Source organism: Pseudoxanthomonas koreensis (genome assembly GCF_041890415.1).
Lineage (GTDB): Bacteria > Pseudomonadota > Gammaproteobacteria > Xanthomonadales > Xanthomonadaceae > Pseudoxanthomonas > Pseudoxanthomonas koreensis_A.
On record NZ_CP169056.1, the window covers coordinates 727653 to 782779 of the forward strand.

The 55127-nt window shown below is 70.1% G+C and carries 53 protein-coding genes (2 of these 53 cut by a window edge); 36 read left to right on the forward strand and 17 right to left on the reverse strand.

The features are described from left to right. Nucleotides 1–65: the 5' end (the start) of a translational GTPase TypA gene (gene typA, locus ACEJ41_RS03405; RefSeq protein WP_374013391.1), read on the reverse strand. Its footprint begins 1765 nt before the window's first position; only the first 65 of its 1830 coding nucleotides appear in the window; its start codon is at nucleotides 63–65; its stop codon lies off the left edge, out of view. Between the two features lie 176 nt (nucleotides 66–241). On the opposite strand from typA, the gene ACEJ41_RS03410 reads away from it, so the two are divergent. The 3 genes from ACEJ41_RS03410 to ACEJ41_RS03420 all read left to right on the forward strand — a co-directional run bounded on the left by ACEJ41_RS03410 (nucleotide 242) and on the right by ACEJ41_RS03420 (nucleotide 2241). After that, nucleotides 242–736: a peptidylprolyl isomerase gene (locus tag ACEJ41_RS03410; RefSeq protein ID WP_374013392.1), complete on the forward strand. Its 495-nt coding sequence runs from the start codon at nucleotides 242–244 to the stop codon at nucleotides 734–736. A gap of 103 nt (nucleotides 737–839) precedes the next feature. Continuing rightward, nucleotides 840–1199: a glutaredoxin family protein gene (locus ACEJ41_RS03415; protein WP_374013393.1), complete on the forward strand. Its 360-nt coding sequence runs from the start codon at nucleotides 840–842 to the stop codon at nucleotides 1197–1199. A gap of 55 nt (nucleotides 1200–1254) precedes the next feature. Continuing rightward, nucleotides 1255–2241, forward strand: a complete 987-nt coding sequence (locus ACEJ41_RS03420) for a malate dehydrogenase (protein WP_374013394.1) — start codon at nucleotides 1255–1257, stop codon at nucleotides 2239–2241. Nucleotides 2242–2543: 302 nt separating this feature from the next. Here the strand turns inward: ACEJ41_RS03420 and ACEJ41_RS03425 are convergent, their stop codons facing one another. Together ACEJ41_RS03425 and ACEJ41_RS03430 are read right to left on the reverse strand one after the other, a co-directional pair. Continuing rightward, a complete protein-coding gene (locus ACEJ41_RS03425; RefSeq protein WP_374013395.1) occupies nucleotides 2544–3569 on the reverse strand; it encodes a glycoside hydrolase family 43 protein in 1026 nt (341 codons plus the stop codon). A 160-nt stretch (nucleotides 3570–3729) separates the two neighbouring features. Beyond that, the gene (locus ACEJ41_RS03430) at nucleotides 3730–4971 is read right to left on the reverse strand and encodes a citrate synthase family protein (RefSeq protein ID WP_374013396.1); all 1242 of its coding nucleotides are present in this window, start codon (nucleotides 4969–4971) and stop codon (nucleotides 3730–3732) included. A gap of 113 nt (nucleotides 4972–5084) precedes the next feature. On the opposite strand from ACEJ41_RS03430, the gene prpB reads away from it, so the two are divergent. From prpB to ACEJ41_RS03445, 3 genes are read left to right on the forward strand one after another with little or no spacing between them, the layout of a single operon-like run. Next, the gene (gene prpB, locus ACEJ41_RS03435; protein WP_374013397.1) at nucleotides 5085–5987 is read left to right on the forward strand and encodes a methylisocitrate lyase; all 903 of its coding nucleotides are present in this window, start codon (nucleotides 5085–5087) and stop codon (nucleotides 5985–5987) included. Nucleotides 5988–6036: 49 nt separating this feature from the next. Beyond that, on the forward strand, nucleotides 6037–7188 hold the full coding sequence (prpC, locus tag ACEJ41_RS03440; protein WP_374013398.1) for a 2-methylcitrate synthase: 1152 nt from the start codon (nucleotides 6037–6039) through the stop codon (nucleotides 7186–7188). 36 nt (nucleotides 7189–7224) lie between these two features. After that, a complete protein-coding gene (locus ACEJ41_RS03445) occupies nucleotides 7225–7488 on the forward strand; it encodes a hypothetical protein (RefSeq protein ID WP_374013399.1) in 264 nt (87 codons plus the stop codon). Nucleotides 7489–7580: 92 nt separating this feature from the next. Here ACEJ41_RS03445 and ACEJ41_RS03450 read toward each other — a convergent pair whose 3' ends face one another. The 3 genes from ACEJ41_RS03450 to ACEJ41_RS03460 all read right to left on the reverse strand — a co-directional run bounded on the left by ACEJ41_RS03450 (nucleotide 7581) and on the right by ACEJ41_RS03460 (nucleotide 10102). Beyond that, nucleotides 7581–8192 carry a glutathione S-transferase family protein gene (locus tag ACEJ41_RS03450; protein ID WP_374013400.1) on the reverse strand — a complete coding sequence of 204 codons (612 nt, stop codon included), beginning with the start codon at nucleotides 8190–8192 and terminating at the stop codon, nucleotides 7581–7583. Nucleotides 8193–8284: 92 nt separating this feature from the next. Continuing rightward, the gene (locus ACEJ41_RS03455) at nucleotides 8285–8740 is read right to left on the reverse strand and encodes a cell wall hydrolase (RefSeq protein ID WP_374013401.1); all 456 of its coding nucleotides are present in this window, start codon (nucleotides 8738–8740) and stop codon (nucleotides 8285–8287) included. A 342-nt stretch (nucleotides 8741–9082) separates the two neighbouring features. Then, complete coding sequence (locus tag ACEJ41_RS03460; protein WP_374013402.1) at nucleotides 9083–10102, reverse strand: zinc-binding alcohol dehydrogenase family protein; 1020 nt, start codon at nucleotides 10100–10102, stop codon at nucleotides 9083–9085. A 281-nt stretch (nucleotides 10103–10383) separates the two neighbouring features. Between ACEJ41_RS03460 and ACEJ41_RS03465 the strand changes: the two genes are divergently transcribed. From ACEJ41_RS03465 to ACEJ41_RS03535, 15 genes are all read left to right on the forward strand, one after another. Beyond that, complete coding sequence (locus ACEJ41_RS03465) at nucleotides 10384–11490, forward strand: OmpA family protein (protein ID WP_374013403.1); 1107 nt, start codon at nucleotides 10384–10386, stop codon at nucleotides 11488–11490. 246 nt (nucleotides 11491–11736) lie between these two features. Beyond that, complete coding sequence (locus ACEJ41_RS03470) at nucleotides 11737–12234, forward strand: hypothetical protein (protein WP_374013404.1); 498 nt, start codon at nucleotides 11737–11739, stop codon at nucleotides 12232–12234. Nucleotides 12235–12407: 173 nt separating this feature from the next. Beyond that, a complete protein-coding gene (locus ACEJ41_RS03475) occupies nucleotides 12408–13832 on the forward strand; it encodes an OprO/OprP family phosphate-selective porin (RefSeq protein ID WP_374013405.1) in 1425 nt (474 codons plus the stop codon). A gap of 34 nt (nucleotides 13833–13866) precedes the next feature. Beyond that, nucleotides 13867–14895, forward strand: a complete 1029-nt coding sequence (locus tag ACEJ41_RS03480; protein ID WP_374013406.1) for a sulfate ABC transporter substrate-binding protein — start codon at nucleotides 13867–13869, stop codon at nucleotides 14893–14895. 93 nt (nucleotides 14896–14988) lie between these two features. Continuing rightward, the gene (gene cysT, locus ACEJ41_RS03485) at nucleotides 14989–15882 is read left to right on the forward strand and encodes a sulfate ABC transporter permease subunit CysT (protein WP_374013407.1); all 894 of its coding nucleotides are present in this window, start codon (nucleotides 14989–14991) and stop codon (nucleotides 15880–15882) included. Nucleotides 15883–15884: 2 nt separating this feature from the next. Continuing rightward, on the forward strand, nucleotides 15885–16850 hold the full coding sequence (gene cysW / locus ACEJ41_RS03490; protein WP_374013408.1) for a sulfate ABC transporter permease subunit CysW: 966 nt from the start codon (nucleotides 15885–15887) through the stop codon (nucleotides 16848–16850). Between the two features lie 13 nt (nucleotides 16851–16863). Continuing rightward, nucleotides 16864–17907: a sulfate/molybdate ABC transporter ATP-binding protein gene (locus ACEJ41_RS03495; RefSeq protein ID WP_374013409.1), complete on the forward strand. Its 1044-nt coding sequence runs from the start codon at nucleotides 16864–16866 to the stop codon at nucleotides 17905–17907. A gap of 103 nt (nucleotides 17908–18010) precedes the next feature. Continuing rightward, nucleotides 18011–18709 carry a TorF family putative porin gene (locus ACEJ41_RS03500; RefSeq protein WP_374013410.1) on the forward strand — a complete coding sequence of 233 codons (699 nt, stop codon included), beginning with the start codon at nucleotides 18011–18013 and terminating at the stop codon, nucleotides 18707–18709. A 1026-nt stretch (nucleotides 18710–19735) separates the two neighbouring features. Beyond that, nucleotides 19736–21901 (forward strand): S46 family peptidase, encoded by a 2166-nt coding sequence (locus ACEJ41_RS03505; RefSeq protein ID WP_374013411.1) that lies wholly within the window; start codon nucleotides 19736–19738, stop codon nucleotides 21899–21901. A gap of 104 nt (nucleotides 21902–22005) precedes the next feature. Beyond that, a complete protein-coding gene (locus ACEJ41_RS03510; protein WP_374013412.1) occupies nucleotides 22006–22650 on the forward strand; it encodes a histidine phosphatase family protein in 645 nt (214 codons plus the stop codon). Nucleotides 22651–22708: 58 nt separating this feature from the next. Next, nucleotides 22709–24001, forward strand: a complete 1293-nt coding sequence (folC, locus tag ACEJ41_RS03515) for a bifunctional tetrahydrofolate synthase/dihydrofolate synthase (RefSeq protein WP_374014054.1) — start codon at nucleotides 22709–22711, stop codon at nucleotides 23999–24001. Nucleotides 24002–24059: 58 nt separating this feature from the next. Next, nucleotides 24060–25079: an SPOR domain-containing protein gene (locus ACEJ41_RS03520; protein WP_374013413.1), complete on the forward strand. Its 1020-nt coding sequence runs from the start codon at nucleotides 24060–24062 to the stop codon at nucleotides 25077–25079. Between the two features lie 25 nt (nucleotides 25080–25104). Then, nucleotides 25105–25755 carry a CvpA family protein gene (locus ACEJ41_RS03525; protein ID WP_374013414.1) on the forward strand — a complete coding sequence of 217 codons (651 nt, stop codon included), beginning with the start codon at nucleotides 25105–25107 and terminating at the stop codon, nucleotides 25753–25755. Between the two features lie 21 nt (nucleotides 25756–25776). Next, nucleotides 25777–27249, forward strand: coding sequence for an amidophosphoribosyltransferase (gene purF, locus ACEJ41_RS03530; RefSeq protein WP_374013415.1), 1473 nt, complete (start codon nucleotides 25777–25779; stop codon nucleotides 27247–27249). A 124-nt stretch (nucleotides 27250–27373) separates the two neighbouring features. Then, nucleotides 27374–28195, forward strand: coding sequence for a ferritin-like domain-containing protein (locus tag ACEJ41_RS03535; RefSeq protein ID WP_374013416.1), 822 nt, complete (start codon nucleotides 27374–27376; stop codon nucleotides 28193–28195). 102 nt (nucleotides 28196–28297) lie between these two features. On the opposite strand, the gene lpxH is transcribed toward ACEJ41_RS03535, so the two are convergent. After that, nucleotides 28298–29047 carry a UDP-2,3-diacylglucosamine diphosphatase gene (lpxH, locus tag ACEJ41_RS03540; protein ID WP_374013417.1) on the reverse strand — a complete coding sequence of 250 codons (750 nt, stop codon included), beginning with the start codon at nucleotides 29045–29047 and terminating at the stop codon, nucleotides 28298–28300. Nucleotides 29048–29222: 175 nt separating this feature from the next. On the opposite strand from lpxH, the gene ACEJ41_RS03545 reads away from it, so the two are divergent. The 3 genes from ACEJ41_RS03545 (at nucleotide 29223) to ACEJ41_RS03555 (ending at nucleotide 32639) form a co-directional block, all read left to right on the forward strand. After that, nucleotides 29223–30539, forward strand: a complete 1317-nt coding sequence (locus tag ACEJ41_RS03545; RefSeq protein ID WP_374013418.1) for a GGDEF domain-containing protein — start codon at nucleotides 29223–29225, stop codon at nucleotides 30537–30539. A gap of 167 nt (nucleotides 30540–30706) precedes the next feature. Further along, nucleotides 30707–32110 carry a glutamate--tRNA ligase gene (gene gltX / locus ACEJ41_RS03550; protein WP_374013419.1) on the forward strand — a complete coding sequence of 468 codons (1404 nt, stop codon included), beginning with the start codon at nucleotides 30707–30709 and terminating at the stop codon, nucleotides 32108–32110. Between the two features lie 13 nt (nucleotides 32111–32123). After that, nucleotides 32124–32639: a transcriptional repressor gene (locus ACEJ41_RS03555; RefSeq protein WP_374013420.1), complete on the forward strand. Its 516-nt coding sequence runs from the start codon at nucleotides 32124–32126 to the stop codon at nucleotides 32637–32639. Between the two features lie 29 nt (nucleotides 32640–32668). On the opposite strand, the gene ACEJ41_RS03560 is transcribed toward ACEJ41_RS03555, so the two are convergent. Then, nucleotides 32669–34855, reverse strand: a complete 2187-nt coding sequence (locus ACEJ41_RS03560) for a TonB-dependent receptor (RefSeq protein WP_374013421.1) — start codon at nucleotides 34853–34855, stop codon at nucleotides 32669–32671. Between the two features lie 40 nt (nucleotides 34856–34895). Here ACEJ41_RS03560 and ACEJ41_RS03565 point away from each other — a divergent pair, with 40 nt between their 5' ends. Next, complete coding sequence (locus ACEJ41_RS03565) at nucleotides 34896–35336, forward strand: MerC domain-containing protein (protein WP_374013422.1); 441 nt, start codon at nucleotides 34896–34898, stop codon at nucleotides 35334–35336. A gap of 77 nt (nucleotides 35337–35413) precedes the next feature. Next, nucleotides 35414–35596, forward strand: coding sequence for a 30S ribosomal protein THX (locus ACEJ41_RS03570; protein ID WP_374013423.1), 183 nt, complete (start codon nucleotides 35414–35416; stop codon nucleotides 35594–35596). An 89-nt stretch (nucleotides 35597–35685) separates the two neighbouring features. On the opposite strand, the gene trxA is transcribed toward ACEJ41_RS03570, so the two are convergent. Continuing rightward, on the reverse strand, nucleotides 35686–36555 hold the full coding sequence (trxA, locus tag ACEJ41_RS03575) for a thioredoxin (RefSeq protein ID WP_374013424.1): 870 nt from the start codon (nucleotides 36553–36555) through the stop codon (nucleotides 35686–35688). Between the two features lie 131 nt (nucleotides 36556–36686). Between trxA and ACEJ41_RS03580 the strand changes: the two genes are divergently transcribed. Beyond that, nucleotides 36687–37289 (forward strand): DUF998 domain-containing protein, encoded by a 603-nt coding sequence (locus ACEJ41_RS03580; protein ID WP_374013425.1) that lies wholly within the window; start codon nucleotides 36687–36689, stop codon nucleotides 37287–37289. Here the strand turns inward: ACEJ41_RS03580 and ACEJ41_RS03585 are convergent. Beyond that, nucleotides 37270–37521: a SemiSWEET transporter gene (locus ACEJ41_RS03585; protein ID WP_374013426.1), complete on the reverse strand. Its 252-nt coding sequence runs from the start codon at nucleotides 37519–37521 to the stop codon at nucleotides 37270–37272. The genes ACEJ41_RS03580 and ACEJ41_RS03585 overlap by 20 nt on opposite strands. Nucleotides 37522–37747: 226 nt before the next feature. On the opposite strand from ACEJ41_RS03585, the gene leuS reads away from it, so the two are divergent. From leuS to rsfS, 5 genes are all read left to right on the forward strand, one after another. Further along, nucleotides 37748–40402, forward strand: coding sequence for a leucine--tRNA ligase (gene leuS / locus ACEJ41_RS03590; RefSeq protein WP_374013427.1), 2655 nt, complete (start codon nucleotides 37748–37750; stop codon nucleotides 40400–40402). A gap of 142 nt (nucleotides 40403–40544) precedes the next feature. After that, the gene (lptE, locus tag ACEJ41_RS03595) at nucleotides 40545–41078 is read left to right on the forward strand and encodes an LPS assembly lipoprotein LptE (protein WP_374013428.1); all 534 of its coding nucleotides are present in this window, start codon (nucleotides 40545–40547) and stop codon (nucleotides 41076–41078) included. A 37-nt stretch (nucleotides 41079–41115) separates the two neighbouring features. Beyond that, the gene (holA, locus tag ACEJ41_RS03600) at nucleotides 41116–42156 is read left to right on the forward strand and encodes a DNA polymerase III subunit delta (RefSeq protein ID WP_374013429.1); all 1041 of its coding nucleotides are present in this window, start codon (nucleotides 41116–41118) and stop codon (nucleotides 42154–42156) included. Between the two features lie 17 nt (nucleotides 42157–42173). Continuing rightward, entirely contained in the window at nucleotides 42174–42863 is a 690-nt protein-coding gene (nadD, locus tag ACEJ41_RS03605; RefSeq protein ID WP_374013430.1) for a nicotinate-nucleotide adenylyltransferase, read from the forward strand. A 67-nt stretch (nucleotides 42864–42930) separates the two neighbouring features. Beyond that, entirely contained in the window at nucleotides 42931–43332 is a 402-nt protein-coding gene (gene rsfS, locus ACEJ41_RS03610) for a ribosome silencing factor (protein WP_374013431.1), read from the forward strand. A 51-nt stretch (nucleotides 43333–43383) separates the two neighbouring features. Here rsfS and ACEJ41_RS03615 read toward each other — a convergent pair whose 3' ends face one another. The 4 genes from ACEJ41_RS03615 to ald all read right to left on the reverse strand — a co-directional run bounded on the left by ACEJ41_RS03615 (nucleotide 43384) and on the right by ald (nucleotide 47302). Beyond that, nucleotides 43384–44232 (reverse strand): chemotaxis protein CheX, encoded by an 849-nt coding sequence (locus ACEJ41_RS03615; RefSeq protein WP_374013432.1) that lies wholly within the window; start codon nucleotides 44230–44232, stop codon nucleotides 43384–43386. Between the two features lie 38 nt (nucleotides 44233–44270). Continuing rightward, a complete protein-coding gene (locus tag ACEJ41_RS03620; protein ID WP_374013433.1) occupies nucleotides 44271–44639 on the reverse strand; it encodes a response regulator in 369 nt (122 codons plus the stop codon). Between the two features lie 143 nt (nucleotides 44640–44782). After that, nucleotides 44783–46063: a DUF445 domain-containing protein gene (locus ACEJ41_RS03625; protein ID WP_374013434.1), complete on the reverse strand. Its 1281-nt coding sequence runs from the start codon at nucleotides 46061–46063 to the stop codon at nucleotides 44783–44785. A gap of 120 nt (nucleotides 46064–46183) precedes the next feature. Further along, the gene (gene ald / locus ACEJ41_RS03630) at nucleotides 46184–47302 is read right to left on the reverse strand and encodes an alanine dehydrogenase (protein ID WP_374013435.1); all 1119 of its coding nucleotides are present in this window, start codon (nucleotides 47300–47302) and stop codon (nucleotides 46184–46186) included. Between the two features lie 190 nt (nucleotides 47303–47492). Here ald and ACEJ41_RS03635 point away from each other — a divergent pair, with 190 nt between their 5' ends. The 4 genes from ACEJ41_RS03635 to ACEJ41_RS03650 all read left to right on the forward strand — a co-directional run bounded on the left by ACEJ41_RS03635 (nucleotide 47493) and on the right by ACEJ41_RS03650 (nucleotide 51396). Further along, nucleotides 47493–48995 carry an aldehyde dehydrogenase gene (locus ACEJ41_RS03635; RefSeq protein ID WP_374013436.1) on the forward strand — a complete coding sequence of 501 codons (1503 nt, stop codon included), beginning with the start codon at nucleotides 47493–47495 and terminating at the stop codon, nucleotides 48993–48995. 223 nt (nucleotides 48996–49218) lie between these two features. Beyond that, the gene (gene dapA / locus ACEJ41_RS03640; protein ID WP_374013437.1) at nucleotides 49219–50118 is read left to right on the forward strand and encodes a 4-hydroxy-tetrahydrodipicolinate synthase; all 900 of its coding nucleotides are present in this window, start codon (nucleotides 49219–49221) and stop codon (nucleotides 50116–50118) included. Between the two features lie 152 nt (nucleotides 50119–50270). Then, the gene (locus tag ACEJ41_RS03645) at nucleotides 50271–50552 is read left to right on the forward strand and encodes a DUF3247 family protein (protein ID WP_374013438.1); all 282 of its coding nucleotides are present in this window, start codon (nucleotides 50271–50273) and stop codon (nucleotides 50550–50552) included. 172 nt (nucleotides 50553–50724) lie between these two features. Beyond that, nucleotides 50725–51396 carry a YitT family protein gene (locus ACEJ41_RS03650; protein ID WP_374013439.1) on the forward strand — a complete coding sequence of 224 codons (672 nt, stop codon included), beginning with the start codon at nucleotides 50725–50727 and terminating at the stop codon, nucleotides 51394–51396. Between the two features lie 46 nt (nucleotides 51397–51442). On the opposite strand, the gene ACEJ41_RS03655 is transcribed toward ACEJ41_RS03650, so the two are convergent. The 3 genes from ACEJ41_RS03655 to ACEJ41_RS03665 all read right to left on the reverse strand — a co-directional run. Further along, nucleotides 51443–52936: a hypothetical protein gene (locus ACEJ41_RS03655; protein WP_374013440.1), complete on the reverse strand. Its 1494-nt coding sequence runs from the start codon at nucleotides 52934–52936 to the stop codon at nucleotides 51443–51445. 19 nt (nucleotides 52937–52955) lie between these two features. Next, nucleotides 52956–54302, reverse strand: a complete 1347-nt coding sequence (locus ACEJ41_RS03660) for a hypothetical protein (RefSeq protein WP_374013441.1) — start codon at nucleotides 54300–54302, stop codon at nucleotides 52956–52958. 61 nt (nucleotides 54303–54363) lie between these two features. Further along, nucleotides 54364–55127 carry the 3' portion of a hypothetical protein gene (locus ACEJ41_RS03665; RefSeq protein ID WP_374013442.1) on the reverse strand. It continues 583 nt past the right edge of the window, so only the last 764 of its 1347 coding nucleotides appear in the window; the start codon falls outside the window, past its right edge; it ends in the stop codon at nucleotides 54364–54366.

Below are 55127 nucleotides of genomic sequence, written 5' to 3' on the forward strand. Positions count from 1 at the left end.
AGGGTGGTCTTGCCGTGGTCGACGTGGGCGACGATGGCGATATTGCGCAGTTTTTCGAGGGACATGGGGATGACGCGCCTTCTGGGGGCACGGGAGCGAGAGGAGGGGAAGCCGGGTAGTATATCCGGCTGGCCGCCGCGCTGATTGCCGCCTGCCTGCCGGTCCCGTTCCCGGCCGGCCGGGAACGGGGGCCACCCGGTCCCGCCATCCCCTCCGTCCATCCCTCCGTGGAGCCTCCCTGATGTCCCTGACCGCCACTTTTGCCACCGCCCGCGGCCCGATCCGGGTCGAACTGCTGCCCGACAAGGCGCCGCTGACGGTCGCCAACTTCGTCAACCTGGCCCGCCGCGGCTTCTACGACGGCCTGAACTTCCACCGCGTGATCCCGGATTTCATGATCCAGGGCGGCTGCCCGGAGGGTTCCGGCCGCGGTGGCCCGGGGTACCGCTTCGAGGACGAGACCGACAACGGCGTGGCCCACGAGCGCGGCGTGCTGTCCATGGCCAATGCCGGCCCGAACACCAATGGCAGCCAGTTCTTCATCACCCATGTGGCCACGCCCTGGCTGGATGGCCGCCACACGGTGTTCGGCAAGGTCCTGGAAGGCCTGGACGTGGTGGATGCCATTGCCCAGGGCGATCTGGTCGAGTCGGTGAAGATCGAAGGCGACGCCGAGGCGGTGCTGGCGGCCCAGGCCGGCCGCGTGGCCGAGTGGAACCGCCACCTCAGCGCCTGACCGCGCCGCGCACCGGCAGCCGCTGCAAGGCCCGCGACGGTGATCCGGGCCTGCCAGGCCGTGGTTGCGTGATAAAATCGCAGGCTCTCCCCGGCGATTCCACATGCGTATCTTCGGTTTCCTGCTGATCCTCGGTATCGCCGGCGGGCTCTACGCCTGGTGGTCATCCGGCCGCCCGGCGCAGTTGCATCCGGACGACCCGCGCATGGCCACCGGCGACAAGGACATCGTCATGCTGGTCGCCGACTGGTGCGGCTATTGCCGCAAGCAGCAGGGCGACTTCGAGCGCGCCGGCGTGCGCTACCGCGCGCTCGACGTCGACACCGACGCCGGCGACCGCGCCATGCGCGCCATCGGCGCCAGCGGCGTGCCGGTCACCGTGGCCGGCCAGGCAGTGGTCATCGGCTACGACACCCGGGCCCTGGACCGGATGCTCACGCCGCTGGGCTACGACGTCTATTGAGCCGCGCCCGCCCACCCTTTCCCGCGATACCCGCAAACCGTAAGGACTCCCACGCATGAAGACCCCCGTTCGAGTTGCCGTCACCGGCGCCGCCGGCCAGATCGGCTACGCCCTGCTGTTCCGGATCGCCTCGGGCGAGATGCTGGGCAAGGATCAGCCGGTGATCCTGCAGCTGCTGGAGCTGCCGATGGAGAAGGCCCAGGCCGCGCTCAAGGGCGTGATCATGGAGCTGGAGGACTGCGCATTCCCGTTGCTGGCCGGCATCGTCGGCACCGACGACCCGGAAGTGGCGTTCAAGGACGTCGATGTGGCCCTGCTGGTCGGCGCCCGGCCGCGCGGCCCGGGCATGGAGCGCAAGGACCTGCTGCTGGAGAACGCCAAGATCTTCACCGCCCAGGGCGCAGCGCTGAACAAGGTCGCCAGCCGTGACGTGAAGGTGCTGGTGGTCGGCAACCCGGCCAACACCAACGCCTACATCGCGATGAAGTCGGCGCCGGACCTCAAGCCCGAGAATTTCACCGCGATGCTGCGCCTGGACCACAACCGCGCCGCCAGCCAGTTGGCCGCCAAGGCCGGCGTGGCCGTGGGCGAGATCGAGAAGCTGGTGGTGTGGGGCAACCACAGCCCGACCATGTACCCGGACTATCGCTTCGCCACGGTCAAGGGCCAGTCGCTGAAGGACAAGATCAACGACGCTGACTGGAACGCCAACGAGTTCATCCCCAAGGTGGGCAAGCGCGGCGCGGCGATCATCGAGGCCCGCGGCCTGTCCTCGGCCGCCTCGGCCGCCAACGCCGCCATCGACCACGTGCGCGACTGGGTGCTGGGCAGCAACGGCAAGTGGGTGACCATGGGCATCCCGTCCGATGGCTCCTACGGCATCCCGCAGGGCGTGATCTTCGGCGTTGCGGTGACCACCGAGAACGGCACCTACACCCGGATCCGCGACCTGCCGATCGACGCCTTCAGCCAGGCCGCCATCGACAAGACCCTGGGCGAGCTGGAAGAAGAGCGCGCCGGCGTGGCCCACCTGCTGGGCTGAGTCGCGGCATCCATTGCCAGGCGGTAAAGAAGGCCGGGGAAACCCGGCCTTTTCTTTGGCTCTTCATCCAACGCAGGGGATACGCGCCGCCTGGTCCGTGCAACGCGGTGAGGCGGGAGGTTGGTTGCACCACACCGTGCCGCGTTCATCGGCCGCCACATGCAGGAGCCGGTCTTGCCGGCGACCGCGGTATGCGGGCCGGTCGCCGGCAAGACCGGCTCCTACAAGAAGGCGTCCACGCCCCGTGCCGAAGCGCCGCGATAACACCTCCCGCCACACGGCGTCCCGACGGCGAAGTCCGGTCAGTGCGCCGTTTCACCGGCCGGTACAGAGACGCCCGCGTCCGTCTGCACCACCGGCTTGAGGGTGCCATCGGGGTTGTACTGCAGGTATTCGACCGTCACCGCGCGCCTGCCCAGCGCGCCTTGCTCGTCACCAATGGTCAGGGCAGCGTTGTGCAGGAAGATGTACCAGTTGCCCTTGAACTCGGCGATGCCCGGATGGATGGTGAAGCTGTTCTTGCCCGAGCCGGTCAGCTCGCCGCGGTACGTCCACGGACCCTGGATCGAGGGCGCGGTGGCGTAGGAGATGCGTTCGTCGGTGTGGGTGGCGCGGTCCAGCGAAGCATAGGTGAGGTAGTAGGTGTCGCCGCGCTTGTGCAGCCACGGCCCTTCCTCGAAATGGGGCGGGGTGATCTCGGTGATCGGCCCGTCGATCTCGATCATGTTGGGCTTGAGCCTGGCGATGTAGCACTGGCGGTTGCCCCAGGCCAGCCAGGTGCTGCCGTCGTCGTCGGTGAACACGGTCGGGTCGATGTCTTCCCAGCTGTGGTCGCCCTTGGGCGTCATCTGGTTGGTGACCAGGGCCGAGCCCTTCGCATCGACGAACGGACCGGTGGGCGAATCGGATACGGCCACGCCGATGGCCTTGCCCGGGTGCGTGTCGTCGTGCTCGACCGAGGTGTAGAACCAGAACCGGCCGTCCTTCTCGATCGCCTGCGATGCCCAGGCATCGGCCTTGGCCCACGTGAAGTCGGCCACGTTCATGATCGGGCCGTGGTCGGTCCAGGTCTTCATGTCGGGGGTGGAATAGACCAGCCACTCGCGCATGTTGAACATCTCCTCGCCCCGGGCCTGGTCGTGGCCGACGTAGAGATAGAGACGGTCATCCACCACCAGCGGGGCCGGGTCGGCGGTGAAGCGGTCGCGGAAAAGTGGATTGGAACCGGGGGCGGTGGTGTCGTCCGCCTGTACCGCAAGCGGCCAGAGCACCAGCGCACACAGGGCCGCGGCGATGGTCGGTGTGGCCCGTCCAGTGTTGTGTCCCATTGTTGCCTCCTCCGGCGTGCGATCGTGAGCGGTGAGTGTAGGCGGTGATGGCGGCTCGGCATCGCGGCGGATGAAAACCGCGCGGAGTGATATGGCTTTGCGTATGGATGCACAGGAGAGATCAGCACGCGGCCTGCCGCTCGCCGCAGGGGCGGGCGAGTCAGGCGCCAGGGTGGTCCCGGCCCGCATCGGCCGCGTGCGCATCCGGCATGACCCCGGTGTAGCGGGCGCGTGGCCGGATCAGCCGCCCCTGTGCCTGCTGCTCCAATGCGTGTGCCAGCCACCCGGCCAGGCGACTGGTGGCGAACATCGCCAGGGCCGGCTCGGCCGGCAGGCGGTGGGCGTGGCAGGTGGCCGCCAGGGCGAAGTCCACGTTCGGCCGGCGACCACTGTGTGCTTCGGCGGCAGCGATGACGGCGTCGACCAGGTGCAGGGCGCCGGCCTCCACCGGGGCGTTGCGCAACATCGCCAGCAGTTCGATGGCGCGCGGATCGCCATCCGGATAGAGCGCGTGGCCGAAGCCGGGCAGGTCCTCGCCACGCTTCCAGCGGCCCGCGACGAGTCGGCCGATGTCGCTGCACTGGCGGGCGTCCTCGAGCAGGGCATAGACCCGCGCGGTGGCACCGCCATGGCGCGGGCCGGACAGCGCCGACAGGCCGGCGCACACGGTGGCGTGCAGATGCGCGCCGGTGGAAGCGACCACGCGCGCGGCGAAGGCCGAGACGTTGAGCTCGTGGTCGGCACACAGCACCAGGGCGGCGCGGACCAGTTCGGCAAACGCAGCATCGCCCGGGCGCCAGGCATCGGCCAGCAGCCGGTGCACGGGACCGGCCGGACGCCGCGCCACCATCAGCGCAGCGTTCTGGCGCAGCAGGGTCGCGGCAAGGGCGCGGCGGGTGGCAGGGTCGGCCTGGAACGAGTGCGGCACCTGCAGGGCCAGCAGCGGAATCACCGCCATCGCCCGCGCCACCGGCGGCAGCTCGGTGTCGATGGCCAGGGCGACCACGCGTGCCGGCCAGTCACCGGGCGGATCGGCGAAGGGGTCCTGGCTGCCGCAGTCCCACAGCAGCCGCGCGGTGTCCTCCAGGGTGGCGCCGGCGCGCACCGCGGCGACGGCCGAGCGGCCACGGTAATACGGGCCGTCCGGGCGGATCAGCGAGATCCGGGTTTCCAGCACCGGCAGGCCACGATCCAGGCTTTGCGCGGCGCCGCGGGCCGGGCCGCGACCCAGCCGCTTGCGCTGCGCCAGGCGCTCCACGTCGCGCCGCAGGTAGCCGCGGCTGCGGTGGTCGTGTCCCGGGCGCGATTCAAGCAGGCCGCGACTCACGTAGGCATACAGCGTGGACCGGCTGATGCCCAGCAAGCGGCAGGCTTCGGCGGCGGGGACCAGATCGTTGTCCATGGATGTGTTGATTTTCCGGATCAAGATTGATCAACCCGTGGCAGAGTGCCACATTGCGGCGGACGCGGCCGTCGCGCCGGCGTCCGCCACTGCCACGGTCGAGGAACCGCATCATGACGCTCGCTTCCGCCGGCACCGCCGCCACACCGGGCGCGAAGTTCCGCGCCGCGCTGGGCGCCGAATCGCCCTTGCAGGTGGTCGGCGCGACCAGCGCCAACCACGCCTTGCTTGCGCAACGTGCCGGCTACCGTGCGCTCTACCTGTCCGGTGGCGGCGTGGCGGCCGGCTCGCTGGGCATGCCGGACCTGGGCATCAACACCCTGGAAGACGTGCTCATCGACACCCGCCGCATCACCGATGTGTGCGCGCTGCCGCTGCTGGTGGATATCGACACCGGCTTCGGGCCGAGCGCGTTCAACATCGCGCGTACGGTCAGGTCGCTGATCAAGGCCGGGGCGGCCGCGTGCCACATCGAGGACCAGGTCGGGGCCAAGCGCTGCGGCCACCGCCCGGGAAAGGAAATCGTGTCGCAGGGCGAGATGGTCGACCGGATCAAGGCGGCCGCGGATGCGAAGACCGACCCGGCGTTCTTCCTGATCGCCCGCACCGACGCCATCGCGGTCGACGGCGTGGATGCGGCGATCGCGCGCGCCGTGGCCTGCGTGGAGGCCGGCGCCGACGGCATCTTTGCCGAGGCGGCGGGCGACCTGGACACCTACCGCCGCTTCGTCGACGCGGTGAAGGTGCCGGTGCTGGCCAACATCACCGAGTTCGGCGCGACCCCGCTGTTCAGCCGCGAGCAACTGGCTCGGGCCGGGGTTGCCATCCAGCTGTTCCCGCTGTCGGCATTCCGGGCTGCCAACAAGGCCGCGGAGGGCGTGTACGCGGCCATCCGCCGCGATGGCCACCAGCAGGCGGTGGTCGATTCGATGCAGACCCGCGAAGAGCTGTACGACCGCATCGGCTATCACGCCTTCGAACAGCGGCTGGATGCATTGTTCATGGCAAAGAAGTGACGTTTCCCGCCGACGGGAAACCGCGGCGACAGGATCGGGAGGGCCGCTGATGAACGACACCACCACCCATTCCAGGCCGAAGAAGTCGGTCGCGCTGTCCGGCACCGTGGCCGGCACCACCGCCCTGTGCACGGTGGGCCGCAGTGGCAACGACCTGCGCTACCGCGGCTACGACATCCTCGACCTGGCGACCGGCTGCGAGTTCGAGGAGGTCGCCTACCTTCTGGTGCACGGCAGCCTGCCTGACCGGGCTGCACTGGACGGTTACAAGACCCGGCTCAAGGCGTTGCGTGGCATCCCCCCGGCGGTGAAGGCGGTGCTCGAGCAGTTGCCGGCCAGCGCCCACCCGATGGACGTGATGCGCACCGGCGTATCGGCGCTGGGCTGCGTGCGGCCGGAGAGCGACGATCACACCCATGCCGGCGCGCGCGACATTGCCGATGCCCTGCTGGCCAGTCTCGGCTCGATGCTGCTGTACTGGTACCACTACAGCCGTGACGGCCGCCGGATCGAGGTGGAAACCGACGACGACTCCATCGGTGGCCACTTCCTGCACCTGCTGCACGGGCGCCAACCCCGCCCATCGTGGGTGCGCGCGATGCACACCTCGCTGATCCTGTACGCGGAACATGAATTCAACGCCTCCACTTTCGCCGCACGGGTGATCGCGGGCACCGGCAGCGACATGCACTCGTGCATTGCCGGCGCGATCGGCGCGTTGCGCGGTTTCCGGCACGGCGGCGCCAACGAGGTCGCCTTCGAGGTGCAGCAGCGCTACGACACTCCCGACGCGGCCGAGGCCGACATCCGGGCTAGGGTGGCGCGCAGGGAAGTGGTGATCGGCTTCGGCCATCCGGTCTACACGGTGGCTGATCCGCGCAACCAGGTGATCAGGCAGGTGGCAGGCGACCTGTCAGCCGAACAGGGCAGCATGGAAATGTTCGACATCGCCAAACGCCTGGAGACGGTGATGTGGGACATCAAGCGGATGTTCCCCAACCTGGACTGGTACAGCGCGGTCAGCTACCACGCGATGGGGGTTCCGGCCGCGATGTTCACGCCGCTGTTCGTGATCGCCCGCACCTGCGGCTGGAGCGCGCACGTGATCGAGCAGCGCACCGACGGCAAGATCATCCGGCCCAGCGCGCATTACACCGGGCCCGAGGACCGGGAGTTCGTCCCGCTCGGCCAGCGCGGGTGATATTGTCCGCGGACGTATTCCCGGGGGGGAGGGACGATGCGCGAAGGAATCTATCGCAAGACCGATGCCGGGCGGGAGGAAATCCGCGACCGGACCCGGCGCCTGCCGCCGCCACTGCGGACCGTGCTGCTGATGGTTGACGGCCAGCGCACGCTGCCGGAACTGCGCGCAGTTGCTGCCGGCGTCCGCGCGGCGGAGGACGTGCTGGACCAGTTGCTGGCCCAGGGGCTGATCGAACCGGTACCGAGCGGCTTCGATGCTGCCGGGCTGCTCCGGGCGCTGGAGCCGGATCCGACCTGAGCCTCCCGGGCTGCGCCGGCGCCGTGCCCGCACGAACGCCGGGCACGTCCGCCACATGGCCCGGACTGGCCGGGCCACGACGGGTTGAAGGGTCAGGCCAGGCCTTCGGCCTTGAGCGCGCGCTGCACGCCGGCGTCGGCATGCATGCGCTGGCGGAAGGCGGCCAGCTGCTCCAGCCCGGCCAGGTTCACGCCCAGGCGTTCGGCCCAACCCAGGGTCACGAACAGGTAAGGGTCGGCGAAGCTGCGGAACCCGGCCAGCCATTGTTCCTGCCCCAGCCGTGCGTCGGCGGCCTGGTACAGGCCGCGCAGCCGTTCCCGGGTGGTGGCGGCCAGCGCCGCGTGCTGGGCCGGGTCGGCAATGAAGGCGCCGGGGACGAACAGCGGCCGGAACGCGGGGTGCAGGTCGGAGTTGACGAACGACAACCAGCGCGTTGCCTCGGCCCGCTGGCGTGCGCTGCCGTCGCCGGCCAGGCCGGCGGCGGGGAAGCGGTCGGCGATGTAGCCGACGATGGCGGCGTTCTGGGTAAGGACGAAATCGCCGTCGACCAGCACCGGCACCGAGCCCGACGGGTTCAGCGCGCGGAAGTCGGGTGCCTTCATCCCCTCGGCGTCCATCACCTCCACCTCGAATGGCTGTGCGGTCCAGCACAGGTCGATGTGCACTGCCGTGGAACAGGCGCCGGGCTTGGTATAGAGCTTCATGCGGGATCCTTTCTGGCGAAAAAGAAGACCCCGCGATTATGCGGGGTCATCCGTGTCGCGCGCGCTGCCGGAGCATCGCACCGGCAGGACACTCAGGTGCGTGGCCGCAGCCGCTGTACCCGGTAGAAAGTGTGGTCGCCGATGATCGCCACCTGGTAGGAGTTGGCCCAGCTCGGGCTGGCGATGGCGTGGGCGGCGAAGTGGCTGGCGCCGGGCACGATCTCCTCGCGCTGGCCCACCGGCAGGGCCCAGTTGCGCTCTGCGCGCAGGGCCACGTTCACCGAGCGGTTCCAGGCATCCATGTTGCGCAGGCGGGTGTTGGGCGAGACGATGGTCGGCGCGAACTGCTTGCGTGCGGTGACGACGTCGCACATCGAGTCGCCCCACAGCCCGCTGTCCAGGCGGCGCAGGGCCACTTCGGCGACCGCCTGCTGGCCGCGAACGCTCTGGTCGCGCGCCTCCAGGTACACGGTCGTGCTCAGGCACAGGGAATCGGCGGCTGGCTGCGGCATGAACTGCGACAGCCAGAGGATCCAGGCCAGTTTCATGGGTTGCTCCTTGCTCCGTCTTCGCCGCCCGGCTTTCCTCCTCCCGATGCGCGGGGGAGTGGCAGGTGCTGGCGGGGCGTCATGGGGAGGCGACCTTCCACGGGTCGCCCGGGGTGCCGGCATCTGAAGGCCGGCGGATCCACCAGTAGATGGGGGGCGGATCGAAGTGGCGCGCACAATAGGGGGGCATTGCCGAACGAAAACTGAACGATTGTCCTTGACAACCGGCCATCATTCAGTCCTTGAAACCGCGCTGCGGGGCTCGGCAAACGCGTGTCAACGCTGGTGCCGAGCCCATGCCCGGCTCCCGCAGATCGCCCTGGAGGCGGCCGCTGCGGCCGGTTACGTCCAGCCGGCCAGGACCAGCTTGCCTACAGTGGTCCCGGATTCCAGCCGCTGGTGCGCCTGGCGCAGGCCGGCCGCGCAGATCGGCCCCAGCACCTCTGACAGCGTGGTCTGCAGTTGCCCGGCCTCGACCAGGGCGCCCACGCGGTTGAGGATCCGGTGCTGCTCGATCATGTCCTGGGTGCGGAACTTCGGGCGGGCGAACATGAATTCCCAATGGATGCCGATGCACTTGGCCTTGTACGGGTCACCGATGCGCAGCGCGCCTGCCGGCTCCACCACCAGCCCGACATGGCCCTGGGGAGCGAGCAACTGGCCCAGCGCGTCCCAGTAGCCGTCGGTATCGGCCAGGTTGATCGCCGCGTCCACCTGGTCCATGCCCAGGCTGTGCAACTGGGGCGCCAGTGGCTGGCGATGGTCGATCACGTGGTGGGCGCCCATCGCCAGGCACCAGTCCCGGCTCTGCGGGCGCGAGGCGGTGGCCACCACGGTGAAGCCGGCCCGGCGCGCCAGCTGGATCGCGATCGAGCCCACGCCGCCGGCGCCGCCGATCACCAGCAGGCGGCGCCCGCGGTTGTCGGCGTCGAATGCGAAGGGCATGCGCTCGAACAGCAGTTCCCAGGCGGTGAGTGTGGTCAGGGGCAGGGCGGCAGCGGCGGCGAAATCCAGGGTGGTCGGCTTGGCGCCTGCCAGGCGCTCGTCCACCAGATGATATTGGGCGTTGCAGCCGGGCCGGGTGATGTCGCCGGCGTAATAGACCTCGTCGCCGGGCTGGAACAGGCTCACGCCGGGGCCGACCGCCTCGACCACACCGGCGGCGTCGAAGCCCAGGACCCGTGGCCGCGACTCCGGCGGGGGGCCGGGAGCCCGCAGCTTGGTGTCGACCGGATTGACCGACACCGCTTCGACCCGCACCAGCAGATCCTGTTGGCCCGGCTCAGGGCGCGGCAGCTCGACGTCCTCCAGTGCGGACGGATGGTCGACGGGCAGGTAGCGGGTCAGCGCGATGGCCTTCATGGGGTGTCTCCGGCCGGGCCGGCCCATCATACGTGCCGTGGCCCAGGCTGGATCGACGGCAGGCTTTGTCCTCGTGCAAACTGGCGCCGTGCGCGCTCTTTCACATGTTAGCGTACCGTTAACGCGGTCTTCACGTTCCCCCGCCTAACCTTCGCCGCGACGACGTGACTGAACGGCCGTCAGGGATATCCGCTGCCAACGGCGGCGATGTCTGTATAGCGAGAGAACCCTGAGGCACTCCTAGGTTTCTTCGATCCCCCTGAATCATCAAGGAGCTTTAGATGAACAAGAAACTTCTGACCGTCGCGCTGCTGGGCGGCCTGGCTGTCGCACAGTCCGCATCCGCACAGGAGTTCGACGATCGCTGGTACCTGACTGGCGCGGTCGGCTTCAACTTCCAGGACAACGACCGTGGTACCGAAGACGTGCCGTTCGGCAGCCTTGGCCTGGGCAAGTTCATCAGCCCGACCTGGTCGGTGGATGGTGAGCTGAACTACCAGAACCCCGGTTTCGACAGCAACACCGACCTGAACTGGAGCCAGTACGGCGTTTCGCTGGACTTCCGTCGCCACTTCATCAATGAAGCCCGCGGCTGGAACCCCTACCTGTTGTTCGGTGTCGGCTATCAGCGCACCGAAGAAGAGTATGTGATCGCCAGCCCGAATTCGCCGGCGCAGCGCGAGGACGGCAACCTGGCCGCCAAGGTCGGTGTCGGCCTGCAGACCTCCCTCAACAACCGCGCAGCCGTGCGCGCCGAACTGGCCTACCGTGCCGACTTCGACGACCAGAGCGTCAACCCGGCCTTGGCCGGCCGCGACGAGGACTGGTTCGGCGACGTGCTGGCCTCGGTCGGTGTGGTGATTCCGCTGGGCCCGGCCCCGATGGCCGCCCCGCCGCCGGCTCCGGCTCCGGTCGCGCCGAGCTGCGCCGACCTGGACGACGACGGTGACGGCGTCAACAACTGCGACGACAAGTGCCCCGGTTCGCAGGCTGGCCAGGCCATCGGTCCGGACGGCTGCCCGGTGCCGGTGTCGATCGACCTGAAGGGCGTGAACTTCGACTTCGACAAGTCGACCCTGCGCCCGGACGCGGTGGCGATCCTGTCCGAGGCCACCGAGATCCTGAAGCGTTACCCGGACCTGCGCGTGGAAGTGGCCGGTCACACCGACTCGAAGGGTACCGATGCCTACAACCAGGGCCTGTCCGAGCGTCGCGCCCGCGCCGTGTACGACTACCTGACCAGCAATGGTGTCGCCGCTTCGCGCCTGGTCGGCCCGACCGGCTACGGCGAGAGCCGTCCGATTGCGCCGAACACCAACGCTGATGGTTCGGACAACCCGGAAGGCCGTGCGAAGAACCGTCGCACCGAGCTGAACGTGCAGAACTGAGTGCGACACGAGCAATCGTAACGCGCTGAAAACGCCGGGCCTGTTCCTGGCACCCCGTGTCTGATGGCCGTTATGGCCAGTACGCGCGGGGCGAGTGAGCGAAGCCCGGGAGGCCTGCCTCCCGGGCTTCGTGCATGTTGGGCCCCGGTGGAGTGCATCGCATGCTGCGGGCAATGTGCGCCGTGTCCTTGTATCGCTGCAGGGCGCTACCTACACTCGGCGCCTGCACCCGGGAAGACTCTTGCCATGCGCGTCATCGCCATCGGATTGCTGGCCTTCGCCTCCACCCTTGCGCCTGCTGCGGCCAACGCTGCCATGAACTGCGCCGGACCCACCATCCCGCAGCCACTGCAACTGCCGTCCACTGTGGCCCCGCCGGTGGCGTCCGAACTGGTCACGCGTCCCTCGCAGTTGGGCATGCCCTCCGGCGTGCTGGCTCCCGCCAATGACGCCTCGCAGGCGCTGGACCGGGTGCTGTTGCGGCTGCGCATCGAGGGGTGTCGCGACGTTGCCAGGGCGCTGCCGGCCACGTCTGCGACGGCCAGCCCGAACGACCCGGCCGCCTACAAGCCGCAGACCGAATTCGACAACACGCCGTGGCGTTTCGACATGAGCCAGGGCGGCAAGCGCATGACCGCCGACGAGTTCGACGCCTGGATGAAGGCGCGTGGCGTGCGCGTGGCCCGTGGCGCCCAGACCGCGGCGCCGGCCGAAGCCGCAGCGGTGCCTGCCGCTGCCGAGTGACCCGGCGGGCACCCGCCAGTAGCCGTTGTCAGGGCGGGCGGAACCCGCAAACCGGGCGGCGCCTTCATGCGGCCTGGGTATAAGAACCCCCCGCGGATTCATTTCCCGCGAGAAACCTGAATACGCAGTATCTCCCCGTCGGCCAGAGGCCTTACTGACGGGGAAACTGCAAGATGCCTTACCTGAATGCGACACCTCGGGCCGCCGCAACCCGGCCCTCCCTCTGGCTCGCGGCCGCCATCGCGGTGGTCCTGGCCGCGCCTGCCAATGCCCAGGGCCAGCCTGCCCTGGAGGATCTGCTGCGGCGCCTTGAGCTGCTGGAACAGCGCCAGGCCGGTGCCGCGGCTGTCGCCAGCACGCCGGATGGCCAGCCGCTGGACGTGGCTGAGCTGGACCAGCGCCTGCGCACGCTGGAGCGCAACCTGGAGCTGAAGCAAGAGGCTCTGGCCGCGAAGGAAAAGGCCACCCCGGTGGTCACCGCCGGTAGCGGCGGCGCGGCGATCAAGTCCGGCGACGGCCAGTACGAGTTCAAGTTCCGCGGCCTGGTGCAGGGCGATGCGCGGTTCTTCGACAACGACATCGGTGCCAACGACACCTTCCTGTTCCGCCGCATCCGCCCGACCATCGAGGGGTCGCTGGGCAAGCTGGTGGGCTTCCGCCTCACCCCGGAGTTTGCGGGCGACAGCGCCAGCATCGTCGATGCCTACGTGGACCTGAAGTTCGACCCGGCCTTCACCGTGCGCGCCGGCAAGGTGAAGGGCCCGGTGGGCCTGGAACGCCTGCAGTCGGGCAATGCCACGGCGCTGATCGAGCGGATCTTCCCGACCGAGCTGGCGCCCAACCGCGAGCTGGGCGTGCAGGTGCAGGGCGAGGTGGCCGGCGGCAAGGTCAACTACACCGTGGGCGTGTACAACGGCGCCCCGGACGGGCGCGACGGCGCCACCGCCAATCCGGACGACAACTTCGAGTTCGCCGGCCGGGTGTTCTTCGAGCCGGTGAAGGGCATCGGCTTCGGCATCGGCGGCAGCGTGGGCGACAAGGAAGGCACCGGCAACAACTTCCTGCCGCGCTTCCGCTCGCAGGCGCAGCAGCAGTTCTTCAACTACCGCTCGGCGGTCGCGGCCGATGGCCGGCATACCCGGTTCTCGCCGCAGGGTTACGTGTACCGCGGGCCGTTCGGGCTGCTGGCCGAGTACATCGAGTCCAAGCAGGAGGTCGTGGTCGGCGGCACCCGTGCCGAGCTGAAGAACACCGCCTGGCAGGGCACGGTGGGCTGGGTGCTTACCGGCGAGGACGCCGGGTTCCGCGGCGTGCGTCCGTCGCGGCCGTTCAAGCCGGGCGAAAGCCTGGGCGCGTTCGAGATCGTTGGCCGCTACGGCGTGCTGGATGTCGACGATGCCGCCTTCCCCCTGTTCGCCGATCCCTCGGTGGCCGCGCGCAAGGCCGAAGGCTGGAGTGCCGGCGTCAACTGGTACCTCACCGGCAACCTCAAGCTGGTCCTGAACTACCTGCATACCGATTTCCAGGGCGGCGCTGCCGCCGGCAACGATCGTCCTACCGAAAAGGCGGTGTTCTCGCGCCTCCAGGTGTCGTTCTGATCCGCCTTCCCGCCATATCCAACGGAGACAACCCATGAAGATTCCCAGCATCCTCCGCCGCCGCGCGGCCCTGGTCGCGGCGGCCACGTTCGGCCTGACCCTGGCGGCCGGCGCCTTCGCCAAGGACCTGCAACTGCTCAACGTGTCCTACGACCCCACCCGCGAGCTCTATCGCGAGTACAACGCGGCCTTTGCCGACCACTGGCAGAAGACCCGCGGCCAGAAGGTGACGGTCGAGGCTTCGCACGGCGGCTCGGGCAAGCAGGCGCGCAGCGTGATCGACGGCCTCGAAGCCGACGTGGTCACCCTGGCGCTGGCCTACGACATCGACTCCATCGCCGAGCGCGCCAAGCTGTTCCCCAGCAGCTGGCAGCAAAGGCTGCCCAACAACAGCGCGCCGTACACCTCGACCATCGTGTTCCTGGTACGCAAGGGCAATCCCAAGAACATCAAGGACTGGCCGGACCTGCTGCGCTCCAACGTCAAGGTCATCACCCCCAATCCGAAGACCTCCGGCGGCGCGCGCTGGAACTACCTGGCGGCCTGGGCGTTTGCCGAGCGCATCTTCAAGGGTGACGAGGCCAAGGTGCGCAACTTCATGACCGCGCTGTTCCGCAACGTCCCGGTGCTCGATACCGGCGCGCGTGGCTCCACCACCACCTTCGTCCAGCGCGGCATCGGCGACGTGTTGCTGGCGTGGGAAAACGAGGCGTTCCTGTCGATCGAGGAACTGGGCCCGGACAAGTTCGACATCATCGTGCCGTCGCTGTCGATCCTGGCCGAGCCGCCGGTGGCGCTGGTGGACCGCAACGTTGACAAGCATGGCACCCGCGAGGTCGCGCAGGCCTACCTGGAGTACCTGTATTCGCCGGTGGGGCAGCGCCTGGCGGCCAAGCACTACTACCGTCCGCGCCATCCCGAGCATGCCGCGCCGGAGGATGTCGCCCGTTTCCCCAAGGTGGAGCTGGTGACCATCGACGGTGCATTCGGTTCGTGGGCGACGGCGCAGAAGCGCCACTTTGCCGACGGCGGTGAGTTCGACCGGATCCAGACCGGGAAGTAAGGCGTTGCCAAAGCCGGGGTGGCCGCGGAGCCCGCAGCCACCCCGGCTGGGCCAGGCGCGTCCGAGACGGCCGTTGCAGAGGAAGCGAAAGACATGTCCAGCACCACACTCCACCCCCGGATTTCGCCGCCGCCGTATACCGGCGCGGTGCGACCCGCGCGCCACCGCCGGGTCATCCCCGGTTTCGGCCTGGGCCTGGGTTACACCCTGGCCTGGCTCGGCCTGATCGTCCTGATCCCGCTGGCCAGCGTGTTCCTGTATTCGACCCAGCTGGGCTGGGCCGGGTTGTGGAACATCTGGACCGAGCCCAGGGTGCTGGCCTCGTTGCGGTTGAGCTTCGGTACCGCACTGGCGGCGGCAGTGTTCAACGCGGTGATGGGAACGCTGGTGGCCTGGGTGTTCGTGCGCTACCGGTTTCCGGGCCGGCGCCTGTTCGACGCGATGATCGACCTGCCGTTCGCATTGCCCACCGCGGTGGCGGGGATCGCGCTGACCGCGCTGTACGGCCCCAACGGCTGGATCGGGCAGTGGCTGGAGTCGGTCGGGGTCAAGGTCGCCTACACCCCGATCGGCATCACCGTGGCCCTGGTGTTCATCGGCCTGCCATTCGTGGTGCGGGTCGTGCAGCCGGTGCTGGTGGAGACCGAGCGCGAGCTGGAGGAGGCGGCCGCCAGCCTGGGCGCCGGGCGCTGGCAGACGGTGACCCGGGTGGTGCTGCCTGCGGTCTGGCCGGCGGTGCTGGCCGGGTTCGCACTGGCGTTTGCACGCGGTGTTGGCGAGTACGGCTCGGTGATCTTCATCGCCGGCAATATCCCGCAGGTGTCGGAGATCGCGCCGCTGCTGATCACGATCAAGCTGGAGGAGTTCGACTACGCCGGCGCCACCGCCATTGCCGTGGCGATGCTGCTGCTGTCCTTCGCCCTGCTGCTGGTCATCAACTCGCTGCAGTCACGGCTGGCGCGCGGCGAACGCCGGGCAGGAGGCTGAGCATGACCATTCCCGTTCCCGCGGCCATCGACGTGCCGGCCTCGAAGATTCCGCTGCCACGTCCGTCCATCGCAGCAACGCGCCGGCCGGCATCGCCCACCACCGAGCCGCGCTGGGCCCAGGTCCTGCTGATCACCGCGGCCCTGGGCTTCCTGCTCTCGTTCCTGCTGCTGCCACTGGTGCTGGTGTTCAGCGAGGCGCTGCGCGGAGGTGTCACGGCCTTCGTGAAGGCGATCAGCGAACCCGACGCTCTGGCGGCGGTCAAGCTCACATTGCTGGTGACCGCCATCGTGGTGCCGCTGAACCTGGTGTTCGGCGTGGCGGCCGCCTGGGTGGTGAGCAAGCACGAGTTCCCCGGCAAGCGCTGGCTGGTGACCTTGATCGATCTTCCCTTTGCGGTGTCGCCGGTGGTCGCCGGCCTGGTGTTCATCCTGATTTTCGGCGCGCACGGCTGGGCGTATCCGCTGATCGACCCCGGAGTGCTGCTGGAGTTGCCGGTGGTCGGGCAGGTGCACCTGCAGTTGCCGCGCATCGTGTTTGCGCTGCCGGGCATCGTGCTGGCCACGGTGTTCGTCACCTTCCCGTTCATCGCCCGCGAGCTGATGCCGCTGATGGAACAGCAGGGCAGCGACGAGGAGCTGGCCGCGCTGAGCCTGGGCGCCAGCGGATGGCAGACCTTCTGGCGGGTGACCCTGCCCAACATCCGCTGGGGCCTGCTGTACGGCGTGCTGTTGTGCGGTGCCCGCGCGATGGGCGAGTTCGGCGCGGTGTCGGTGGTGTCCGGCCACATCCGCGGGCGCACCAACACGCTGCCGCTGCACGTGGAGATCCTCTACAACGAATACGCCTACCGCGCCGCGTTTGCCGCGGCCACGCTGCTGGCGCTGAGCGCACTGGTCACCCTGGTGCTGAAGACCTACCTGGAATGGCGGCATGGCGAGTCGCTCGCCGCCAACCGCCACCGCTGAAGGACATCCAACCATGACCATCGAAATCCAGGACCTGCACAAGCGCTTTGGTGCCTTCGCCGCGCTGGAGTCCGTCAACCTGCACGTTGAAGAAGGCGAGCTGCTGGCCCTGCTGGGGCCTTCCGGCTCCGGCAAGACCACCCTGCTGCGGATCATCGCCGGGCTGGAGCATGCCGACGGCGGCCGGGTGCTGTTCGGCGGCGAAGACGCATCGCGCCTGGCGGTGCAGGACCGCCGGGTCGGCTTCGTGTTCCAGCACTACGCGCTGTTCCGGCACATGAGCGTGGCCGACAACATCGCCTTCGGGCTGAAGGTGCGGCGACGCGCCGAACGCTGGCCGGCGGCAAGGATTGCCGACCGGGTGGAGGAGCTGCTGTCGCTGGTGCAGTTGCAGGGCCTGGGCGGGCGCTACCCGACCCAGTTGTCCGGTGGCCAGCGCCAGCGCGTGGCCCTGGCCCGGGCGCTGGCGATCGAGCCGCGCGTGCTGCTGCTGGACGAGCCCTTTGGCGCGCTGGACGCACAGGTCCGGCGCGACCTGCGGCGCTGGCTGCGCGAGCTGCACGACCGCACCGGCCTGACCACGGTGTTCGTGACCCATGACCAGGAGGAGGCGCTGGAGCTGGCCGACCGGGTGGCGATCCTCAACAGTGGCCGGATCGAGCAGCTGGCCACGCCGGCGGAAGCCTATGATCGGCCCGCCTCGCCGTTCGTGTATTCCTTCGTCGGCGCGGTCAACCGCCTGCGCGGGCGCCGCAATGGCGATCTCATCGAGGTGGCCGGGCTGTCGCTTCCGGCGGTGGACGGGACGCCCGCGGACGCGGCACTGGACCTGTACGTGCGCCCGGAGGATCTGCGCATCGGCAAGGAGGGCTGGCCGGCCCTGGTGCTGGGCAGCCAGCGCAGTGGTCCGCACCTGCGCCTGCGGGCCAGGTTGCTGGAAGGGCAGGATCAGGAAATCGAACTGGAGCTTCCGGTGGACGCTGGCGCGGCCTACCCGCCGGGCAGCCAGGTGCGGGTGGCGGCGGTCCGGTTCGGAGCATTTGCGGCCGCGCATTAAAAAATTGTTGCACTGCAGCGGTCGGTCGGGTTACACCGTCGATGGGGCCGCAGGCGGGGAACACCTGGGGCCCCACCCCCACAACCCCCACTGGAGACTCCGGATGAAGCTGTCCAAGCTCGCTTCGCTCGCTGTTGTGCTGTCCACCGTTATTCCTTTCGCCGCGTCCGCCCAGGACGAAGGCGAAGATTCCCCGTTGACCTGGTCGGTCGCGGCCGTGTCCGACTACGTCTGGCGTGGCGTGTCGCAGTCTGATGAGGAGCCGACCGTGCAGGCTGGCCTGACCTGGACCGCGCCGGTCGGCGTCTACGTCGGCGTATGGGGCTCGGGCGTCGATTTCGGCCCCGGCGACCCGGACATGGAGGTCGATTACTTCGTCGGCTACAACACCGACCTGGGCGAGTCGGTCAACTTCGACATCATGCTCAACCGCTACACCTATCCCGGAGCGGCGAGCCTGAACTTCAACGAGTTGATCGCCACCGCCACCTTTGTCGAGACCTACAGCCTGACCGCCGCCTACAGCGATGACTTCGGTGGTTCGGATACCGATTCGCTGTACGTCGCCGGCGGCGCCAGCTGGGGCCTGCCGAACGATTTCAGCCTGGATGCCAGTGTCGGCCGCAGCATGTTCGACAATGCCTATTCCGACGATTACACCGACTGGAGCCTGGGCGTGAGCCGCAGCTGGGGCCTGTTCAGCGCGGCGCTGTCCTACCACGGCGTGGACGGCACCGGCCGCGACGTGTTTGGTGACCTGGCCGACGATCGGGTTGTGCTGACCCTTTCGCTGGGCAACTGAGCGGGGCCTCCGGGCCGCGGGAAAAGGCGCCTTCGGGCGCCTTTTTCTTTTGCTGCGCGGCGAGCACGGGCACCTGTGATGCCTGGCTCCGGATGGGGCCGCCGCCCGACCGGGGATGGTGCACCCCTCGGGCGCATGAGCAAGTGCGCCTGATGTGTGAGGCCCCGGACGGGGCCGTCGCCCGACCGGGGATGGTGCACCCGTCGGGCGCATGAGCAAGTGCGCCTGATGTGTGAGGCTCCGGACGGGGCCGCCGCCCGGCCGTGGGGATGGTGCACCCCTCGGGCGCACATCCATGTGCGCACTCGGGGCCGTGACACATCCCTGTGCCACTTGCCCCATCCCCCCGGCCGGGCGACGTCCATCGGTATGTCGATGGCACGACCTTCGTTTGTGACGGCAACGGCTTCCGCAAACCGCGCATCCCATCACCGACGTGTGCGCTGCACTCGTTCGTGTAGGAGCCGGCCTTGCCGGCGACCGCGATGCAGGCTGCGGCATCGCGATACACCACACCACGCCGCGGTCGCCGGCAAGGCCGGCTCCTACAAGTGGGGAGGCACAGGCACGCCGAAGACGTGGACGTGCGGGTGTGTCGTGGCAGCGGCCATGGATGGCCGCGGTAGCGAGTGCGCACATGGATGTGCGCCCGAGCGGTCACGCCACACCCGCACGTTTGCGGCTCCCCTCCGAAGCCGACCATCCCACCGATCTCGGCCGTCCACGGCTCCCTCCGAAGCCGATCACTGCGTGGCTTCAGCTTCCTGGTCCCCGCCGCTGCGCACGGCTCCCTCCGAAGCCGACCACTGCCCGGCTTCGGCTTCCTGGTTCCCGCCGTGCACGGCTGCCCTCCAGAGCCGACGCCCGCTGTCGCACCTCAGGTCGTGATCGCGACAGGGCCGGTCAGAGGCCGGGCAATTCCCCTTCCCGGTCCGCTCCCCGAGCGTGCCGTATAGGCCATCCGTCACGGGGCGGCGGACTGGCAGCGGGCTAGAATGGGGAAATCCTTTCACATGGAACTTTCCCATGCGCATGCGCCTGCTCTCCGTTTCCGTCCTGGCCGTGCTGGCCGCCGCCCCCGCCGTCCACGCGGGCGAGGGCATGTGGGTGCCGCAGCAACTGCCGGAGATCGCTGGCCCGCTGGAAGCAGCCGGCCTGAAGCTGTCGCCGCAGCAACTGGCCGACCTGACCGGCGACCCGATGGGCGCGGTGGTCGCGCTGGGCGGCTGTACCGCCAGCTTCGTCTCCCCGCAGGGCCTGGTGGTGACCAACCACCACTGTGCCTACGGCGCCATCCAGCTCAATTCCACCGCGCAGAAGAACCTGATCCAGGACGGCTTCAATGCACCGACCCGTGCCGCCGAGGTCAGCGCCGGCCCGAATGCGCGCGTGTTCGTGCTCGACCAGATCACTGACGTCACCGACCAGGCGCGTGCGGCCATTGCCGCGGCCGGCGACGATGCACTGGCCCGCACCCGCGCCCTGGAGGATTTCGAGAAGGCGCTGGTCGCGGACTGCGAGGCCGAGGCCGGCTTCCGCTGCCGGCTGTACAGCTTCGCCGGCGGCAACACCTATCGCCTGTTCAAGAACCTGGAAATCCGCGACGTGCGCCTGGCGTACGCGCCGCCGGGCAGCGTCGGCAAGTATGGCGGCGACATCGACAACTGGATGTGGCCGCGGCATACCGGTGACTTCGCGTTCTATCGCGCCTACGTCGGCAAGGATGGCAAGCCTGCCGCGTATGCAGCCGACAACGTGCCGTATGCGCCGAAGCGCTGGCTGAAACTGGCCGACCAGCCGCTGGGCGAGGGCGATTTCGTGATGGTGGCCGGCTACCCGGGCTCGACCAACCGCTATGCGCTGGCGGCCGAGTTCGACCACACCGCCCAGGTGGTGTACCCGTCCATCGCCTCCCACTACCGCAACCTCATCGCGCTGGTCGAAACGGCGGGCGAGGCCGACCCCGACATCGCGGTGAAGTACGCCAGCAACATGGCCGGCTGGAACAACACCAGCAAGAATTACACCGGCCAGCTGGAAGGCTTCAAGCGCATCGATGCGGCCGGGCAGAAGCATGCCGAAGAAGCGGCGGTGCTGGCCTGGCTGAAGGGCCAGGGCAAGCACGGCGCCGACGCGATCGCCGCGCACGCGCGCCTGCTTGAACTGCTGGAGCAGAACAAGGCCACGCGCGAGCGTGACCTGGCCCTGGCGATGTTCAACAACACCGCCATGCTCAATGCGGCCACGCGCCTGTACCGGCTGTCGATCGAGCGGGAGCGGCCGGATGCCGAACGCGAGTCCGGCTACCAGGAGCGCGACCTGCCGGCGCTGGAAGGCGCGATGAAGCAGCTGGAGCGACGCTACGTGCCGGCGATGGACCGACAGCTGCAGGCGTATTGGCTCAATGCCTACCTGGAGCTGCCCGCAGGCCAGCGCGTGCCCGCCGTGGATGCGTGGCTGGGCGGCAATGATGCGGCCGCCGTGCAGCGCGCGCTGGATCGCCTGGCCGATACCGGCCTGGGCGACACCGCCGCGCGCCTGAAGTGGATGCAGGCCGACCGCGCCGCGTTCGAGGCCAGCGACGATCCCGCCATCCAGTACGCGGTGGCGGTGATGCCCACGCTGCTGGAGCTGGAGCGCGAGCGCAAGACCCGCGCCGGGCACAACCTTGCCGCGCGTCCTGTCTACCTGCAGGCGCTGGCCGACTACAAGAAGAGCCACGGGCGCTTCGTCTATCCGGATGCCAACCTCTCGCTGCGGATCACCTTCGGCAACGTCACCGGCTACGTGCCCCGTGACGGGGTGGCCTACACCCCCTTCACCACCCTGGAGGGCGTGGTGGCCAAGGACACCGGCGAGGATCCGTTCGATTCGCCCAAGGCGCTGCTGCAGGCCGTGGCGGCCAAGCGCCATGGTGGCCTTGAGGATCCGCGCCTGGGCTCGGTGCCGGTGAACTTCCTGGCGGACCTGGACATCACCGGCGGCAATTCCGGTTCGCCGGTGCTGGATGCGCATGGCCGGCTGGTGGGATTGGCGTTCGACGGCAACTGGGAATCGGTGAGTTCCAACTGGGTGTTCGATCCGGCGATGACCCGCATGATCTCGGTGGACCAGCGCTACATGCGCTGGATCATGCAGGAGGTGTATCCGGCGCCGCAGTTGCTGCGCGAGATGGGCGTGGGTGCCCCTTGAGGCGTTGCCGCGCGCGTCCGGTCCACTGACCGGTCGCGAGCGGGTATGATGCGCACCCCGCCGCGCCCCTTCCGGCGCGGCGGTTTGCCGATACAGGGGTTTCCATGCGTATCCTGCTTGCACGCCACGGCGAGACGCCGTGGAACGCCGAAGGCCGTTACCAGGGCCAGATCGACATTCCGCTCTCGCCGGTGGGCGAGGCGCAGGCCAAGGCGCTGGGCGAGCGCCTGCGCGACGTGGCGGTGACCCGCGCGGTTGCCTCGCCGCTGTCGCGCGCACGCCGCACCGCCGAACTCGCGCTGGGCGAGGAGCGCGCCGGCATCCTGCAGATCGATCCGGACGTGCAGGAAATCGCCCACGGCGAGTGGGAAGGGCTGCTTGCCAGCGAGATCCACGAGAAGGACCCGGCCCGCCTGCGCGCATGGCGCGAGGAGCCGGACACGGTGCTGATGCCGGGCGGCGAATCGTTGCGCCAGGTGCTGGACCGCTCCTGGCGTGGCCTGGCCCGCGCCACCGAGGAGCTGGGTGCGGACGACACCTTGCTGCTGGTCGCCCACGATGCGGTCAACCGCGTCATCCTGTGCCGGATCCTGGGCCTGCCGATCAGCAAGCTGTGGACCTTCCGCCAGGCCCCGACCACGCTCAACCTGCTCGAAGGCCCGGACCTGGACAGCCTGGAAGTGGTGCGCCTGAACGACTGCGCCCACCACACCCCGTTCTTTGGCGAGGCCAAGCACCGCGCGCTGTAACCGCACCCGGCCGCATGCCGGGTGGTGGCCGGCCATGCTCCAGGTGCCTGCCCATGGAGTGACCGTGCCGCATCCCCAGCGCACCCTGGCCGACTGGCTGGCGCATATCGAGCGCCAGCACCCGCACGCCATCCAGATGGGCCTGGAGCGGGTGCACGAAGTTGCCGGGCGGATGGCACTGGGGCGCCCTGCGGCGCGAGTGATCACCGTGGCGGGCACCAACGGCAAGGGTTCCACCGTGGCCTTCATCGAGGCCATCGCCCGCGCCGCCGGCTGGACGGTGGGTGCCTACACCTCGCCGCACCTGCTGCGTTACAACGAACGCGTGCGCATCGACGGGCGCGAGGCGACCGACCAGGCCCTGGCCGATGCCTTCGCGCTGGTGGAGCGTGCGCGCGGCGACACCCCGCTGACCTACTTCGAGTACGGCACCCTGGCCGCGCTGTGGCTGTTCCAGAACGCGCAACTGGACCTGGCGGTGCTGGAGGTCGGGCTGGGCGGCCGCCTGGATGCCGTCAACCTGGTCGATGCGGACGTGGCGGTGATCACCACCGTGGACATCGACCACACCGATTGGCTGGGCGCCGACCGCGAGGCGATCGGGCGGGAGAAGGCCGGTATCGCCCGTGCCTGGAAGCCACTGGTGCTGGGTGAACCGGATCCGCCCTCCAGTGTGCTGGGCCACGCCTATCGCATCGGCGCCAGCGCGATCCGCCTGGGCAGCGATTTCTTCCACGAGCCGGTGGATGCGGCGCACTGGCGCTGGCGCGAGCCGGGTGCCGAGCTGCTGCTGCCGTCGCCGCGGTTGGCGGCACCGGTCCAGTACGCCAATGCCGCCACCGCCATTGCTGCGCTGCGCGGATTGGCGCCGGTCACCGGGCGCGCACTCACCGCGCAGGCCTGTGCCGACGGCGTGGCCGCTGCTGCGCTGCCCGGGCGGCTGCAGCGCCTGCACCGTGATGGCGTGGAGATCGTGGTCGACGTGGCCCACAACCCGCAGGCCGCGCGCGAGCTGGTTGCCTGGCTGCGTGCCCACCCCGCGGCCGGGACCACTGCCGCGGTGCTGGCGATGCTGGGCGACAAGGATGCGGCCGCGGTGGTCCGGACCCTGGCACCGCATGTGTCGCGCTGGCACCTGGCGGGCCTGGAGGACATCGCGCGTGGCCAGGACGTGACCGCGTTTGCCGCGCGCCTGAGCGGTACCGCCGCGGAAAGCGGCAGCCGTGACGCGCACGTTGCCGGCGCCCTGCAACGCGCCGTGGGCACGGCGGTGGCGGGCGACCGGGTGCTGGTGTGCGGCTCGTTCCACACCGCGGCGGCGGCGCTGGTGGCATTGCATTCAGGCCGCTGACGGGCTGGCAACCGGACCCGGGCCTATAATCGCCGCGGCTTTCCCAAAGCGCGAACGCATGGACACCACGCTCAAACAACGCCTGATCGGTGCCGTCGTGCTGGTTGCGCTGGCGGTGATCTTCCTGCCCATGCTGGTCCAGGGGCCGGCACCGGACAGCGGCGTGGCCGACGTGTCCATGCGCGTGCCCGATGCGCCTTCTGGCGAGTACCAGACCCGGGAGCTGCCGCTGCTGGCACCACCATCGGACGCGTCCCGGGGCCCCTTGCCGTCGCCGGCGCAGGAACCGGCCGCAGCCGCGGCTGCCGACGATGCACCCGCTGCGCGGCCCGATCCGGCCAGCGCGGCCGGGCAATGGGCGGTCAGCTTTGGTGCCTACGCCAGCGCGGCCGATGCCGACGCGGTCCTGGCGCGCCTGCGCCAGGCCGGCCTGGCCGGTTTCAGCCAGACGGCCACGCTCAATGGCAGCAAGGCCTGGCGGGTGCGGGTCGGGCCGTATCCGGACCGTGCGCTGGCCGAGGCCGGCAGGCTGCAGGCCATCCGCATCCGCAACGATGTCAATGCACAGGTGATCGCCCTGGATGCCGGTGAAGGCGAGGGCCAAACCGCAGCGGCGCCGGCCACACCTGCGACGACACCCGCGGCTGCAACCACGGCCGCGGCCGCGCCTGCGCCTGCGCCGACTGTTGCTGCGGCGGCGGTCCCCGAGCGGACTGTGACCCGCGCCAGCAGCGATCCGGCGCCGGCCCGGTCGCAGCCGCCCGTTGCCACCTCGCCCGCGCCCAAGCCGGCAACCGCGCCCACGCCGGCACCCGCGCCGCCCGCTGCTCCGGCTGCCAGTGGCGTGGGCTTCGCCGTGCAGATGGGTGCGTTCGCCAGTACCGCCGATGCCAATGCCCTGCGTGATCGCCTGCGCGCGGCCGGTTACAGCGCCATCGTGCAGCCGGTGCGCACCGACAAGGGCCTGCTCAACCGGGTCAGGGTCGGGCCGATGAACGGCCGCGCCGAGGCGGAGCAGGCCAAGGCGCGCCTGGCCGCCGGCGGCTTCGGTGCCGGCATGGTGGTCCCGCACCCGTGACCGATCGCCTGGGCGTGGCTGCGGCATGAATTCCATCGACCTGGTGCTGCTGGCGGTCGTGGCCATCTCGGCGCTGTTCGGGGTGATGCGGGGATTCGTCGGCGCCGTGGCCTCGATCGTGGCCTGGCTGGGTGCCGGGTGGTTCGCGTTCCGCTATGGCGCCGAGCTGGCGTTCTGGCTCAGCGGCGATGGCCAGCCGGGGGCGACCGAGCTGTTGGGCGGCTACGTGGTGGCGTTCGTGGCGGTGATGCTGCTGGTGAGCCTGGTCGGCTGGATCGTGCGCAGGCTGCTGGCGTCGGTGGGGCTGTCGGGCGTGGATCGTGCGCTGGGCCTGGCGCTGGGCCTGGCACGCGGCGGCCTGGTGGGGTGCATGCTGGTGCTGCTGATGGCCTTCAGCCGGCTGCCGCAGGAGCCGGCCTGGACCCAGTCGCGGGCGGTGCCGGTCCTGGTGCCTGGCGCGCAATGGCTGTCGCGCTGGCTGCCGGCATGGGCGGCGGATGAACTGGACTTTGGCAACGGCAGGCCGAGCGGCGATAATTCGCTCCTGGAACGGGACGCCATCGGACGTGCCGCCGCGGCGGCCATGATGGTCACCGGGGCGCTGCCCGCTCCGGCGCCCGGGGACGATGCCCCGGCACACGCGGCACCGCCGCCTTCGTCCAATCCCGGTCAGTGACCGTCGCGGAGACTACGCATCATGTGCGGCATCGTCGGTATCGTTGGCAACCAGGATGTCGCCGCGCAACTCTATGACGGCATGACCGTCCTCCAGCATCGCGGCCAGGATGCCGCCGGCATCGCCACCGCCGATGGCACCCGGCTGCACGTGCACAAGGGCAATGGCCTGGTGCGTGACGTGTTCGACGCCAAGGCCATGAGCGTGCTGGAAGGCCGGGTGGGCATCGCCCACTGCCGCTATCCCACGGCCGGGTCGGAAGGGCTGGACGAGGCGCAGCCGTTCTACGTCAACTCGCCCTATGGCATCGCCCTGGCCCACAACGGCAACCTGACCAATACCGACGCCCTGCGCCAGCAGGTGTTCGCACAGGACCGGCGCAACATCAACACCGACTCGGACAGCGAAGTGCTGCTGAACGTGTTCGCCCATGAGCTGGACATGCAGCGCGAGCTCACCCCCGAGGCGGCGCTGCGTGCCGTGGCCGGCGTGCATCGCCGGGTGGCGGGTGGCTATGCGGTGGTCAGCGTGGTGCTCGGTTTGGGGCTGGTGGCCTTCCGCGATCCGCATGGCATCCGCCCGCTGGTGCTGGGCCGGCGCGGGGACGGCGAGGGCGCCGAGTACATCCTTGCCTCCGAGTCGGTGGCGCTGGACATCCTGGGCTTCGACCGGGTGCGCGACGTGCAGCCGGGCGAGGCCATCGTGATTACCCCGCGCGGGGGGATGTTCGCCGAGGTCTGCGCCGAGCCGGCGCAGCGCGCGCCGTGCATTTTCGAGTACGTGTACTTCGCCCGCCCGGACTCGATGATCGACGAGGTGTCGGTGCACAAGGCACGCATGCGCATGGGCGTGAAGCTGGGCGAGAAGATCCTGCGCCTGCGCCCGGACCATGACATCGACACGGTGATCCCGATCCCGGACACCTCGCGCGATGCGGCGCTGGAGATGTCCAACGTGCTGGGGGTGAAGTACCGCGAGGGCTTCATCAAGAACCGCTATGTCGGCCGCACCTTCATCATGCCGGGGCAGGGCGAGCGGGTGAAATCGGTGCGCCGCAAGCTCAACCCGATCCACCTGGAATTCCGCAACCGGGTGGTGCTGCTGGTCGACGACTCCATCGTGCGCGGCACCACCAGCCAGCAGATCGTGCAGATGGCGCGCGACGCCGGTGCGCGCAAGGTGTACCTGGCCAGTGCCGCACCGCCGGTGCGGCATCCCAACATCTACGGCATCGACATGCCCTCGGCCGACGAGCTGATCGCCCACGGCCGCAGCGTCGAGGAGATCGAGAAGCTGCTGGGTTGCGACTGGCTGATCTACCAGGACCTCGAAGACCTGGAGGCGGCGGTGCGCGAGGGCAACCCGCAATTGCAGCGGTTCGACTCGTCCTGCTTCGACGGCAAGTACGTGACCGGCATCGACGCCGGCTACTTCGACCGCATCGGCCAGATGCGCAGCGACGAAGCCAAGAAGAAGCGGCGCGCGGCGTCCTGATGGCCGGTAACGGCCGTGGCGGCCGGCGTGCTGGCCGCCCCGCATCGCCGGCGCACGGCGGTGGCGCAACGGCACGATGCCGGCAGCCGTCCATGGTCCGCTCCTTCGGCCCGCGGGCACGCCGATGAACTCGCTGTTCGACGCCGCGGCCCAATGCCTGGCCGCCAGCGACCCGGATGACAAGGTCGCGCTGACCCATCGCCATGCCGCGGCTTTCGCCCGGGGCGAACTGCATGTGCCGGCCGATGCACCGCCGCCGCAACCCATCCGCATGCCGGGCCGGCCGCCGCGACCGCGGCTGGTGCATCCGCGCGAACTGCCCAGGCGCGGCCTTGGCAGCGCCGTGGGCCGCGCCGCGTTCGTGCACGCGATCGCCCACATCGAGCTCAACGCAATCGACCTGGGCTGGGATGCGGTGTACCGCTTCCGCGGCCTGCCCGAGGCGTTCTACCGCGACTGGGTACGGGTGGCCGACGACGAGGCGCGCCACTTCATCCTGCTGCGCGACCGCCTGCGCGCGCTGGGCCACGACTACGGCGATTTCGATGCGCACAACGGCCTGTGGGAGATGTGCGAAAAGACCGCGCACGACGGCCTGGCGCGGATGGCGCTGGTGCCGCGCGTGCTGGAAGCGCGCGGGCTGGACGTGACCCCGGGCATGATCGCGCGCCTGCGCGCGCTGGGCGACCTGCACACGGTCGAGATCCTGGAGGTGATCCTGGGCGAGGAAGTGGCGCACGTGGCTGCCGGATCGCGCTGGTACCGCTGGTATTGCGAGCGCGCCGGGGTGGAGCCGCGCGCGCGGTTCGGCGAACTGCTGGCCGAGTACGCCAGCGGCTACCTGCGCGGGCCGTTCAACATCCAGGCGCGCCTGCTGGCCGGCTTCGACGAGGACGAGCTGGCGTCCCTGCGCCAGGCCGAAGCGGTGCAGGCCTGGCCCCGGTAGAAGCCGATCTTGCCGGCGACCTCCGGAAGGCACGTCGCCGCAACGGCCCGGCGCTGCCGTGGCCACACGCAAGGGCTGCCCGGCAAGCAGCCACTGCCGTGGTCAGCGGGCGGTGGCCAGTGCTTCCAGCCGCATTCCGTCCGCGTCCACCTGCAGCACCGAACCCTGCTCGTACCAGTCGCCCAGCACGATGCGCCGGCAACTGCGGCCACCGGCCTGCAGCGCATGCATGGCCGGGCGATGGGTATGGCCGTGGATCAGGGTCGCCACGCCGAAGCGCGCAAGGATCGCCTCCACCGTGGCCGGGGTGACGTCGGTGACAGTCTCGAAGGAAGCCCGGTCGCCGGCGATCATCGCCTCCTGCCGGGCCATGCTGGCCTGGCGTGCCTGTTCGGCGAAGGCCAGCCGTGCCGGCAGCGGCTGGGCCAGGAAGCGCTGCTGCCAGGCCGCATCGCGGGTCTGCGCGCGGAAGGCCTGGTAGGCGGTGTCGTCGCTGCACAGCAGGTCGCCATGCATCAGCAGCACCGGCTCGCCGTACAGCGATACCACGGCCGGATCGGGCAGCAGGCGCATGCCACAACGTCGCCCATACGCGTGTCCGAGCAGGAAATCGCGGTTGCCGTGCATGAAGCACACCTCCACGCCGGCATCGGCCAGTGCACGCAAGCCGGTGGCGACCTCGGCGGCGGCGGCGGAAGGGTCGTCGTCGCCGACCCAGGACTCGAACAGGTCGCCCAGGATGTACAGCGCGTCGGCCTCGGCGGCCTGCCCGCGCAGGAAGCGCAGGAACAGCGATGTGATCTCCGGTCGCGCCGGATCCAGGTGCAGGTCGGAAACAAGCAGGGTGGCCATGGCGCGATTGTAGGCCGTCGATCCGCCCCATCCCGCCCCGCGCTGCCACCGGTGTACCGGCCAGCGGTGGGAATCGGCGCGGAACAACCGGTGCAACCGATGGTTGCGTCTGCTACCTTTCCGTATCAACCGGGTGGTCGTCCAGGCGTCCCCCGTCAACCGTGATGGAAGCCACATGAACGCGGCCGGTGCAGACGTTCCCCCGACTCCGAGGTCCCACTCCGGGCACCGCAAGAGCGCCGCCCTGACCCTGCTGGCGGGCGTGGCGCTGACCCTCGGTGCCATTGCCGGCTACGACCTCATCCCGCCCGTGCGCTTCGACGTGACGCGGGTGCCGAAGGACGGGACCGTCCTGTCCTCTACCCCGGTGCCCGGCCGCGCCGAGGCCGGCGAATGGCTGGACGACCAGCGGCGGCGCCTGCGCTGCCACTACCCGCCGGGTACCGACGACCCCCGCTATTACTGCGCAATCAACTATTTCATCGGGGCCGGCCCCGACCGTGGCGTGGACCTGTCGGGCTACACGCACGTGGAGGTCAATGTCCTCTACAAGGGTGACGTGCCCAAGCTGCGGTTGTTCGCACGCCATTTCGACGCGCGCTACTCCACCGTGGGCGACAACAACAGCACCAAGTACAACTCGGTATTCCTGCCGACCCAGGACCTGCGCGGGCCGCTGTCGCTGAGCGTGGACGAGTTCACCGTCGCCGAGTGGTGGCGCCTGGCCTACAAGCTGCCACGCGAGCTGGCGCAGGCGGAGTTGGGCAACGTCGTCACGGTGGGGCTGGACTTCTCCTACCCCATGACCGAGGGCGTGCACGACCTGGAGGTCAAGCAGATCACCTTCGTGCGTCCGGGGCTGTCGCGCGAGACCTGGTACCTGGGCATCCTGAGCGTGTGGCTGGCCGGCATCGTGCTCTACGCGCTGCTGCAGCTGCGTACCTACCGGGCCGAGCGGCGCGCGCTGCAGAGCGAGGCCGAGCGCTACCGCGCCCATGCCACGACCGATCCATTGACCCTGGCCCTGAACCGCCACGGCCTGGAACAGGTCTGGGCGCGGCTGCCGGCCGGCGCCATCCCCGCCGCCGGGCACGCGCTGGCCCTGCTGGTGCTGGACATCGACCACTTCAAGCACGTCAACGACAGCTGCGGCCATGACGTCGGCGACCGCGTGCTGCGTGAGCTGGCCGAGCTGCTGCGGGGCCAGTTGCGCTCCACTGACTGGCTGGTGCGCTGGGGTGGCGAGGAGTTCGTCGTCCTGCTGCCCAGCGTGCGCACCGGGCACGTGGCCACGCTGGCCGAGAACCTGCGCAAGGCGGTCGAGGCGCATGCGTTCGAGTCCGGCGTGCCGGCGCCGGTGACGGTCAGCGTAGGTGTGGCGTTGCAAGGGCCGGGAGAGGATTTCGAGGCGTTGTTCAAGCGCGCCGACGAGGCGCTCTACGAAGCCAAGCACCAGGGGCGCAACCGCGTGGTGGTGGCCGCCGGCCCGTAATCCACGCTCCGCCCATTGCATGCCTGCGCGCGGCGCCCGTCGCGGGCCCCGATGTTGCCCGGCCCCCTGCCGGGTGGCCGTGCGTCCCGTCGCCGATGCGGGCGCGCCATGGGCTTTTGCCTTGCAGGGTAAAATGCGCCGATTCTTTCCCCGGCTCCATTTTTTCCATGACCTGCCGCACCCGCTTTGCCCCCAGTCCCACCGGCTACCTGCACATCGGCGGTGCCCGCACCGCGCTGTACTGCTGGCTTGAGGCGCGCCACCGTGGCGGCCAGTTCGTGCTGCGGATCGAGGACACCGACCGCGAGCGCAGCACCCAGGCCGCGATCGACGCGATCCTCGAGGCGATGGACTGGCTGGGCCTGGACTACGACGAGGGCCCGATCTACCAGACCGACCGGGTCGAACGCTATCGCGAGGTGGCCGGGCAACTGGTTGCCCAGGGCAAGGCCTACTACGCCTATGAAACCAGGGAAGAACTCGACGCCATGCGCGAGGCGGCGATGGCGAAGCAGGAGAAGCCGCGCTACAACGGCGCGGCGCGCGAGCTGGGCCTGCCACACCGCGACGATCCCAATCGCGTCATCCGCTTCAAGAATCCGCTCGACGGCGTGGTCGCCTTCGACGACCTGATCAAGGGCCGGATCGAGATCGCCAACAACGAGCTGGACGACATGGTGATCCTGCGCCCGGACGGCTACCCGACCTACAACTTCGCCGTGGTGGTGGACGACTGGGACATGGGCATCACCGAGGTGATCCGCGGCGACGACCACATCAACAACACCCCGCGCCAGATCAACCTGTACCAGGCCATCGGCGCGCCGGTGCCGCGCTTTGGCCACATGCCGATGATCCTGGACGAGGCGGGGGCCAAGCTGTCCAAGCGCACCGGCGCGGCCGACGTGATGCAGTACAAGGACATGGGCTATCTGCCCGACGCATTGCTGAGCTACCTGGCGCGCCTGGGCTGGTCGCACGGTGACCAGGAGATCTTCAGCCGCAGCGAGCTGATCGAACTGTTCGACGTGCGCAACTGCAACTCCAAGGCCGCGCGCCTGGACATGGCCAAGCTGGGCTGGGTCAACCAGCATTTCCTCAAGACCGGCGAGCCGGACTTGATCGCGCCGCAACTGGCCTGGCAACTGGAAAAGCTGGGCCTGGACCCGGCCACCGGCCCGTCGCCGGCCGAGGTGGTGGTGGCCCTGCGCGAGCGGGTGCAGACGCTGAAGGAAATGGCCGAAAAGGCGGTGGTCTGGTACACCCCGCTGGAAAGCTATGACGAGGCCGCGGTGGCCAAGCACCTGAAGGCCCGTGCCGACGCGGCGCTGGGCAAGGCGCGCGAGCTGCTCGCCGCGCTGCCGGAGTGGACCGTGGAGGCGGTGGGCCAGGCGCTGCACGACACCGGCGCGGCGCTGGAACTGGGCATGGGCAAGGTCGCCCAGCCGCTGCGCGTGGCCATCACCGGCACCCAGGTCAGCCCGGACATTTCCTGGACCGTGTACCTGGCCGGCCGCGACCAGGCCCTGCAGCGCATCGATGCGGCCATCCTCAAGGTTCCGAAGGCCTGACCACGGAGACGCCATGCCCACGCACGCATGCACCGATCCCCACCACCATGTCCACAGCGCCGATGCGTTCGTGCGGGCGGTCGAGCGGGCCTGCAGCGAGCGTGGCCTGCGCCTGACCCCGATCCGCGCCAACGTGCTGCGGCTGATCGCCGATGCAGGTCGTCCGATGAAGGCCTACGACCTGCTGGAGCGGGTGCGCGAAACCAAGGGCGCCGGTGCCGACGCCCCGCCCACCGTGTATCGCGCGCTGGATTTCCTGATGGCCAACGGCTTCGTGCACAAGCTCGAATCGGTCAACGCCTTCGTTGCCTGCCACCACCCCAACAGCGCCCAGCATTCGGTGCCGTTCCTGATCTGCAACCGCTGCCACAGCGCGGTCGAGCTGGAAGACAGGGAGGTGGTGGCCCAGCTCGACGCGCGTGCCCGCGCGCTGGGTTTCCAGCCGCAGGCGCAGACGCTCGAGGTGCACGGCCTGTGCGCGCGCTGCGCGACGGCCGCCGACGGCGAGGGCGAGGGCGAGGGCGCATAGCACCATCGGGCGGCTGCCCGGCGGCGGGATCAGAACCAGGCGCGGATGCCGAACGCCAGCGCCCGGCCCGGCAGCGGCGCGTACTGGCGCAGCAGCGAGGTGTGCGGCCGTGCCTCGACGTTGCCGAGGTTGCTGCCGTCCAGGAACACTTCCCAGCGCGTGCCGCCGGGCCGGTCCCAGGCATGGGACACATGCGCATCGACCAGGGTGTAGCCGGGGCTCGGTGCCTCGGCGCGCGCCACCCGGTCCTGCGCCTGGTAGCGCACCGCCCCCAGTGCGCCACGCCAGCCGCCACGATCCCACGCAAGGCTGGCGCCGATGCGCGCCGGCGCGATCCGCGGCAGCGGGCCATGGTTGTCCAGTTCGGTGCGATGGGCGTGGCTGTGATCATCGTGTGGCACCACGAATGCGGCCGTGCGCGTGCCGCTGCCATCCAGCCCGGCACGCACGCGGTCGCCGAACAGGCGCAGGTCCCAGCGCCCGGACGCGGCGTCGGCCAGGTGCACCACGGCCTCGACCTCGGCGCCGGTGAAGCTCGCACCCGCCTGGGTCCACAGGCGCACCGGCACGCCGTGCGCGGACACGCCGGTGTCGGCCAGGTAGATGAAGTCGTCGAAGCGGCTGTGGTAGATGGACAGCTCCAGGTCGAAGCGGCCGCGGTGTGCATGCAGGCCCAGTTCGCCGCGCAGCGCGCTTTCGGTATCGAGGTGGACATCGCCGATCTCCAGCGAGCTGGTGGCCACGTGCAGGCCGCCGGCATACAGCTCCTCCTGGGTGGGCGCACGCTCGGAGCGGTCCACGCCCATGCGCAGGTCCAGCGCCGGGTCCAGTTGCCAGATCGCCGCCGCCGACAGGCTGGTGGCACCGAAGCGGCGTGAGGGATGACCGCGTTCCGGGTCCAGCTCGACCCGGTCGTGGCGCGCACCCAGTTCCAGCTTCAGCGCGCCGGCACTTTTTTCCTGCAGCACGAACACGCCGGTGCTGCGGCTCAGCGTTGCCGGCACGAACGCCTCGGCACCTGCGGCACCGAAGTCCACCCGGCCCGACTGCAGCCCGAATGCACCACGCCAGCCGCCCACCTCCTTCTGCACCGCCTGCAGGCGCACGTCGTGGCCCTGGCTGGTGAAGCGGGTGCCGACCAGGCCATCCTCCAGTTCCACGTGTTCGTAGTCGCTCCAGGCGCCATGGAAGTCGATCCGCTCCAGGAACGGTGCGGGTGCCAGGAGGCCACCCTTCAGCTCCAGGCGATCCTGGCGCAGGTCGATGCGCACGTCGCCGTGATCGGCGCCATCGTGTCCGTGCCCATCGTCGTGGAGATCGTGATCGTCGTCGTGGCCGTGGCCTGCGTGCACGTGTGCCCCGGCGGGGATGCCGTACTGGCTGCGGTAGCTGCTGGCGGCCATGCCCAGCTGGCCGCGCTCGCCGAACCAGGCCAGGCCGATGCCGCCGGCGCGGGTCTGCATGTCGCTGTTGCCGAGCCGGCCATGCCGGCCGTGGCCGTCGTCCGGGCCGTGGCCGTCGTGGTCGTGCGCATCACCGTGCAGCGCATGGGCCGCACCGGGAATCCGGTACTGGCCGGTGTCGCGCACCAGGCCATCCACATGCAGCACCAGGTTGTCCCTGCTGACGCCGTCCAGGCGGAACATGCCACTGCGCTCGTCGTTGACCGTGTTGCCGCGCAGTTCGACGCGGCCGGACAGTGGCTGCGCGGGCACTTCGCGCGCAATGCGGCCGTCGACCACGTTGACCGCGCCGCCAATGGCGCCGCTGCCGAACAGCAGGGTGGCCGGGCCCTTCAGCACCTCGATCTGGTCGGCCAGGAACGGCTCGATGCTGGTGGCGTGGTCGGCGCTGACGGTGGAGGCGTCCATGCTGCCCAGGCCGCTCGCCAGCACCTGCACGCGCGGGCCATCCAGGCCGCGCAGGATGGGGCGGCCCACGGCCGGGCCGAAGTAGCTGCTCTGCACCCCCGGCAAGCGGTCCACGGTGTCGCCAAGGGTGGCCGACCTGGCCCGGTCAAGAGCATCGCCCTGCAGGATCGCCACCGGGCGGGCCAGGGACTCGGCATCGCCGGCCAATGGCGAGGCGGTGACGCTGACCGCAGGCAGTTCAGTCGGTTCGTGGGCGGTGGCGGCCATGGGCGTAGCCAGCGCCAGCGCCACGGCGCGTGGGAGGAGGGTGCGGCAGCGGCCGGGTGGGCGGCGGGCAATGGGCATGCGGGGCGCAGGCAAGTGACAGCGGGTTTCGGATGTTATAATGTATCCATTCCATCACGCCATCCCCGCCCCGATGCCTGACGCCCGACATGACCTGCTGGACCGTTTTGGCGCGACCGGCTCGTTGTTGTGTGCGATCCATTGCGCACTCACGCCGCTGTTGCTGGCGGCGCTTCCGGCGCTGGGTCTTTCCCTGTGGTTCGACGGCGGGGTCGAATGGGTGCTGGTGGTATTCGTCACCCTGCTGGGCCTGTTCAGCCTGGGCTGGAGCTATCGCCGGCATCGCGCGCTGCGTGCACTGAGCGTGCTGGTCCCCGGGCTGCTGGCGCTGTGGGCGGGGTTGCTGTATCCGCCGCTGCACGCATCAGCGGTGCCGCATGCGGTGGCGATGACCTTCGGCGGCACCCTGGTCGGAATGGCGCACCTGCTCAACCTGCGCCTGAATCACGGCCACGTCCATGATGCCGGCTGCGTCCATTGACGGCGGCGTGCTACGATTTCCGGTCTGTCGCGCGTGGCGCGCTGGTTGATTTTTCATGCAAATCAGGGAGTTGAAACATGGGCAAGGGTGACCGCAAGACTGCCAAGGGCAAGCGCTACAACTCCAGCTACGGCAATGCACGCCGCCATGCCGGCACGCGTGCCGCTGCCGGCGCCGATGCACCGGCAGCCAGGAAGACCGTCGCCAGGCCAGCGGCGAAGAAGGCCGTGGCCAAGAAGACGGTGGCCAAGGCCGGCTGACCGGGCCGTTCCGAAGCGGGAATGAACGAAAAACGCGGCGCCTGGCGCCGCGTTTTTCGTTTCCGTCCCGGGAGCGTGCCGGGCGGCGCTCAGAACAGCAGCGACGCCATCTTCCTGCGGTACTGGCCCACCAGGTCCTCGTCCTCGATCACCCGGAACGCCTCGATCAGGGCGCGCCGGGGCAGGCCGTCCTCGAAGCCGCGGTCGCGGCGCAGCATCTCCAGCAACTGCTCCAGGCCGGTGGCGGTGTCGCCGTCGACCAGGTGGTGCACCGCCAGCAGGTGCCGGGCACGCAGGTCGCCAGGGTCGGCTGCAAGGGTGCGCTCCAGCTCCTGGACCGGCGGTGCGCCGTCCAGCAGCGCGGCGAACCCCAGGCGCGCGCGTGCGCGCAGCGCACGGTCGTCGGTGGCCAGGTTGGCCGGCAATGCATCGAGCAGGCCTTCGGCCTCGGCGATGGCGCCGGTCTTCAGCAGGGCAAGGGCCAGGTCCAGCCTGAGGTCGGCCTGGTCGGGCGCGTCCTCGATGGCCTGGCGCAGGCGCGCCACCTCGGCGTGCGGATCGGGCGGTGCCGCGTCGAGGGCCTCCACGGCTGCGGCATCGTCGTCGCCAGCCAGCGGTTCGATGCCGTGCTGCTGCAGGAACTGGCGCAGTTGTCCTTCCGGCAGTGCGCCCTGGAAGGCATCCACCGGCTGCCCGCCGACCAGCAGGAACACGCTGGGCACCGAGCGGATCTGGAAGGCGGCGGCGATTTCCTGCTCGCGGTCCACGTCCACCTTGGCCAGGATGAAGGCGCCACCGTAATCGGCGGCCAGCTTCTCCAGCACCGGCGTGAGGGTCTTGCACGGCCCGCACCAGGTTGCCCAGAAGTCCACCAGCACCGGCGTCTGCAACGACCGCTGCAGGACGTCGGTTTCGAAAGTGGCGGTGGTGACGTCGATGACGTGGGGCGATGCGCTCATGATCGGGCCGGTTCCGGATTCGGCAGGGATATGGTGACTTTGCGGCAGGATACAAGACGGCAGGCGCGCACTAACATTGCAGCATCGGCGCAACGCCGCCGCGCACTTCGTGGAGCAGCATGGCACCGGGCATGACATCGCGGGTTGCGGCCACAGTGGCGCCGCTGTCGTTCCTGGCCGCAGCGTTGCTGGGCGGGATCACGATCGAAGGTTATTCGCACCTGCGCCATCCGCTGGCGCTGCTGGGCGCGATGCAGGCGCCGCATCCGCTGGCCTTCGGCATCTTCGCGTTTGTCCTGCCCGGCGCGGCAGGGGCGTGGGTGGCCGGCGGGTTGCGCGCGCGCCTGCCGGCGATGGCGGGCTGGCCGACGCGGATCGGCGCACAACTGCTGCTGCTGGCGGCACTGGCGTTTGCCGCGCAAGGCGTGCTGCCGCTGGACGCCGAGGACCTGGACGCCGGCCGCAGCCGCTATCACGCCACTGCCTGGCTGTTGTGGGCGCTGGCGTTTCCGGCCGGCGCGACCCTGCTGGCAGCGGGCCTGTGGCGCACGCCGTGCTGGCGGCGGCTGGCCTTGGCGAGCCTGGCCGCAGGCGTGGCGGTGGTGCTCTGCGGCTTCCTGGCCAGTGGCTGGATCGGCGCGGCACTGGTGCAACGGGCGGCCTTCCTGGCCTGGCTGGGGTGGGGCGTGCTTGCCGCCGCGGCCGGGCGCGGCCTCAGCCGTGGCGCAGCTTGAGTCCCAGGATCACCACGGCCAGGGCCAGGGTGACGATGTTGGCCAGGATCATGGGCCACGATTGCAGCACGATCCCGTAAGCCAGCCAGAAGCACAGCCCCACCGTGAACACCACGTACATCCCCAGCGAGATCCCGCTGGTGTCGCGGGTGCGCAGGGTCTTGAGTGCCTGCGGGACGAATGCCGCAGTGGTCAGGGTTGCGGCCACGTAGCCCATCCACTCGCCGCTCATGGCGCGGTGACACGCCGTGGGCGTGCCTGAAGGAAAGGGAGCGGGGCGTGCGGGCGGTGCAGGGGGATCGGATTCATGTCGTGTCTTGTACCACTGGCGGCCGTGATGGTGGCGAGGCGGGCCGCGATTGACGGCATGACGACGTGGCGGCCCGCCCTGGCCAAGTGGAGTGCGATGCTGCACTGCGGTACCCTTGGCGACTTTGCCGCAGCCGCCGCGACCTGCAATGTCCGTCGTCCACGAAAACACGTCCTCCTACGATCCCCGGTCGGTTGAATCGGCCGCCCAGACATTCTGGGAGGCCAGCGCCGCCTTCGAGGTGGACGAAGCCGCCGACAAGCCCAAGTACTACTGCCTGTCGATGCTGCCGTATCCGTCCGGTGCGCTGCACATGGGCCACGTGCGCAACTACACCATCGGCGACGTCATCAGCCGCTACAAGCGCATGACCGGGCACAACGTGCTGCAGCCGATGGGCTGGGATGCCTTCGGCCTGCCGGCCGAAAATGCCGCGATCAAGAACCGGACCGCGCCGGCGAAGTGGACCTACGCCAACATCGACCACATGCGCAGCCAGCTCAAGTTGCTGGGCTACGCCATCGACTGGTCGCGCGAGTTCGCCACCTGTTCGCCCGATTACTACGTGCACGAGCAGCGCATGTTCGTGCGCCTGATGCGCAAGGGCCTGGCCTACCGCAAGAACTCGGTGGTGAACTGGGATCCTGTCGACCAGACCGTGCTGGCCAACGAGCAGGTGATCGACGGCCGCGGCTGGCGCTCCGGCGCGCTGGTCGAGAAGCGCGAGATCCCGCAGTGGTTCCTGCGCATCACCGACTATGCCCAGGAACTGCTGGACGGCCTGGACGAATTGCCCGGCTGGCCTGATTCGGTCAAGACCATGCAGCGCAACTGGATCGGCCGCTCGGAAGGGCTGGAAATCCAGTTCGAGGTGCTGGACGCGACCGGCGCGGCACTGGAGCCGATCCGGGTGTTCACCACTCGTCCGGACACGCTGATGGGCGTGACCTTCGTATCCATCGCCGGCGAACATCCGCTGGCGGCGCGCGCCGCCGCGGGCAACCCGGCGCTGGCTGCATTCCTGGACGAGCTCAAGCACGGCAGCGTGTCCGAGGTCGATCTGGAAACCCAGGAAAAGCGCGGCATGGACACCGGCCTGCGGGCCGTGCACCCGGTCACCGGCGAACAGGTGCCGGTGTGGGTGGCCAACTTCGTGTTGATGGGCTACGGCACCGGTGCGGTGATGGCCGTGCCCGGCCACGACCAGCGCGACTTCGAGTTCGCCAACAAGTACGCCCTGCCGCTGGTGCAGGTGATCGGGCTCAAGGACGCCAAGAGCGAGGACGAAAGGACCTGGGACAGCACCACCTGGCGCGACTGGTATGGCGACAAGAGCCGCGACCTGGAACTGGTGAACTCCGGCGAGTTCGACGGCCTGGACCACCGCGGCGCCTTCGAGGCACTGGCCGAGCGCTTCGAGCGCCAGGGCCGCGGCCAGCGCCGGGTGAACTACCGCCTGCGCGACTGGGGCGTGAGCCGCCAGCGCTACTGGGGCTGCCCGATCCCGGTGATCTACTGCCAGGCCTGCGGCGCGGTGCCGGTGCCGGAGGACCAGTTGCCGGTGGTGCTGCCGGAGAACGTGGCCTTCAGCGGCACCGGTTCGCCACTGAAAAACGACCCGGAATGGCGCAAGACCACCTGCCCGGACTGCGGTGGCGCGGCCGATCGCGAGACCGACACCTTCGACACGTTCATGGAGTCGAGCTGGTATTACGCGCGCTACACCTCGCCGGGCGCGCGCGAGATGGTGGACAAGCGCGGCAACTACTGGCTGCCCGTTGACCAGTACATCGGCGGCATCGAGCACGCGATCCTGCACCTGATGTATTTCCGCTTCTACCACAAGCTCCTGCGCGACGCGCGGCTGGTGGACAGCGACGAGCCGGCGACCAACCTGCTCACCCAGGGCATGGTCATCGCCGAAACCTACTACCGCGCCAATGCCGACGGCTCGAAGGACTGGATCAACCCGGCCGACGTGGACGTGGTGCGCGACGACAAGGGCCGCATCACCGGCGCCACCCTGCGCGCGGATGGCCAGCCGGTGAGCATCGGCCCGGTCGAGAAGATGTCCAAGTCCAAGAACAATGGCGTGGACCCGCAGGCGATGGTCGACAAGTACGGCGCCGACACGGTGCGCCTGTTCTCGATGTTCGCCGCCCCGCCCGAGCAGTCGCTGGAGTGGAACGAGGCCGGCGTGGACGGCATGGCCCGCTTCCTGCGCCGGCTGTGGGCCCAGGTGCAGAAGCATGCCGCCGATGGCGCGGTGCCGGCCCCGGCGCTGGACGTGGCGGCGCTGGATGCCGGGCAGAAGGCGCTGCGCCGCAAGATTCACGAGACCATCGGCAAGGTCGGTGACGACTACGACCGCCGCCACGCATTCAACACCGCCATCGCCGCGGTGATGGAGCTGATGAACGCGGTGTCGAAGTTCGACGACGCCAGCGCGCAGGGCCGCGCGGTGCGCCAGGAAGCGCTGGAAGCGGCGGTGCTGCTGCTCAATCCGATCACCCCGCATTCGAGCCATGCGCTGTGGCAGGTGCTCGGCCACGCCCAGGCCCTGGTCGACGACCTGCCGTTCCCGCGGGTCGACCAGGCCGCGCTGGTCCGCGATGCCCTGACCCTGGCGGTGCAGGTCAACGGCAAGCTGCGCGGCACCATCGAGGTCGCCGCCGATACGCCGCGCGACCAGGTCGAGGCGCTGGCCCGGGCCGAGCCCAACGCGGCCAAGTACTTGGAAGGCCTGGCCGTGCGCAAGGTGATCGTGGTGCCGGGCAAGATCGTGAACATTGTGGCGGGTTGATCCACCGCAGGCGGACCAGCCCGCAATGTTCCGCTGCCGGATCCCCTCTCAAGCCGTGTTCACGCCACATCCTGCAGGCTGCAGCCTGTTGCCGCTCCCGGCTGCCTCGTCCAGACTCCCACCCATGATCCGAACCGCGTCGATGTCCCGGCTCCTGCTCGTCCTGACCGCCGCGCTGGTGTTGTCCGGCTGCGGCTTCCACCTGCGCGAGCGCCTGGCGCTGCCGGACGAGACGCCGCCGGTGCGGGTGGTGTCCAACACGCCCTACAGCGAACTGGTCACCATCCTCGAGCGCAACCTGCGCAACGCCGGCGCCACGGTGGCCGGGCCCGAAACCGACCGCGGCCAGATGGCGCGGCTGGAGATCGTGTCCGAACGCTGGGGCGACCTGCCCATCGCCATCGACGAGCGTGGCCGGGCCCAGGATTTCAGCCTGCGCTACGCCACCATCTTCTCCTTCCACCTGGCCGATGGCACGGTGCTGGTGCCGCAGCAGTCGGTGGAGCTTGCGCGCGACTATGTCTCGCCGCCCGAGGATGTCACCGGGACCAGCACCGAGCGCGAGATCCTGGCCGACGAGCTGCGCCGCGAGATGGCCGCATCGATCCTGCGCCGGATCGATGGCGTGGTCCGCGCCGGTGCGGAGGCGGCGGCAGCTCCGCCGGCCACGCCATGACCACCACGCGCCACCGCGTGGCTGCCGACCCGCGCTGATGGAACTGCGGCCCGAGCAACTGGTCGCCCAGGCCGGCACCCAGCCGTTGCGCGCGGCCTACCTGATTGCCGGCCCGGAGACGCTGCACGTGCTGGAAGCAGCCGACGCGGTGCGCGCGCGTGCGCGCGCCGACGGCGCCGAGCGCGAGGTGTTCGAGGCCGAGGGTCGTGACCTGGACTGGGATGCGCTGTCGGCCAGTTTCGCCGCGCCCGGGTTGTTCGCGTCGCGGCGCCTGCTCGAGGTGCGCCTGCCGTCGGGCAAGCCGGGCAAGGCCGGGGCCGAGGTGATCGCCGGGTTCTGCACGGACCCGCCGCCGGACACCCATCTGCTGGTGGTGGCCGGCGAATGGAGCAAGGCCCATCACGGCAAATGGGTGGATGCGTTGTCGCGTTGCGGCGTGGTGTCGATCGCCTGGGCATTGAAGCCGCACGAGCTGCCCGGCTGGATCGACCGTCGCCTGCGCGAGCGCGGCCTGCGTGCCGAGCCGCAGGCGGTGCAGGGGTTGTGCGAACGGGTGGAAGGCAACCTGCTGGCCGCCGCGCAGGAGATCGACAAGCTCGCCCTGCTGGCACCCGAGGGCGTGCTGGACCTGGAAACGATGCAATCGCTGGTGGCCGACGCGGCGCGCTACGACGTTTTCCGCCTGCTCGAATCGAGCCTGTCCGGCCACGCCGTGCAGGTGCGGCGCATGCTTGCCGGCTTGCGTGCCGAGGGCGAGCAGGTGGCCGGGCTGATGCCGATTGTGGTGCGCGAATTGCTGCGCGCGGCCGCCCTGGCGCGGGCCCAGGCGCGCGGCGCCAACCTGGCCGCCGAGATGAAATCGCAAGGCCTGTGGGAGGCGCGCCAGGCCCCGTTCAAGCGCGCGCTGCAGCGGCATGCCGCGCCGATCCGCTGGAACCGCTTCGCCGCCTACGCCTCGCGCGTGGATCGCGCGGCCAAGGGCCGCGGCCCCGGCGACCCGTGGCAACTGCTCGAGCGCCTGCTGCTGGCGATCGCCGAGCCGCCGGCCACCCGGCTGCTGGCCAGCGCCGGCCGCTGACCGGCACCCGCGCCCGCATGCTGGAGATCTGGTACGGCGGCACCTTCGACCCGGTCCACAACGGGCACCTGGCCATCGCCCGCGCAGCCGCCGAGCTGTTCGAGGTCCCGGTCACCCTGGCGCCAGCCGCAGACCCGCCGCATCGTCCGCGGCCGGGCGCCGACGCGCAGCAGCGCGCACGCATGCTCGATCTGGCCGTGGCGGGCGACCCGCGCCTGCGGGTGGACCGGCGCGAGCTGCATCGCGCCGGGCCTTCCTGGACGGTGGACACTTTGCGCGAGCTGCGTGCCGAGCGTGGCGCCCAGGCGCCGCTGGCCCTGCTGCTGGGCGCCGACAGCTTCCGCTCGTTGCCGACCTGGCGGCACTGGCGGCAATTGCCGACGCTGGCCCATTTCATCGTCGCCGGGCGCATCGACCAGGGGGACGTCGCGCAGCTGCCGGAGCCGCCGGAACTGACCGCCGCATTCGCCGGCCGCTGGCAACAGGCGCCGGCGCGGTTGGCCACGATGCCGGCCGGGCTTGCCTACCATCTGCGCCAGCCGTTGCGCGCGGAGTCGGCCACCGCCGTGCGCCAGGCGATCGCCTGCGGCGCCCCGGCCTGGCGCGGCTGGTTGCCCGCCGCCGTGGCCGCGCAGATCCAGGCCGAAGGGCTGTACGGGGCAGGTTCCGGTACCGATGCGGCGTCCGCAGGCGAACCTCGCCCGTGAATACGGCCCGCACGATTGGGCCCGTATAATCGCCTCATCTTTCCCGCACCTGCGACCGAGCCTGCCCTTGAGCAACCAAGCCCACGTCATCAAGCCCCGTCTTCCCGATCCCCCGCCGCCGGTGGATGCGCTGCTGGCCGCAGTGCGCAGTGCGGTCGAGGAGATCAAGGCCAAGGATGTCGTTGAGATCGACGTGCGCGGCAAGACCAGCGTGGCCGACCACCTGGTGATCGCCTCGGGCACCTCCACCCGCCACGTCAAGTCGATTGCCGACGAGGTGGTGAGGTTTGCCAAGAAGCTGGGTGCGATGCCGCTGGGCGTGGAGGGCGAGCGCGAAGCGGAGTGGGTGCTGGTCGACCTGGGCGACGTGATCGTGCACGTGATGTTGCCGCGGGTGCGCGAGTTCTACGCCCTCGAGCGGCTGTGGACCGTGGGCGACGACCAGCCAGAGACGACCGCCGACGCCTGATCCGGCCGGCCATGCCCGGCCCGCGTGGCCGCCGGCCTGCGCCGGCGGGCCTTACTCCCCGATCAGCAGTGCGAACGGGCCCAGTTGCGAATTCATCAGCAGGGCCAGGCTGCGCTCGCGGTCGGCGACCAGGCGTGCGGCCGGCACCGAATTGTCCGGCGGGAACGCGCGGTAGCCCATGTCCTCGGGCAGCATGCTGCGCACCGCATAGCCCATCAGCACGTTGACCACTTCGCCCAGTCCATCCTGGGCCAGTTCGTCGTCGCATTGCTCCGGCTCGATCTTGAGCAGGGCGCAGGCCAGCGCGTGCATCGTGTCGTGCCCGCAGGCCAGGCCGATGAACAGCGGACGCTCGCCTTCCACCCGTACCTGGGCCACGTGCGGATAGGCACCCAGCTCGGCCGGAGCGAGCAGGCCGGCCGCATGGCACTGGCTGTCGAGCATGCGCGGGAACAGGCGCGCGCACAGGGCGATGGCGGTGTTGGCCAGCCCGGCCTTGGCATGGTCGGCCACGCCGGTGGACAGCGCCTGCTGGGCCGCGTCCTGCTCGGCACGGTGTGCGGCCAGCTCGGCGTCCAGGCGCTGGGGGTCGATCACCCCCTGGTCCAGCAGCACCTGCCCGAACAGCTTGCGCCCGGCCTTCTGTGCGACCAGCAGTGCGTCCACCTGGCCGGCATCGAGCAGGCCCATCTCCTGGGCGATGTCGCCGAAGCGGCGGTCTTCGACCCGCTGGCGCTGGTTGATGCGGCGCGCCTGGGCTTCGTCAAGCAGGCCCTGCTGCACGGCCAGCTCGCCCAGCAGCGGATTGGAGGCGCGCTGTGCCTCGATCGCGGCCAGCAGTTGCGACGGGGTGATGACGCCACGCTCCATCAGGAACTGGCCCAGGAATTTCACTGACATCTCGTGCCCTCTGCGGATAGGTCGGAGGTGGTCGCCGCTCAGACGAGCACCTGGTGCAGCACGCGTTCCATCGCTTCGGGATCGATGGGCTTCTGCAGGTAGGAGCGTGCGCCAAGACGCAGGCATTCTTCGATGTCGCTCTGTGCGCCCAGCGAACTGAGGATCACCACCCGCGCGTTCGGGTCGGCCTCCAGGATCCGGGCCAGCGCCTGGCGGCCGTCGCACTCGGGCATCACCAGGTCGAGCAGCACCAGGTCCGGCTTCAGTGCCTGGTACTGGCCCACCGCCTCCAGGCCGTTGCCGGCCTCGCCCACCACCTGGAACCCGGCTTCCTCCAGCTGGCCGGCCGCGAGCATGCGTAATGCGCGCGAGTCGTCGCACAGCAGCACGGTCGGTCGTGCGGTCATCAATGTTCTCCCGGTCGAGATGTGCGGGCCGCAGGAGGCCCAGTCCAGAATAGCGGCTACCCGGCAACAGGCTTGAGAAGATTCGATGCTGCGCCGCCGCATGGTGCAGTCACCGGGTCCGGAAGCGTCGCGCCCAGGCGCCGCTATAGCAGCACGATCACCGCGTGCAGCGCCAGCCCGATCAACCCACCCACCACGGTGCCGTTGTAGCGGATGTATTGCAGGTCGCGGCCCACGCTCAATTCCAGCTCGCGCACCAGGTGGCGTTCGTCCCAGCCCTTCACCGTCTGCGCGATGTAGTCGGTGACCCCGCCGCGCAGGCGTTGGGCCAGTTTCTCCGCGCCGCCCAGCAGGTGCTGGTTGATCGCATCGCGAAGCGCACGGTCGCGGCCCAGTGCCCGGCCCAGGCCGGCGAGCGAGCGCTGCAGGTGGGCGGCCAGCACGCCGTCCTCGCGCTCCAGGTCCTCGCGCAGGGCGGCATGGACCTGGTCCCAGAGCCCGCGCACGTAGTCCTGCACGCCGGGATGGTCGATCAGGCTCTGCTTGATGGTTTCGGCGCGCGCGGCAACTGCCGGGTCGTGGCGCAGCCGGCCGATGTAGTCCTGCAGCCAGTGTTCGTAGTCACGCCGCAGTGGGTGGTCGGGCTGGCGCAGGATCTCGTTGAGTTCTTCCAGCAGCGCATGGGCGATGCGTTCGGCCAGGCTGTCGGCGATGCCTTCCACCGGCTTGACCCAATCCACCGTGCCCACCAGGCGCGGCCACTCGCGGCGCGCGTGCTTGACCAGCAGGTCCGAGGCGCGCTGCTTGATCGCCGGGTCGTCCAGGTGCTGGCCAAGGCGGCGCAGGGCCTCGTCCAGCAACGCCTGGTGGCGGCCGTCGGCGGTGAGCAGGCCGAGGATGTCGCCGGCGCTGGCCGCCGCATCCCACGCCTGCAGGCGTGCCAGCAGGAATTCCTGGATGCCCTTGCGCACCGCCTGCTCGTCCAGCAGGTCCAGCGCCTGCACCGCCCAGCCGCGCGCCATCCGTGCAAGCCGCCGCGACTGCTCGGGTCGCGACAGCCAGTGCCCCAGCTTCGACGCCGGATCGAACACCTCCAGTCGCGCCAGCAGGGTGTGTGGTTCGAGGAAATGGTCGCGCACGAACGCGGCCAGGCTGTCGCCGATGCGCTCCTTGCTGCGGGGGATCACCGCCGTGTGCGGGATCGGCAGGCCCAGCGGGCGGCGGAACAGCGCCACCACCGCGAACCAGTCGGCCAGCGCGCCAACCGTGGCGGCCTCGCAGAACGCCGACACCCAGGCCCACGCGCCGCTGCCGCCCATCACGTGCGCCAGCACGAAGCCGGCGACCATCGCCAGCAGCATCGCCACGGCGATGGCCTTCATGCGGCGCAGCTGCGCCGGTCGCGGATCCTGGATGCTGCTCATGCGTTCCTGGACGGGGCGGTGCATGGCGCCAGCGGCCGCGTTGCAGCCGGCCGCAGGCGTGACACCGGGCAGTGTAGACGCGGCCGCGTGCAGGCCGCATCGCGCGCGCCAGGTGCGGCGCTACTGCGCCAGTGCCTCGCTCGCTGGCGTGTAGGGCAGGCCCAGGGCATCGGCCACGGCGCGATGGGTGAGCCGGCCGGCATGCACGTTCAGGCCGTTGCGCAGGTGGGCATCGTCGGCCAGCGCCTGCACGGCGCCCTTGTCGGCCAGCGCCAGCGCGTGCGGCAGGGTGGCATTGGCCAGGGCGAAGGTCGAGGTGCGGGCGACCCCGCCGGGCATGTTCGACACGCAGTAGTGGATGATGCCGTCGACCTCGTAGGTCGGCGCCCGGGGTGAGGTCGGACGGCTGGTCTCGAAGCATCCGCCCTGGTCGATTGCCACGTCCACCAGCACCGAGCCGGCGCGCATCAGGCCCAACTGCCTGCGCGAGACCAGCTTGGGTGCGGCAGCGCCGGGCACCAGCACCGCGCCGACCACCAGGTCGGTGTGCGGCAGGTGCTCCTCGATCGCGTCGCGGGTCGAGTACACCGTGCTGATCCGGCCAGCGTACAACGCGTCGGCGTAGCGCAGCCGTTCCAGCGAACGGTCCAGCAAGGTCACGTGCGCGCCGGCGCCAAGCGCGGCACGCGCGGCGTTCACCCCGACCGTGCCACCGCCGATGATCAGGACCCGCGCAGGCTCCACTCCGGGCACGCCGCCCAGCAGGATGCCGGCGCCGCCCTGGGTCTTTTCCAGCGCATGCGCGCCGGCCTGGATGGCCATGCGCCCGGCGACCTCGCTCATCGGTGCCAGCAGCGGCAATCCGCCGTGTTCGTCGGTGACGGTTTCATAGGCGATGGCGGTCACACCGGCGGCCAGCAATGCTTTGGCCTGGTCCGGGTCCGGCGCCAGGTGCAGGTAGGCGTACAGCACCTGTCCGGGCCGCAGCATCGCGTATTCCACCGGCTGGGGCTCCTTGACCTTGATCAGGATCGTGGCCCGGGCGTACACCTCCGCTGCGCTGTCCAGCACCTGTGCGCCGGCCATTTCGTAGGCCTCGTCGGCGATGCCGACGCCGGCACCGGCGCCGCGCTCCACCAGCACCTGGTGGCCACGCGAGGACAGCTCGCGGGCCCCGGCGGGGGTGAGGCCGACGCGGTATTCGTGGTCCTTGATTTCCCTGGGTACGCCGACCTGCATGTGAATCTCCGTAAGGGGTGCGCATCGGGCCGGCCCAACCGCAAGGCCGCCGCCGATGTGCGTCAATCGTATCGCCTCGCTCCCGCGGCGGGGCGGAAGATGCACGGCATCGGTGCCGGCATCGGCATCGGCATCGGGTCTGGGGCAAGATCGGTCCATGCCCCTGGCTGGATCGCTCCGGAGGTTCCCGATGCATGCATCACGCACCCGCGCCGAGTGGCAGGCCATGGCCGAAGGCCTGACCCTGCGCACCCGTGCCTTCATCGATGGCCGTCCGGTGGATGCGGCCGATGGCGCCCGCTTCGACTGCATCAGCCCGATCGACGGCCGGGTGCTGGGACAGGTGGCCGCCTGTGGCGCGGTGGACGTGGATCGCGCGGTGCGTGCGGCGCGGCGCAGTTTCGAAGCCGGAACCTGGTCGCGGGCGCGACCGGCGTGGCGCAAGAAGATTCTGCTGGCGCTGGCCACGTTGATCGAGCGTCATGCCGATGAGCTGGCGTTGCTGGAAACCCTGGACATGGGCAAGCCGATCGACGAAGCGCGCAGTGTCGATGTTGCCGCCACCAAGCGCTGCCTGGCCTGGACCGCCGAGGCGGTGGACAAGGTATATGGCGAGGTCGCGCCCACCGGCCCGGCCGAACTGGGTCTGGTCACCCGTGAACCGCTGGGCGTGGTCGGCGCCATCGTGCCGTGGAATTTTCCGCTGCTGATGGCGGCCTGGAAGCTGGCGCCGGCGCTGGCCACCGGCAACTCGGTGGTGCTCAAGCCCTCGGAGAAATCACCGCTGAGCGCGCTGCGCCTGGCCGAACTGGCGGCCGAGGCCGGCCTTCCCGACGGGGTGCTGAACGTGGTCCCGGGCACCGGTGCCGACGCCGGCGAGCCGCTGGCCCTGCACATAGATGTGGACGGGCTGGTATTCACCGGTTCGACGGCGGTGGGCAAGCGCCTGCTGCGCTGCGCCGGCGCATCGAACATGAAGCGCGTGTACCTGGAATGCGGCGGCAAGAGCCCGAACATCGTGTTCGCCGATGCGCCGGACCTGGACGCGGCCGCGCAGGCCGCGGCCACCGCGATCTTCTACAACCAGGGGCAGGTGTGCACCGCCGGCTCGCGCCTGCTGGTGGAGCGCGGCATCCACCGGGATTTCGTCGCACGCGTGGTGGCAGCGGGCCGCGCGATGCAGCCCGGGCATCCGCTTGAGCCGGGCGTGCCCATGGGCGCGCTGGTGGACGAGCACCACACCGCCCGGGTGTTGGCTTACATCGCCAACGGGCTTGGCGAAGGCGCACGCCTGGCCCTGGGTGGCGAGCGCGTGGCGCCGGTGGCCGGCGGCTGCTACGTGCAACCCACCGTATTCGACGATGTGCGCCCGGAGCATGTGATCGCGCGCGAGGAGATCTTCGGACCGGTGCTGGCGGTGATTCCCTTCGACGATGAAGCACAGGCCCTGCATGTCGCCAACGACAGCCCCTATGGCCTGGCCGCAGGCGTGTGGACCTCCAGCCTGTCGCGTGCCCACCGCATGGCCCGCGGGCTGCGCGCCGGCAGCGTGTGGGTGAACCAGTGGGATGGCGGCGACATGACCGCGCCGTTCGGCGGCTACAGGCAATCGGGCAACGGCCGCGACAAGTCGCTGCATGCGTTCGACAAGTACACCGAGCTCAAGGCCACCTGGATCCACCTTGGCGATTGAGCCAGGCACCGCATCGGTGCGGACGGGCGATGCAATGGCAGGCAGGCGCCATGTGCGCGGGCAGGCACGCCAGGGCATGCATCCCGCATGCTGGCTGATGGTTTCCGTGGCAACTGCGGCCCGCGCCCATGCGCATGCCCGCCGCGCACCTGGCACACGCGAACCGCGTCGCCATCCCGATTAGAATTGGCGGTTTCCACCCGTCGGCACTTCCGGTATCCCTATGGCTCCTTCGCACGCGCCGCTCCGTGGCAGCATCGTCGCCCTCGTCACGCCAATGCATGGTGACGGCAGCGTCGACTACGACGCGCTGCGCGGCCTGGTCGACTGGCACGCGGCCGAGGGCAGCGACGGCGTGGTGGTGGTGGGCACCACCGGCGAGTCGCCCACGGTCAGCGTGGAGGAGCACTGCGAGATCATCCGCGTGGCGGTGGAGCAGGCTGCAGGGCGGCTGCCGGTGATGGCCGGCTGCGGCGGCAATTCCACGGCCGAGGCGGTCGCGCTGGCGCACTATGCGCGCGAGGTCGGCGCGAGCAGCCAGTTGCAGGTGGTGCCGTACTACAACAAGCCGGGCCAGGAAGGGCAGTACCGCCACTTCCGCGCCATCGCCGAGGCCACCGGCGACTTGCCGATGGTGCTGTACAACGTGCCCGGCCGCACCGCCGCCGACCTGCAGCACGACACCGTGCTGCGCCTGGCGCAGGTGCCGGGGATCGTGGGCATCAAGGAGGCCACCGGCAACATCGAGCGGGCGCAATGGCTGGTGCGCGAAGTGCCGGAAGGCTTTTGCGTGTACTCCGGCGATGATTCCACCGCCGTGGCGCTGATGCTCTGCGGTGGCCACGGCAACATCAGCGTCACCGCCAATGTCGCGCCGCGGCTGATGCACGCATTGTGCGTGGCGGCACTTGCCGGCGACGTGCGCACGGCAATGGACATCCAGCTGCGGCTGCTGCCGCTGCACCGGCAGATGTTCGTGGAAGCCAATCCCATCCCGGTGAAGTGGGCCCTGCAGCGCCTGGGCCGCTGCGGCGGCACCCTGCGCCTGCCGCTTACGCCGCTGGATCCGGCGCACCACGCCGGCATGGATGCGGCATTGCACGCGGCCGGCCTGCTCGACTGACGCGCAGCGCACGCCTTGCGCCGGCGTGCACAAGCGCATCGGCTGCGGTCGATCATTCCCACGCCCTGCACGCAGGCACACTGCCTTCGTGACGCGGCGGTCATGGTGTCGGGGCTAGCCTCCAGTGACCCATCCCGACCGGAACCCCGCCCATGGCCAGGATCGCGCCACGCGTGCATACCGATGCAGCCTCGATCGATCGACTCAAGGAACTGCAGCAGGCGCTGGATGCCCAGTTGGTGGCTACCCTGCAACTGCGTGATGGGAGCATCGTCAGCGGCACCATCCCGGAGCGCCCCGCGCTGCAGCAGTTCTTCGGCCCGGATGGCGATGAGGGCATGAACGGCCTGTTGCTGCTGGATGTCGACGGCGAAGGCCGGCGCATGCTCTGGCTGGACGATGTGGTGGACTTCAGCCGCATCGGGTCGGCCTGAGCGGCATATCCGCACGACCGCACGACATCGGCCACACTGCGGCGCTGCCTTGGCGCTGCCCGCCCGGCCGGACAGCGGTGCCGCGCGCCTGCCGCCGGCGTGGTGGCGAATGGGAGCCACCGTCCCGCCGGTAGCCCTGTATGCCGGGGCCCATTGCCGCCAGACTGGCATCATGGATCCATCCTCCACACCGCTGCACAACTTCGGCCCGCTGGACCAGTTGCGCGCCGGGCGCCTGCCCGAACGGTTGCTGCGGCTGCTGCTGGGACTCTGGGTGTACGGCCTGGCCGTGGCCCTGCTGATCCAGGGCACCCTCGGTGCCGCGCCGTGGGACGTGTTCCACCTGGGCCTGGCCCTGCACCTGCCGCTGTCCCTGGGCACGGTCATGGTGATCGTCTCGATCGTGGTGCTACTGGCCTGGATTCCGCTGCGGCAGATGCCGGGGCTGGGGACCCTGGCCAATACGCTGCTGGTGGGCCCGTTCGCCGACCTCAACCTGGCCTGGTTGCCGCTGCCCGGGACCATGCCGATGCGGGTGGCCTACGTGCTGACCGGCACCATTGCGTGCGCACTGGCCACGGCCCTGTATGTGGGTGCGCATCTGGGGCCCGGACCGCGGGATGGAGTGATGACTGGCCTGTCGCGGCGCTCCGGGTGGTCGATCCGGCGCGTGCGTACCGGGATCGAACTGGGCGTGCTCGGCGCAGGCATCAGCCTGGGCGGCACGGTAGGCGCGGGCACGCTGGTCTTCGCACTGGGCGTGGGTCCGCTGACCCAGCTGTTCCTGCGCCACCTGGCGGTGCGCCTGCCGGCCGTGGCAAACGACACGGCGCGCCAGGCGTGAGGGTCCAGGAGGGTGCTGCGCGCAGGCCCGGCCCGCGCACCTGCCCTCAGGCCAGCGCAGGTGGAGGCGTGGCGGCCGGGCGGGCGAGGGCGCCGGCCTCCGCGTCGCCCGCCGTGGCAGGCGCATGCAGGGCCGGGGGCGCAGCCAGGTCCAGGCGTGCCACGTGGCTGGGATGGCGGCCGCGCACGGTGATGCCTGCCGCATCCACTACCAGGTGCAGCGGATCGCCGGCCTGGATGCCGGCGCTGGCGGCAGTGCTGGTGAGCTGGCGCAGCCGGGCGTCGGAGACCACGGCGCCCGGAGGCAGCATGGAACCCAGGGCGTGCTGCAGTTCGCCCGAGAGCGACGAGTCCACGCCCGCGCGCGGAGCCGGGTGCGGCGCGACGGCCTGCGGGGCGTTCGCGCGGCAGGCGTCGCCGGCATCCTGGCGTGCGCCAGGTGCGTTGCGGCGTGCGTCGGCTTCCGGCGCGAAATGGTCGACCACGACCAGGCCGTGGGCGCCATTCTGGAGCAGGAGATAGCGCCCCGCTGCTCCCAGATCGGCGCCGCCCAGGCGCAGGCGGTCGGGATCGATGCCCAGGGCCGTGAGGTCGAGGCGGAAGGACCGTGGTGCCGTATCCGGATCCGGGTGGGCCGCTGCACCGATCAGCGGCATCAGGTGGTGGATGTAGGCATTGGCATAGGCCTCGCGCGGCACGTCTGTGCACTTGGCGAAGGTCCGTGACTGGTCCGGGTCGACCATGCCGTTGGCGGCCAGCGGAGGCGCGGCCGCGGGGCGTGCAAGCGGAATCTCCACGTCGGCACCTTCGCGCGCGCAGGCGCTCAGCATCGCCGCGCGCTGGCGCAGCGTTGCGTTGAGGTCCCAGGCCGGGTGCGGGCGCTGCCCGCCGGTCGATGCTTCCGGCTGGGCCACATGCTGCACGATCGCGTCGTACAGATCCGCCGGCACCGCGCGGCCTTCCGCCTTGATGCGGCTTGCCAGCGTGTTCCAGCCGCGCTGTTCGGCTTCCGCCTCGTGCTCCATCATCCGCGCCATGTACATCTGCACGGCCGGGGTGAGGTCCGGACCGGTCGGGGACCCCTCGGCCTTCCCGAACGCGGCGCACGTGCTGGAATTGAAGTGGTCCAGCCACGCATCCAGGCGCGGTGCGCGCAATGCGTGGAAGGATTCGTGGCCCAGGTTGAACACCACGAAGTCGTGGTGGGCCGTGCGGATCCGGTCGGCCGGCAGTTGCGCAAGGTCCGGGCGCAGGTGGGCCTGCTCGAGCAGTGCGCGCGGCAGTTCCAGCTGGCTGGCGGCCAGCGAGATGGTGCGGGACTCCAGCTCGTAGTGGGCCATCGCGTCCGCATCCTCGCCGGCCACGACCCGGATGCGGTCCAGGTTGCCATCGCGGTGTGCTGCGGCCAGTTGCCGGAGCAGCAGCGGCGAACTGCGTGCCGCTTCGCCGACCAGGTGGGCATGGGCGGCGGTGAGGTCGTCGCCCGGGGCGGGGGCCAGCAGCCGGGCGATGAGGGCGTCGTGTTCGGGATGGTTGGACATGGCGTGGTGCAAGCTCGGGTCAGGGGCCGGCGGGCCGGGACGCGGCCGGGTCGTGTTGCGGCGTCACGGCGGCGGGACCGGCCGGGGCGTGCGTGTCGAATGCGGCCAGGCTGTCGGCCGCAGGCGGTGGCGGCAGGCTCAGGTCGACCCGGGCCACATGCGCCGGGTGGCGACCGCACAGGCTGATGCTGCGGGCATCGAACTCCAGCCGCAGCGGATCGTCCGGGGCCATGCCTGCGCGATGCGCTGCCGCGGCCAGTTGCGCGACCCGGTCGGTGGAGACGTGCGTTCCGGCAGGCAACTGGTCCTGGATGGACGCGCCGAGCCGATGCATCCAGCGGTCTGCAGGCGCACCGGCCAAGCGTCCGTCCGCGTGGCCTGCCGAGGCCGCGTCCGCCGCTGCCTGGCGGACCTGCCCGGCAGCCGTGGAGACGGCGGTCATGGCCGCCGTCGCTGCCTTGGCGGTCGCCGCGGCCGTGTGGTGGAAGCTCACCCGGCCGAGCGAAGGGTCGATGACCTCCAACTGCCGCCCGGGCTGCCCGAAGTCCAGTCCGTTGTCCTGCAACCGGCGCGGGTCCAGTTCCAGCGCACCCAGGTCCAGGCGCACGCTGGCCTGCGCCGCGGTCCGCCGTGCCTGCTCGACGATGGCCAGTGCGCCGGCTGCGTGGCGGTGCCGGTCGCCTGCGTCGTACTCGCAGCGGGCCATCGCTTCGATCCGCCCGGCGCCAACCATGCCGCGTTCGTCCACCAGCCCGGACACCGCCGGTTCCGCGGCGCCTTCGACCTTGCGGATGCAACTGCTGGCTGTGGCCATGCGTTCGAGCGTGGCGTTGACGGCTCCGGCGACCTCCGCGCCTGCGCCATGGACCCTGCTGGCCAGGGCGTTCCAGGCCATGCGCGACGCCTCGGTTTCCTGGTGTCGCTTCTGGGTCAGGTATTCCGCCATCGGGGCGGTGAGGTCGGCAACGCCGGTCGCAGCATCGCGCACTGCGCTGGCGGTCCGGTCGGCCAGGGCGCGCGCATCCTGCGCGGTGTCGCGGGCCGACAGCGCCATGGATGTCTGCCGCGCCAGCATCACCACCAGGGCGTCATCAAGCGCCTGGCCATCGGTGCTGCGGGTGAACTGGTCGGCGATCCGCGGATCGATGTGGATCGTCCGGTCCGCGGGGGTGTAGGCGGCGGCCGCGCCGCCATGCCCGCCATCCAGGCGGATCGCGGCCAGCTCGCCGTCGCGCATCGCACGCCCCAGTGCCCCGGTCAGCACCGCCGAGCTTGCCGCGGCGTGGGCCACGCGCTCGGCGAGGGACGAGAGGCTGCCTCCCTGGATCGGTGGCAGGGCGGCGGTAGGCTTGGAGGAGTCTTGCATCATGCGTCCTCAGGAGTGGTGGCCGGGGCCGGACGGCCCTGCGCGGGGCTCGCGGCTGGGCTCACCCGTGCAGGTCGCGGGCGTGCTGGTGGGTGGCGGGAGCCGGCTGGCTGCCCGCCTGATCGGGTTCGGGCACCGATTCCAGGTCCACCCGCGCGACATGGGTGGGATGGCGCCCGCGCACGACCAGGTCCCCCGCGTGGGCCACCAGCTCGATCGGCTCCCCGGGCTGGATCCCGGCGTGGCGAGCGGCGGCGGCCAGCTGGGCCACGCGCGTGTCGCTCACCGATGTGCCCGCCGGCAACTGCGCGTCGAGTGTCTGCTGCATGTGCTGGTGCAGGGGATCGGCGTGCCACCGGGCGTCGCTGGTGGCGGCCGTGCGTTGCCCCGGTTCGGCCTCGGCCGGCGCCTGGCTGGTACGCGGGTCGCGGCCGGCGTCGTGCAGGAACTGCAGTCGGCGGCCGGACCCGTCATCGACCCGCAACACCCGGCCGGGGGCACCGAAGTCCAGGCCCCCATCCTGGACCCGGGCTGGATCCAGCCCGAGGCGCTTGAAGTCGAGCCGCAGCGGCACCTGTTCCATTCCGCCATGCCGCTTCTCGTGTTCGGCGACCCGCAGCACGAAGCCGGCGTAGGCGTTGTGGTAACTCACGTTGCGCTGCTTTCCGAGGTTGGCCGGCGAGTCGTCGAAGAAGCATTGCGCCACCGCCTCGAGCTGGCTGTCCGGGATCATGCCGCGGGCATCCGGCGACAGGCCCGGGGCCAGGCGCGGACCGTCGCGCAGGATGCTGGTGCAGTTGGATGCCAGCACGCCGCGCCGGGCCA

Coding starts and splice junctions, on each gene's coding strand:
- ACEJ41_RS03500 (WP_374013410.1), top strand. CDS start 18,011: ATGAAGCTGTCCAAGCTCGCTTCGCTCGCTGTTGTGCTGTCCACCGTT.
- ACEJ41_RS03470 (WP_374013404.1), top strand. CDS start 11,737: ATGCGCGTCATCGCCATCGGATTGCTGGCCTTCGCCTCCACCCTTGCG.
- ACEJ41_RS03505 (WP_374013411.1), top strand. CDS start 19,736: ATGCGCATGCGCCTGCTCTCCGTTTCCGTCCTGGCCGTGCTGGCCGCC.
- holA (WP_374013429.1), top strand. CDS start 41,116: ATGGAACTGCGGCCCGAGCAACTGGTCGCCCAGGCCGGCACCCAGCCG.
- ACEJ41_RS03660 (WP_374013441.1), bottom strand. CDS start 54,302: ATGCAAGACTCCTCCAAGCCTACCGCCGCCCTGCCACCGATCCAGGGA.
- ACEJ41_RS03415 (WP_374013393.1), top strand. CDS start 840: ATGCGTATCTTCGGTTTCCTGCTGATCCTCGGTATCGCCGGCGGGCTC.
- gltX (WP_374013419.1), top strand. CDS start 30,707: ATGACCTGCCGCACCCGCTTTGCCCCCAGTCCCACCGGCTACCTGCAC.
- ACEJ41_RS03585 (WP_374013426.1), bottom strand. CDS start 37,521: ATGAGCGGCGAGTGGATGGGCTACGTGGCCGCAACCCTGACCACTGCG.
- ACEJ41_RS03620 (WP_374013433.1), bottom strand. CDS start 44,639: ATGACCGCACGACCGACCGTGCTGCTGTGCGACGACTCGCGCGCATTA.
- ACEJ41_RS03465 (WP_374013403.1), top strand. CDS start 10,384: ATGAACAAGAAACTTCTGACCGTCGCGCTGCTGGGCGGCCTGGCTGTC.
- cysT (WP_374013407.1), top strand. CDS start 14,989: ATGTCCAGCACCACACTCCACCCCCGGATTTCGCCGCCGCCGTATACC.
- prpB (WP_374013397.1), top strand. CDS start 5,085: ATGACGCTCGCTTCCGCCGGCACCGCCGCCACACCGGGCGCGAAGTTC.
- ACEJ41_RS03445 (WP_374013399.1), top strand. CDS start 7,225: ATGCGCGAAGGAATCTATCGCAAGACCGATGCCGGGCGGGAGGAAATC.
- ACEJ41_RS03520 (WP_374013413.1), top strand. CDS start 24,060: ATGGACACCACGCTCAAACAACGCCTGATCGGTGCCGTCGTGCTGGTT.
- nadD (WP_374013430.1), top strand. CDS start 42,174: ATGCTGGAGATCTGGTACGGCGGCACCTTCGACCCGGTCCACAACGGG.
- ACEJ41_RS03410 (WP_374013392.1), top strand. CDS start 242: ATGTCCCTGACCGCCACTTTTGCCACCGCCCGCGGCCCGATCCGGGTC.
- ACEJ41_RS03545 (WP_374013418.1), top strand. CDS start 29,223: ATGAACGCGGCCGGTGCAGACGTTCCCCCGACTCCGAGGTCCCACTCC.
- ACEJ41_RS03420 (WP_374013394.1), top strand. CDS start 1,255: ATGAAGACCCCCGTTCGAGTTGCCGTCACCGGCGCCGCCGGCCAGATC.
- ACEJ41_RS03450 (WP_374013400.1), bottom strand. CDS start 8,192: ATGAAGCTCTATACCAAGCCCGGCGCCTGTTCCACGGCAGTGCACATC.
- ald (WP_374013435.1), bottom strand. CDS start 47,302: ATGCAGGTCGGCGTACCCAGGGAAATCAAGGACCACGAATACCGCGTC.
- ACEJ41_RS03430 (WP_374013396.1), bottom strand. CDS start 4,971: ATGGACAACGATCTGGTCCCCGCCGCCGAAGCCTGCCGCTTGCTGGGC.
- ACEJ41_RS03635 (WP_374013436.1), top strand. CDS start 47,493: ATGCATGCATCACGCACCCGCGCCGAGTGGCAGGCCATGGCCGAAGGC.
- dapA (WP_374013437.1), top strand. CDS start 49,219: ATGGCTCCTTCGCACGCGCCGCTCCGTGGCAGCATCGTCGCCCTCGTC.
- purF (WP_374013415.1), top strand. CDS start 25,777: ATGTGCGGCATCGTCGGTATCGTTGGCAACCAGGATGTCGCCGCGCAA.
- trxA (WP_374013424.1), bottom strand. CDS start 36,555: ATGAGCGCATCGCCCCACGTCATCGACGTCACCACCGCCACTTTCGAA.
- ACEJ41_RS03425 (WP_374013395.1), bottom strand. CDS start 3,569: ATGGGACACAACACTGGACGGGCCACACCGACCATCGCCGCGGCCCTG.
- leuS (WP_374013427.1), top strand. CDS start 37,748: ATGTCCGTCGTCCACGAAAACACGTCCTCCTACGATCCCCGGTCGGTT.
- ACEJ41_RS03455 (WP_374013401.1), bottom strand. CDS start 8,740: ATGAAACTGGCCTGGATCCTCTGGCTGTCGCAGTTCATGCCGCAGCCA.
- ACEJ41_RS03565 (WP_374013422.1), top strand. CDS start 34,896: ATGTATCCATTCCATCACGCCATCCCCGCCCCGATGCCTGACGCCCGA.
- ACEJ41_RS03535 (WP_374013416.1), top strand. CDS start 27,374: ATGAACTCGCTGTTCGACGCCGCGGCCCAATGCCTGGCCGCCAGCGAC.
- ACEJ41_RS03510 (WP_374013412.1), top strand. CDS start 22,006: ATGCGTATCCTGCTTGCACGCCACGGCGAGACGCCGTGGAACGCCGAA.
- lpxH (WP_374013417.1), bottom strand. CDS start 29,047: ATGGCCACCCTGCTTGTTTCCGACCTGCACCTGGATCCGGCGCGACCG.
- ACEJ41_RS03495 (WP_374013409.1), top strand. CDS start 16,864: ATGACCATCGAAATCCAGGACCTGCACAAGCGCTTTGGTGCCTTCGCC.
- ACEJ41_RS03560 (WP_374013421.1), bottom strand. CDS start 34,855: ATGCCCATTGCCCGCCGCCCACCCGGCCGCTGCCGCACCCTCCTCCCA.
- prpC (WP_374013398.1), top strand. CDS start 6,037: ATGAACGACACCACCACCCATTCCAGGCCGAAGAAGTCGGTCGCGCTG.
- ACEJ41_RS03625 (WP_374013434.1), bottom strand. CDS start 46,063: ATGAGCAGCATCCAGGATCCGCGACCGGCGCAGCTGCGCCGCATGAAG.
- ACEJ41_RS03645 (WP_374013438.1), top strand. CDS start 50,271: ATGGCCAGGATCGCGCCACGCGTGCATACCGATGCAGCCTCGATCGAT.
- ACEJ41_RS03650 (WP_374013439.1), top strand. CDS start 50,725: ATGGATCCATCCTCCACACCGCTGCACAACTTCGGCCCGCTGGACCAG.
- ACEJ41_RS03655 (WP_374013440.1), bottom strand. CDS start 52,936: ATGTCCAACCATCCCGAACACGACGCCCTCATCGCCCGGCTGCTGGCC.
- ACEJ41_RS03525 (WP_374013414.1), top strand. CDS start 25,105: ATGAATTCCATCGACCTGGTGCTGCTGGCGGTCGTGGCCATCTCGGCG.
- cysW (WP_374013408.1), top strand. CDS start 15,885: ATGACCATTCCCGTTCCCGCGGCCATCGACGTGCCGGCCTCGAAGATT.
- ACEJ41_RS03615 (WP_374013432.1), bottom strand. CDS start 44,232: ATGTCAGTGAAATTCCTGGGCCAGTTCCTGATGGAGCGTGGCGTCATC.
- ACEJ41_RS03475 (WP_374013405.1), top strand. CDS start 12,408: ATGCCTTACCTGAATGCGACACCTCGGGCCGCCGCAACCCGGCCCTCC.
- lptE (WP_374013428.1), top strand. CDS start 40,545: ATGTCCCGGCTCCTGCTCGTCCTGACCGCCGCGCTGGTGTTGTCCGGC.
- ACEJ41_RS03480 (WP_374013406.1), top strand. CDS start 13,867: ATGAAGATTCCCAGCATCCTCCGCCGCCGCGCGGCCCTGGTCGCGGCG.
- ACEJ41_RS03570 (WP_374013423.1), top strand. CDS start 35,414: ATGGGCAAGGGTGACCGCAAGACTGCCAAGGGCAAGCGCTACAACTCC.
- ACEJ41_RS03555 (WP_374013420.1), top strand. CDS start 32,124: ATGCCCACGCACGCATGCACCGATCCCCACCACCATGTCCACAGCGCC.
- ACEJ41_RS03460 (WP_374013402.1), bottom strand. CDS start 10,102: ATGAAGGCCATCGCGCTGACCCGCTACCTGCCCGTCGACCATCCGTCC.
- ACEJ41_RS03580 (WP_374013425.1), top strand. CDS start 36,687: ATGACATCGCGGGTTGCGGCCACAGTGGCGCCGCTGTCGTTCCTGGCC.